Here is a 55,470-nt window from a genome sequence, read left to right on the forward strand (position 1 = left end):
GGTTCACCTACACGACGTCCGAGGGAAAGCACCGTATCGGCAGCCGGCCGGTCGGCGGAGGCCACACCCTGACCGACCGAGGGCCGGCCACCGACACGAACCTGCCGCTCGTCCTGGTCGGGGCCCCGCCGCGCGGCCTGCAGGCAGACATGGTGCACGTCTCCCCGGACGGACGTCGCATGGCCGCCTGGGCCCATGGCGTGGATCAGAACCTCTTCGACGTCCCCGCCACGTCCACCGCGCTGACCGCCGGAACCGCCGAGCACGCGCGGGCCGTCGACCACTGCTCCGAGGCGGTGGGCTGGACCGGACCGCAGACCCTGCTGTGCGCCGACGAGGACGCGCATCAGTTCGTCACCGTCGGCGTCGGCACGGGCGCGGCGCCCGGGGCCGCGCTGCTGCCCGCCAACGACAAGGAGAACGAGGGAGAGGTCGTCTCTCCGGATGGCAGACGCTTCATCTTCGACAGCCACCGGCCGGACGACCCCTACGACGGCTTCATGGGCTTTTACATCGGCGGCACGACACCGGGAACGCCTCCCCAGAAGCTGACCGCCGAGGCGCTCAGCAGCCAGACGCTCTTCCTGGAGTGGCGCTAGGCCGACCGGGACTCATAGACCGAGCCGGTGAACGGCACCGCGCCGCCCACGCCGCGTTCGACCTTGGGCGCCAGCCCGGCCGAAACGGCCCACGCGTCGACCAGGCCCGCAGGCCACGGCGCCTGGCCGCCCGCCAGCAGCACGACCGTGCCGCCCGGGGTGATCGCGCGGCCCAGCTCGCGCACCGTGTGCCGAGGGAACGGGAACGTCTGCGGATCCAGGCGGCACACGAGCACGTCCGTGCCCGAGTCCGGGAACGGCAGGTCGATGCCGATGTCGCCCACGACCGGCACGTACGCGGAGCGCTGGCCCGCACGCCGCAACGCCCGGCGGCTCGCGCGGGCCCACCGGCGGCCGGGCACGGTGGCCTCGACCGTCACGCCGTCGGCGACCAGGCGGGCGGCGAGGTCCTGCAGATGCGCGCCGACGAGCTGGACGGTGCCGTTGCCGTTCGCGGCGGCGCCGGCCAGGAGGCTGCCGAGGGCGACTTCGTCGAGCGGGCTGCGCCCGGTCTCGGCCGCGGCCGGGCCGTTCACCGCGCGGTCACGGGCGCGGCGTAGGGGTGGCGGATGAGCACCGGGCCCCTCCTTCAAGAATTTTTACCTGCAACTTGCATACGTAGCCTAATATGCGCCGATCGCGGCTGCTAGATGGGGTATGTCACCATCGTCGGCGTACATACTGATTCTCCGCCTCCCGGCCGGAGTGGCCTTCCTCCACCGTGCGGTGCCGCGCCTTACCATTCGGGCAAAGGGGAACCGCCCGGGGGAGCCGCATGACCACCACGCCGATCGCCGACTACGCACTCGTGTCCGACCGGCACTCGGCCGCCCTGATCGGCCGCGACGGGTCCGCCGACTGGCTGTGCTTCCCGAGGTTCGACAGCCCGGCGGTCTTCGGGCGGCTGCTCGACGAGGACGCCGGCCACTGGTCGATCCGCCCGTCCGGCCCGTACGAGACCTCCCGGCGCTACGTGCCGCGCACGATGGTGCTGGAGACGACCTTCCGCACCCCTACGGGGGTCCTCGTGCTCACCGACACGCTGCTGACCGGCCCGGACGACCGGGACCATCGGCTCGGCGCGGGCGTTCCGCACCTACTCGCGCGCCGGGTCGCCTGCACCGAGGGGGAGGTGCCGGTCGAGGTCGACTACCGGCCCCGGCCCGAGTACGGGCTGGTGGCGCCGATCCTGTCCCGCGTCGACGGCGGGGTGACCGCGCGGGGCGGCGCCGAGTGGCTCGTGCTGACCAGCCCCGTACCCCTGGAGATCGCCGACTCCGTCGCCCGCGCCGCTTTCCCGGTGCGGGCCGGGCGGGCGCTGCACTTCGGGCTGCACCGCAGCACGCTGGAGGAGACCCCGGCCCACGTGTGGGACCAGGAGACGCTGGCCGCCCGGCTGGACGGCACGGTCGACGCGTGGCGATCATGGTCGGCGCTCCACCAGGCGTACGACGGTCCCTGGCGGGAGCTGGTCCACTGCAGCGGCCGGGTGCTGCAGGCGCTGTCGTTCCAGCCGAGCGGGGCGATCGTGGCCGCCGCGACCACCTCGCTGCCCGAGGGCGCCGGCGGCGAGCGCAACTGGGACTACCGCTACACCTGGGTACGCGACGCGTCGCTGACCATGGGCGCGCTCTGGGTCGCCGCCTGCCCCGACGAGGCGAACGACTTCTTCGCCTTCCTCACCACCGCCGCGCCCTCCCTGAGCCGTGACCGCGCGCTGCAGATCATGTTCGGCGTCGGCGGCGAGCACGACCTCAGCGAGCGCACGCTGCCGCACCTGCGCGGCTGGCGCGACAGCCGGCCCGTACGCGTCGGCAACGGCGCGTGGAACCAGCGGCAGATCGACGTCTACGGCGAGCTCCTGGACGCCGCGCTCCGCCTGGAGGACCAGCTCGGCGACCTCGACGAGGACGTACGCCGCTTTCTCATCGCCTGCGCCGACACCGCCGCCGAGCGCTGGACGGAGAAGGACCAGGGCATCTGGGAGGTACGCAGCGACCCGCAGCACTTCCTGTACTCCAAGGTCATGTGCTGGGTGGCCCTCGACCGCGCGATCGCCCTGGCCGCCCGGCTGGACGCCGCCGACCACGTCGCGGCGTGGCGGAGCGTACGGGAGGAGATCCACGACACCGTCCTGCGGGAGGGCTGGAACGAGCGCGCCCGCGCGTTCACGCAGTACTTCGGCTCCGAGGCGCTGGACGCCTCGAACCTCATGCTGCCGATCGTCGGCTTCCTGCCTCCCGACGACCCGCGCATCCTCGCCACGATCGACGCCGTCGCCGAGCGGCTGACCGACGACGCCGGGCTCGTCTACCGCTACCGGACCGAGGACGGCCTGGCGGGCGAGGAGGGCACGTTCCTGCTGTGCACGTTCTGGCTGGCGCAGGCCCTCGCCCTGTCCGGGCAGGTCGACCGGGCGAGAGCGGCCTTCGAACGCGCGGCGGCCTACGCCAACGACCTCGGCCTGCTCGCCGAGGAGGTCGACCCGGAGACCGGCGAACTCCTCGGCAACTTCCCCCAGGCCTTCAGCCACATCGGCCTGGTCAACGCCGCCTGGGCCATCGACCAGGCCCTAACACGCACCGTCGACCGAGAACTCACCTGAGCGGATCGGCCGGCCGCAGGCCTGGCAGTGGACCTCGGCGACGAACACCTCGCCGCAGACCTCGTGGATGAAGTCGACCCGGGGCACCGTGTCCTCGCGGTAGGTGTCGCCCCAGCGTTTGAGGACCAGGATGACCTGCCCGAGGTCCCGGCCTTTCTGGGTGAGTTCGTACCCGGCCATCCGCCCCTTCTCCGGCGAATGCGGCTGCAGGATGCCGGACTCGGTGAGCTTCTGCAGGCGTGCGGACAGCACGTCTCTGGGGGCTCCGACGTCGCGCAGGATGTCGGTGTAGCGCGAGGCGCCGAACGCGACGGCCCGCACGATGTGCAGGGACCACCGGTCATTGATCGCGTCCAGGGCGACCGCCAGCGAGTCACGTCCTGGTTTGGTTTTCAAACCATCTCGTGTACGCTTCGCTTGGTTTGACATTCAAACCAGCTTAGCCGAGGAAGTCCACATGTCATCATCATCCGCTCCGGGTTCCGCCAGGACGGGCCCCGCGGTCACCCGGCACAGAACCTGGATCCCGCTCGTCGTCACCGGGCTCGTGATCGGCGCCGCGTTCATCGCCGTCTATGTCGGGCTCCAGCGAGCACCCGTGCCCCACGGCCTGCCCGTCGCCACGGTCGGCGACCGGCTGACGGCCGCGGCGCGGACGGGGCTGGGCGACTCGGTGGACCTCACCCGGGTCTCCAGCATCGGCGAGGGCGCGGACCTCGTGCGGAACGGCGACGCGGTCGCCGTGGTCGGCGCGACCTCCCCGACCGCGCTGCGGCTCGAGTACGCCGGCGCGAGCGGGTTCAGCGAGAGCGGCGCGGCCCGGCAGCTCGTCGCCGGTCTCGCCGGCAAGGCCGGGTTCACCGTCGGGGAGAGCGACATCGTTCCGCTGGCCGGCCACGACTCACGCGGGCTGTCCGCCTTCTACGTAGTCTTCGGCGTCACGCTCTCCTCATTCGTCCTGGCCCAGGGCCTCACCGGCGCCACCGCGACGGTCCGCCTGCGCCACCGGCTCTACGCGATGGCCGGGTTCGCCGTCGCGATCGGCGTCGTCGCGGCCACGATCGCCGGTCCCGTCTATGGCTCGCTGACGCCGTCGTTCCCGCTCCTGGCCGTGTCGCTCACCCTCCTGTCGGCCGCGAGCGCGTTCGCGACCAAGGCCCTCGGGGCATGGCTCGGACCGGCCGGGATCGCTCTGGCCGTCCTCACTCTCACGACGATCGGCAACGCGACCAGCGGGGCGACGATCGGGTTCGACCTGCTGCCCGGATGGGCCCAGGCGGTCTCCGCGAAGCTGCCTCCCGGCGCGGCCGTACGAGCCATCAACGACTTCGGCTACTTCGGCGGATCGCACGCGGGGGGCTCACTCGCCGTCCTCGCCGTCTGGTTCGCCGCGGGCCTGGGACTGGTGCTGCTCCGGCAGACGGCGACCGCACGCCGTACGCGGGAGAGCGCCACCGAAGCCGAGCCACAGGTCGTGGCCGGATGACCTCAGAGGGAGATCGGATGAACGACCTTGTTCTCATCGCCGGCGCCGGGAGTGTGGGCCGTGCGGTCCTCGGCCGGCTGCGCGAGCGGGACGTGCCGGTACGCGCGATGGTGCGCCGCGACGACGACCGGGCGGCCGCGCTGCGGGCGCTCGGCGCGGAGGTGGTGCTCGGCGACCTGACCAGGCCCGAGACCGTCGCGGCGGCCCTGGAGGGCGTCGGGCGGATGTATTTCGCGATGCCCGTGTCGCCGGACCACCTGCTCGCGGCGACCGTGGTGGCCACCGTGGCACGGGAGTACGGCCGGCTGGAGGCCCTGGTCGGCATGTCGCAGATGACGGTGTCGCAGATGACGGCCACCAGCACTGAGGAGTCGCACCAGCAGCGGCTGCACTGGCTGGCGGAACAGGTGCTGAACTGGTCGGGCCTGCCGGTCGTGCACATCCGGCCGACCTCGTTCCTGGACAATCCCCTGTTCACCTTCATGGCGGCGATGTCGATACGGGACAACGGCACGATCGCGCTGCCCTTCGGCACCGGGCGTACCTCGCCGGTCGCCCTGGAGGACGTCGCCCGGGTGGTCGCCGCCGTGCTCCGCGATCCCGCGCCGCACGTCGGGCAGGTCTATGAGCTCACCGGGCCGCAGGCGGTCGACATGAACGAGATGGCCGAGGACTTCTCCCGGGCGCTGGGGCGCCCGGTGTCCTATGCCGACGTGCCGCTGGACCGGTGGCGGACCGAGGTGCTCGCCAAGGCCGGCCTCCCGCCGCACGTCGAGGAGCACATCGCCACCATGGCCCGGCTGCACCGGCAGAACCGCTACGACCGTACGTCCGACGCCGTCGAGCGCCTCACGGGCGCGCCCGCCCAGACCATCGAGGCGTTCGTGGCCGCTCGCAAGGACTTCTACTTGGGCTGACCGCGGTTGGCGGGATCCGGCCGGAAGCCGCCAAGATGCATACATGCGACATGTGGACGTGGCGGTGGCGGGGCTCGGGCTGTCCGGGGCGGCGACGGCGTGGGCGGCGGTACGGCGCGGGCACGACGTGGCCGCCTTCGAGACGTACGAGGCCGGTCACCGGCGGGGCAGCTCGCACGGGCACTCGCGGATCTTCCGGCGCGCCTACCTCGACCCGTTCTACGTCGAGCTGACCGGCCGCGCCGGCCACCTCTGGGAACGGCTCGCGGCCGAGACCGGCCAGAACCCGCTCGACCGCGTCGGCGGCATCGACCACGGGCCCGGCCGCGGGCCGGAGGACATGACGGTCCTGCTCCGCGAGCACGGGGTCGCCGCCGAACTGCTCGACCGGGAGGAGGCCGCCCGCCGCTTTCCCGGCATCCGCTTCGCCGGACCGGCGACGTACGACCCGGAGGGCGGCGTGCTCGACCCGGAGGCGGCCGTGGCGTCGATGGTCCGCCTCGCCGTCGCGGGCGGCGCGCAGGTCGCGTACGAGACTCCCGTACGCGACATCGAGGAGGACGGGGACGGCGTACGGTTCCGCGCCGGCGACGAGACCTGGCACGCGCGGACTCTCGTCGTCGCGGCCGGGAGCTGGGTCGGCCCGCTGCTCGGCGGGCTCGTGCCGCTGCCGCGGCTGACCGTGACCGAGCAGCCGATCTTCTACTTCGCCCCGTACGAGCCCGGCCCGTGGCCGACGATCGTGCACGGCGCCACCTCGGAGTCACCGGAGATGTACGCGCTGCCGGAGGGCCCGCTCGTCAAGGTCGGCGACCACGTGCACGGCGGTGTCACCACGGCCGACGGCCGCGACTTCGCCGTGCCGGCCGAGGCGCGGTCGCGCGCCGTCGAGTACGTCCGCGAGTGGCTGCCCGGCCTGGATCCGGACCCGCGCTCGGAGACGACGTGCCTGTACACGCGTGCGCCGGGGGAGGACTTCATCCTCGACCGGCAGGGTCCGATCGTCGTGTGCTCGCCGTGTTCGGGACACGGCGCGAAGTTCGCCCCGCTGATCGGCGAACTCGTCACCGACCTGGTCGAGGGCGCGGAGCCGATCGCCCGGTTCGCCCTGACCCCTCCGGCGTGAGCCACGGCTTCCACCGTACGGCTTTGGAAGATCGATTCGTCGGTCACACTGATCCCATGGACAAGGAACAGGTGGCCACATGGATCGCCGGCTACGAGCGGGCTTGGCGCAGCCCTGGCACCGAGACGCTGGCCGAGGTCTTCACGAAGGACGCCACCTACCTGCAGGGCCCGTTCGACGCGCCGCTGGTCGGCCTGCCGGCGATCGCCGAGATGTGGGACGAGGAGCGTACGGGCCCTGACGAGGCCTTCGAGATGAACAGCGAGATCGTCGCGGTCGACGGCGACACGGCGGTGGCACGGGTGGAGGTCACGTACGGCGAACCGGACCACGAGGAGTTCACCGACCTGTGGATCATCCGCTTCGCCGATGACGGCCGCTGCCGCTCCTTCGAGGAATGGTGGTTCTCCCCCGACGGCCCCGCCTGAGCCGGCCGTGACGGAGACGGCGGCCACGGGCTGGACGGCCTGTCGTCGCCGAACGCTTCGGCTAGAGGGCGCTCAGCAGGCGTCCTTCAGGGAGAGGGCGGATCCGGCCGTCGTCGTCTTCTTCCTGGTCGTGGTCGGGGTGGCGGACGGCTGCGTGCTCTTGGCGATGGCGTTGGCCGCCGTACGGCGCATGAGCTGGATCATGGCCGCGTCCGCGGGGCGGTTGGTGTGGAAGCCGGGGATCTTGTCCGGGTCGTAGGAGAGACTGCTGACGTCGGCGCCATGCTTGACGGTGCCGGAGAGCTTTATCAGCGCGGGCAGGAGCTTGGCCGGGATGTTGGTGGAGATGGTGCTCTTGGCGGCGTTGGCGAGCTTCTCGAAATGGGTGACGACCTTCTGCGGGTCGGCCTGGTCGGCGATGGCCTTCATCAGGCACTTCTGCCGGTCCATGCGGCGGAAGTCGTCGTCGGCGTGGCGGGTGCGGCCATACCAGAGGGCGTGCTCGCCGTCCAGGTGCTGCCGGCCCGGCTTGAGGTAGCCCGACGGCGGGATGCCCCGGTCCGGGTCGCCGCCGATCGGGAGCCACTTGCCGTCGGATGACTTCACGTTCACCTGGACTCCGCCCATGGCGTTCACGATGTCCTTGAAACCGGCGAGGTTGACCAGCACGTAGTAGTCCATCTTCAGCCCGGTCAGGTAGCCGATGACGTCCTCGAGCATGTGCGGGCCGCGCTGGCCCGCCGTGTACCCGGGCTCCAGCTCGGGATGCCGCTTCTCGCCCTGGATGTAGAGCTCGTTCAGCAGGCAGGCACTGATCGGGCAGGTGCCGTTCGGCCCGTAGTCGCCCGTGTAGCCGTTGGGCCAGACCGTCCGCATCTTCGGCGGCATCTGGAACTCCCGCAGCGCGCGAGGGAGGCTGAGCAGCACGGTGTTGCCGGTCTTGGTGTCGATGCTGGCGACGGTCATGCTGTCGGTGCGGATGCCCGTACGGTCCTTGCCGCCGTCGCCGCCCAGCAACAGGATGTTGACCCGCGGCTTGTTCTTCCACGGGTTCGAGGCGTTGACCGATGCGCCGGACTTGTCGTCGCCGGGGAAGATGCTGGACAGGGTGTCGCGCAGGACGTACGTCGCGTTCGCCGCGTACACCAGGGGCGTGCAGATCATCAGCGCGAGGAGCACGACGAGGGCGCCCGAGGTGTAACGCATCCCGGACGGCAGGCCCGGCGGGCACGTCACCTGGAACGAGCGGATCACGACCAGCGCCCACACGGCCGCGAGCACCAGGATGCCCGCGATGATGACGTTCAGCCAGAAGCCCTGGACGACGAGCTGCTTGAGTTTTTCCTGGAAGGCCAGTACGGCCGCGGCACCGCCGAGGACTAACGCCGCGAGCAGCCCCATGAGGCCGAAGCCGGTGGCGCGGCGCCCCACCGAGACGTGCGCGATGCCCCAGACCACGGCCGAGGCCGAGGTCAGCCCGAGCGCGCGCCAGAGTCCGGCGACCGGGATCGGCTCACGTCGCCTCGTGGGCGGCCTCCCGTACTGACCAGATGCCATGAAAGCTCCTCTGCCGGCTGCTGGGGCGACGAGCGGGGTGACCTCGACGGCCGTCGTGCTGACAAAGCACAGAAATCAGTCAATTCGACGCAGGCGGGGCGGCTTTTGTTCACGGCGATCCGCGGCCCGGCGCGTCTCGAACCCCTGAAGCGGGAGGATGTCCGTCGTGGACTCTGAGAAGGGTGCCGCCCGTCCCTTCGACGCCGGGGGTCCACTCGCGCGGTTCGCGGGCCGGGTCCTCGTGGTCTGCCCGCGCCGCGGAGGCCGCGCGCTCGTCGTACCCCGGCCCGGACGCGGTGCGCCGGCGAGGTCCTGTGGGGCTACAACGAGGAGCACGTCGACGAGCTCCCGGCCTACGTCGGCGCGCTGCTGCGCGAGCACGGCCCGATGCGCCCGACCGCGTCGATGTTCGCGCGGCTGCCGGCGCGGATGAAGAGCTCCGGCGACCGCGCCGCGGTCCTGGCCGGGCTGGAGAGGCTGCGAGCGCGGGCCCGGTGACGCACGGTTCAGATCAGAGGCCCGGACCTCCGGGCGGGACGACCGGCAGCCCCGGCGGGGGACCGGACTCGATCAGCCGGGTCAGGGCGGCCGTGTCGAGGTGGTGTTCGACCAGGTCGCCGAGGGCGTCGAGCTGCGCCTCCCGCAGCGCCGCGAAGTCGGTGTCGGGGGCGGGCGTGAACTCGGACCCGGCCGTACGGGCGACGTCGGCGAGGAACGCGCGGCGGAAGCCGTCGTTCTCCAGCGCTCCGTGCCACGTCGTCCCCCACACCGCGCCGGAGCGGCAGCCGTCCAGGAACGGTTCGCCGCCCTCGACCGCCGCCACGCCGTGGTGGATCTCGTACGCGTGCACCGTCTCCCCGTACGCCGAGCCCGACGGGCGGCGCAGGGTCTTCGTCGGCGCGAACTCCACCCGTACGGGCAGCAGGCCGAGCCCGGGCACGGCGCCCGCGAGCGACTCGACGTCGTCCAGGATCTCCCGCGCGAGCATCTGGTAGCCGCCGCAGATCCCGAGCACCGGCCGTCCCGCGCGGGCGCGGCGGACGATCGCTTTGGCCAGGCCGCGCTCGTGCAGCCACCCCAGGTCGGCGACGGTGGCGCGCGAGCCGGGCAGGATGACCAGGTCGGCGTCGGCGAGCCCGCCCGGCGTCGTCGTGTACGACACGCTCACGCCGGGCTCGGCGGCCAGGGCGTCGACGTCGGTGAAGTTGGAGATCCGCGGCAGCCGTACGACCACGACGCGCAGCGCCGCCCCGTCGGCGGGCGCCGGCCGGCGGGAGTCGAGCGCGAGGGAGTCCTCGACGTCCAGGCCGAGCCCCTCCAGCCAGGGCAGGACGCCATACACGGGCCGGCCGGTCAGCGCGGTGATCTGGGCCAGCCCGGGGGCGAGCAGCTCGGGCGCGCCACGGAACTTGTTGATCACGAAACCGGCCAGCAGCCGCTGGTCGGCGGGCTCCAGCAGCCCGACCGTGCCGTACAGGGCGGCGAACACCCCGCCCCGGTCGATGTCGCCGACCACGATCACGGGCAGCTCGGCGGCGCGCGCCAGCCCCATGTTCGCCAGGTCGCCGGCCCGCAGGTTGATCTCGGCCGGGCTACCGGCGCCCTCGCAGATCACCACGTCGTACTCCGCGCGCAGCTTGGCCAGGCTCGTCGCCACCACCTCGCGGAGCCGGGCCTTGTGCGCGCCATACCCCATCGCGTCCACCTCGGCGACCGGATGGCCGAGCACGACCACCTGGCTGCGCCGGTCGCTGCCCGGCTTGAGCAGGACGGGGTTCATGTGGGCGGACGGCTCGACGCGGGCGGCGGCGGCCTGCATGACCTGCGCCCGGCCGACCTCGGCCCCGTCGGCGGTGACCATCGAGTTGAGCGACATGTTCTGCGCCTTGAACGGCGCCACGCGTACGCCCTGACGCGCCAGCCACCGGCACAGCCCGGCGGTCAGCACGCTCTTGCCCGCGTCCGAGGTCGTCCCCGCGACCAGCAGCGCGCCGTTCACCGGCGGACCGCGAGGCGCGCGCCGGCGGCGAGAAGAGCCGAGGCGAGGGTCACCGCGCGGGACAGCCGTACGGCGCGGCGGATGTCGCCGGGCTCCGGCGCGCGGCCGTCGCCGAGTTCGGGCCGGTACTCGGTCCGCGTGCCGTACACGTTGACCCCGCCGAGCCGTACGCCGAGCGCGCCGGCGAACGCGGCCTCGCAGCGCCCGGCGTTCGGGCTGGGGTGCCGGGCGCCGTCACGGCGCAGCACGCGGTACGCCGCGCGCGGTGAACCGCCGGCGAGCGGCGCGCACGCGACGGTCAGCAGACCGGTGACCCGTGCGGGGACCCAGTTGGCCACGTCGTCCGTACGCGCGGCGGCCCAGCCGAAGCGCTCGTAGCGGGAACTGCGATGTCCGACCATGGCGTCGAGGGTATTGATCGCGCGGTACGCGGCCAGCCCGGGCGCCCCGAACGCGGCGCCCCAGAGCAGGGGAGCGACGGCGGCGTCGGAGGTGTTCTCGGCGATCGACTCGACGGTGGCGCGGGCGAGTTCCTTCTCATCCAGCGCGGACGGGTCGCGCCCGCACAGGTGCGGCAGCCGCGCGCGGGCGGCCTCGATGTCGCCGGACTCCAGCGACCGGCCCATCGCCAGGCCCTCGCGCGCGAGCGAGGTGCCGCCGAGGACGGCCCAGGTGACGAGGGCCGTACGGCGGCGGGCGGCGACGCCGACCGCGGCGGCGCCGAGCACGCAGAGGCCCGCGAAGACCGCGCCGCGCGTACGGGAGTCGGCGTACAGACGGCGCTCCAGCGCACCCGCCGCACGCCCGAAGGCGGCCACCGGATGCCCCCGCCGCGGATCACCGGCCAGCGCGTCCAGCGCCACCCCCGCCAGCAGCCCCGTTTCGATCATCGGCGCTCGACACGGACGTTGCCGCAGAGCGCGAGCCCGGTAATGGTGATCTTGGGCCCACCGGGTGTGCCGGGGCCTTCGCCGCCGTGGCCGAAACCGCCGATGACACCGGTGCCGCCGACGTGCACCTCGGCGTCCACGGGCACGACGACGGTGATGGTGCTGATGATCGCGGTGGCGTTGATGGTCGTCTCGCCCTCGGCGAACTCGGCGTCGCGCAGGTCGATCTCGCCGCTACCGATCACCGCCAGCCCGCGGAAGGCACGGCCGACGGTCCAGCGGCCGGTACGCCGGAACCCGGCGATGATCCCGGTGCCCTTCGTCGCGGTCGGCGTCGCGGTGACCTGCAGGTCACGGGTGACCACCGCGAGCTCGGCGCCGGTCCCGGCCGCGTAGGCCGCGGCGAGCCGCTCGTCCAGCTCGTCCTTGCCGATCCGGCCCTGCGCGAATGCCGTCCGCAGCACGCCCGCGACCCGCTCACGATCGGCGTCGGAGGAGCGTACGGCCGGTTTCGCCGCCTCGGGGGTTTCGTCCACGGGCCGAGCCTATGTGCGGTCCGCCGCGCAGTCACGGAATCATGGGTCGCCGGACGAGGGAAGGACAGCAGCATGGAACTCACGGCAGAGCCCTGTTCACCGGTCCGGGTCGAGCACGCCGAGGGCCCGTTCTGGTACGGCGACCGGTTCGGCTGGGTGGACATCATGGCCGCTCACCTGTGGGTGGCGGGTTTCGACGGCGTCTCCCTCACCGAACCGCGCTCCTACGACGTCGGCCGTCCGCTGGGCGCCGCGGTCCCGCGTACGGGAGGGGGCTGGACCCTCGCGGCCGGCACCGGGTTCTTCGGCCTGGACGAGGACGGCACGGTGGAGCGGCTGACCGAGGACCTGGCCGACTCGTCGGCGGTCCGGATGAACGACGGCAAGTGCGACCCGGCGGGCCGCTTCTGGGCCGGCACGATGGACTACGACGAGTCACACCCGCGCGGATCCCTGTACGTCTTCGACGGCACGGCCCGTACGGTGCTGGAGGGCGTGACGATCTCCAACGGCCTGGCATGGAGCCCGGACCGCCGCACCATGTACTACATCGACACCCCGACGGGCCGCGTGGACACGTTCACCTACGACGAGGCCGACGGCACGATCAAGGACCGGCGCCCGTTCGTGGAGGTGGAGGGCGGCCACCCGGACGGCATGACACTGGACGACGAGGGCTTCTTGTGGGTGGCGCTGTGGGGCGGCGGAGCGGTACGCCGTTACGACCCGGCCGGCCGGCCCGCGGGGGTGGTCCACCTGCCGGTGACGAACGTGTCGAGCTGCTGCTTCGCCGGCACGACACTGCTGATCACAACGTCACAGCAGGGCCTGTCCGCCGAACGACGAGCGGCCGAACCGGACGCGGGCCGCATCTTCAAGGCCGAGACCGGCGTCAGCGGCCCGCACACGACCCCGTTCGGCTGATCAGCCGCCGTACGGATTCGGCGATGTCCATCTCCGCGTCGTCCCGACCGAAGTACAGATCCGCGAGGTTCACGGCGTCACCCCAAGTGCGTCGACGGTACTTACTGTTGGACGCCTCGCAGGGCGGTTTCGATGACCTCCAGGCCGGCGATGGCCTCGTCCAGGGTCACCGGGGGCGGGGCCTCGCCGCGGAGGGCGGCGGCGACCGCCGGATAGAAGTCCTGGTATCCGCCCGGTTCGGTGCGGTGTGGCCGGGCCTTTCCCGGGGTGCCCAGCATCCCGTACGCCTCCGGCGGCGTCACTCCATAGCCGTGGTCGCCCGGTGCGATGCCGTCGCGCAGCTGCGACTCCTGCCCGTCCAGCCCGTACGTCGTGTACGCCGCCCGGTCCCCCAGAACGCGAAACCGCGGCCCCAGGTCAGCGCTCACCGCGCTCATCCACAGATGCGACCGCACCCCGCCCCCGTGCGTCAGGGCCACGAAAGCGTCGTCCGCCGCCGACGCGTCATCCCGGCGTACGTCGAGTTCCGCGTACACCGACAGTGGCGGGCCGAACAGCGCGAGCGCCTGGTCGATGAGGTGGGAGCCGAGGTCGTACAGCACTCCGCCGGCGGCGGCGGGGTCCGCCGTCTCCTTCCAGCCCGGCTTGATCTGCGGGCGCCAGCGGGTGAAGCGGGACTCGAAGCGCAGTATCCGGCCCAGGGCGCCCTCCGAGGTCAGGCGGGCGACCGTGCGGAAGTCGCCGTCCCAGCGGCGGTTGTGGAACGGGACCACCAGCGGGCCGCCCAGGAGCGACCGCGCCTCGGAAGCCGTCGGCGCCACCGGTTTGTCGATCACGACCGGCACACCCGCGTCCAGGGCGGCGCGGGCCAGCGGCACGTGCCGGGCGTTCGGGGTCGTGATCACGACGAGGTCGTAGCCGCCCGGCCACACCTGTGCGGGGTCGTCCAGGATCGACGCCTGCGGGTAGCGGCCCCGTACGTCCGTCTGCCGGGTGGGGTTCGCCGTCACCACGGCCGCCAGTTCCATCTCCGGTGTCGCGGAGATGAGGGGAGCGTGGAAGACGGCACCTCCGGTGCCATAGCCGATCAACGCTACCCGAATCGTGTCCACAGATGGCCTCATCGAGATCTATTTGATCACGCTGCGGGTCTGTTCCGGCAACGGCCACCCGTCCTAGGGTCGCGTTTAGGGCCTGTCTCAACGCCCCCGCCGGCGAGCGGGGACCCCGAGACGGGCCCTCGGGGCCAACGATGGGGAGGAGCACACGTGCCCGGACCATCCCCGGATGCGAATCTGGCTGAGGTTCTCAGCCAGTGGACTCGCGCATTCGGCTGGTCGGATCGGGTGGCGTTCCTGTGCGGCGACGACGTCTACACCCACGGCGAGGTCCACCGGGGGGCGGCCCGCATGGCGTCCCTGCTCGTCTCGTACGGCATCGGCCCGGGGGACCGGGTGATCCTCGCGCTGCCGGGCTCGATCGAGTTCGTCTGGGCGTTCCTCGCCACGGTGCGCATCGGCGCCGTCGCGGTCCTGGCGGATCCGGACACCGACCCGGAGACCGAGACCGCGAAGCTCGTGGTGAGCGGACGGCTCCCGCACGCGCTCACCCCGGCCGAGCTGATCGCGGCCATGCCCGCCGCCGGCACCGCCGACCCCTACCCCGTACGCCCCGACACCCCCGCGTACGGCCGGTACGCCACGACGTTCGCCCACGGCGAGCCGGAGGAGGACTACCTCGCGATGGAGCCGTTCGGCCTGCGCGAGAACGACGTGCTCTTCTCGGTGCCGAAGACCGAGGACCCCCTCGGCCTGCGCAACACGATCTTCCTGCCGCTCTTCTCCGGGGCCAGCGCGGTGCTCGACTCCGGGCAGCGGTCGGTCCCGGTCGTGGCCGAGCGTGTGCGCCGGCACCGGGCGAGCGTTCTGCTCTCCTCGTCGGCGTTCTTCTCCCGCGTGGCGATGGAGGGGCCCCAGACCACCTTCGAACCGCTGCGCATCGCGGTGTCCTACGGCGCGACGCCACCGCCGAGCCGCGTCGAGCAGTGGCTCGGCTGCCCGGTGGTGACGCCGTGAACGGTCAGCTCCCCGCGCCCCGATAGGTGCCGAAGCTCCAGAACACCCCTTCGGGGTCGCGGACGGTGAACCCCGAGCCGTACGACTGCGAACGCGGCCCGTCGACGACCGTCGCGCCCGCCGCGCACGCGCGTTCGAACAGGCCGTCGACGTCGTCGGTCACGACGTAGACCGAACCCGTGCCGGGCGGCAGTCCGGCGATCGTGCTGTCCTCGCGGGAGGCGCTGCCGAGCATGACGCCGCCGCCCCCCGGCCAGCGGAGCTCGGCGTGGTCGACCTGGGAACCGGTCTCATGGACCGCGACGCGTTCGAAGCCGAAGGCGTCGACCAGGAACCGGATCGCGGCGTGGGCGTCGGTGTAGCGGACCGAGGGCCAGATGGCGGTTTCACTCATGCCCCGAGGATGCGGCCCGCACCTCCTCCCCGTCTTGGATGAATGGGAGGTCCTGGCCGGTCAGCCAGGCCGACGGCGGGCAGCCGACGAAGTCGTTCCACTCGCGCGCCAGGTGCGCCTGGTCATAGAACCCGCACCGCGCGGCGACGTCGGCGAAGGAGGGCCGGTCGGTGCGCCGCAGCATCCGCGTCGAGCGCTCGAAGCGCATGACGCGCGCGGCCTCCTTCGGTGTCAGGCCGTACTCCGCGGTGAAGCGGCCCCCCAGGTGCCGCCGGCTCCACCCGACCTCGCGGGCCAGCTCGTCGACGCGTACGCCCCCGCCGCGCGCGGTCAGGAGCCGCCAGGCGTGGCGCAGCTCGTCCGGGGGATCCGGGAGACGGTCGGCCTGCCGGGACAGCACCTCATCGAGGATGGCGAACCGCGCCGGCCAGGAAGGAGCCCCGGCCATCCGCTCGATCAGCTCGCCGGCGCGCGCCGTCAGCACCTCGTCGAGCGGGACCACGACGCCGGCCAGCTCCCCGGCCGGCAGGCCGAACAGCGACCGCGCGCCGCCGGGCGTGAGCGCGAGCTGGACGCCGTACTGGTCGCCGTCGTGCTCGATCAGGGCCGCCCGCATGTGCATGCCGCCGGCGAGCGCCGCGAGCGATGACCGCCGCCGGTCGGGCATGACCGTACGGGTCGGCTCGCCCAGGCTGATGACGACCGTGAGGTAGGGAGAGGGCAGGCCGAGGTGCGTGCCCGGCGGCAGGCCCTCGTAGCGGTAGCCGGAGTAGTGGGCGACCAGCGGGCGCAGGCGGGCCGGCGGTGTCACGTCGGCTCGCTCCATGACGAGCGCCGGACTGCTCATGCGCTCCACGGTAACCGTGACCACCGACATTGGGGCAGGTCCGCGCGGACTCGTAGACTGTCCGCGCGACGGCGAGGGAAGGAACCCGGTGAGAGTCCGGGGCTGTCCCGCAACTGTGATCAGGTAGCGGCCCGCGAGCACGGCCACGGCGAGAGCCGGAAGGCCGCGGGTGGCGCCGGTTCCCGACGGACCGGCACCGCGCGACGACCTGAGAGTCAGGAGACTTCCCGCTGTCGGCGATGGCACCCGAGCCGGGGCGAGGACCCCCGAGGGAAGGATTCACACGTGCGCGTGCTGCTGCTCTCCACCGCCGACACCGAGCTTCTGTCGGCCCGATCGGCCGGGTACGCGACCGGCAACCCCGCCCGGCTCGACCTGAGCGACCTCGACGCCCTGTGCGAGGGAGCGGACGCCGTCGTCGTACGCCTCCTCGGCGGCCTCAAGACCTGGCGCGACGGCGTCGAGGACCTGCGGCGGCGCGGGCTCCCGCTCGTCGCGCTCGGCGGAGAGGCCGACCCCGACGCCGAGCTGATGGCGCTGTCCACGGTGCCCGCTGGCGTGGCGGCCGAGGCGCTCGACTACCTGCGCGAGGGCGGCGTCGGCAACCTGCGGGAGCTGGCGCGCTTCCTCGCCGGGATGCTGTCGCCCGGTGACGACGAGCCCTGGGCGCCGCCGCAGCGGATGCCCGCGTACGGCGTGCACGGCGAGCCGGACGTACGCGAGGGCCGCCCGACCGTGGGCGTGGTCTTCTACCGGGCGCACGAGCTGTCGGGCAACACCGCGTTCGTCGACACCCTCTGCGCGCGGATCGAGGCCGCGGGAGGCAACGCGCTGCCGGTCTTCTGCGGCTCGCTGCGCGCCGCCGACGAGGGCCTGATGGAGCTGCTCGGCCGCGCCGACGCGGTGGTCGTGACCGTGCTCGCGGCGGGGGCGTCGGCCGAGGACGGGTGGGACGCGGGCGCGCTGGCGACGCTGGACGTCCCGGTCATCCAGGGCATGTGCCTGACCACCTCGCGCGAGGTGTGGGAGGCCTCCGACGCCGCGCTGTCCCCGATGGACGCGGCGATGCAGGTCGCGATCCCGGAGTTCGACGGGCGGCTGATCTCGGTGCCGTTCTCCTTCAAGGAGGAGGGCCCGGACGGCATTCCGGTCTACTCCGCCGACCCCGAGCGCGCCGCCCGCGTGGCCGGCATCGCCGTACGCCACGCGCGCCTGCGGCACACGCCGCCGGCCGAGCGGAGACTCGCCATCGTCCTGTCGTCCTACCCGACCAAGCACGCCCGCGTCGGCAACGCGGTCGGCCTGGACACCCCGGTCTCGGCCGTACGCCTGCTGACGGCGCTGAAAGAGGCCGGTTACGAGGTCGGTGAGCACCCGGCGGACGGCGACACGCTCATCCACACGCTGATCGCGGCGGGCGGGCACGACGTGGAGTGGCTGACCGAGGACCAGCTCCGCGCGGCCCCGGCGCGGGTGCCGCTCGAAGACTACGAGCGCTGGTTCGCCGCACTGCCCGAGCGCCTGCGCGAGGGCGTACGGCGGCACTGGGGCGAGCCGCCCGGCGAGCTGTACACCGACGGCGGCGACATCGTGCTGGCCTCGCTGAGGTTCGGCAACGTGCTCCTGATGATCCAGCCGCCGCGCGGGTTCGGCGAGAACCCGGTCGCGATCTACCACGACCCCGACCTGCCGCCCTCGCACCACTACCTCGCCGCCTACCGCTGGCTGGACCAGGTCTTCGGCGCCGACGCCGTCGTCCACCTCGGCAAGCACGGCACCCTCGAATGGCTGCCCGGCAAGGGGCTCGGCCTGTCCGCCGAGTGCGCGCCCGACGCGGTCCTCGGCGACCTTCCGCTCGTCTACCCGTTCATCGTCAACGACCCGGGGGAGGGCACCCAGGCCAAGCGCCGCGGGCACGCCGTGATCGTCGACCACCTGGTGCCGCCGATGGCCCGCGCCGACACGTACGGCGACCTGGCCAAGCTCGAACAGCTCCTGGACGAGTACGCCACGGTCCAGGCCCTCGACCCGACCAAACTGCCGGCCGTACGCGCGCAGATCTGGACCCTCGTCCAGGCCGCCCGGCTCCACCAGGACCTCCACGTCGACGACCAGCCCGACGCCACCGCGTTCGACGACTTCGTCCTGCACGTCGACGGCTACCTCTGTGAGATCAAGGACGTGCAGATCCGCGACGGGTTGCACATCCTCGGCGACGCGCCGGACTCCGGCCAGCGGGTCAACCTCGTGCTCGCGGTGCTGCGGGCCGGCCAGGTCTGGGCGGGCCGCGCCGGCGCGCTGCCCGGCCTGCGCGCGGCCATCGCCGCCCGGTACGGCCTGGACGAGAAGGCGCTGCTCGCCGAGCCGGGCGCGCCGGCGGACGCGGGCGGCCTCACCGACCTCGCCGACGGCCCGTCCCGTACCGCCTCGGACGCCATCGACCTGCTGGAGGCGGTCGCCCGGCGGCTCGTCGTCGGCATGGAGACGCTCGGCTGGGAGGCGTCCAAGGCCCCGGCGGTCTGCGCCGAGGTCCTCGGGGCGCCGGCGCCGGAGGTCGTACGCCTGCTGGAGTTCGCGGCGGAGGAGGTGGTGCCGCGCCTGGACGCCACGTCGGGCGAGATCGACGCGGTGCTGCACGCGCTCGACGGCGGGTACGTCCCGGCGGGCCCGTCCGGATCGCCGACGCGCGGCCTGGTCAACGTGCTGCCGACCGGCCGCAACTTCTACTCCGTCGACCCGAAGGCGATCCCGTCCCGCAACTCCTGGGACGTCGGCGTCGCCCTCGCCGACTCCCTCATCCAGCGCCACCTCGCCGACACGGGGGAGTACCCCCGCAGCGTCGGCCTCACGGTCTGGGGCACCTCGGCCATGCGCACCCAGGGCGACGACATCGCCGAGGTGCTGGCCCTGATCGGCGTACGGCCGGTGTGGGACGAGGCGTCGCGCCGGGTCACCGGCTTCGAGGTCGTCTCCCGCGAGGAGCTCGGCCGGCCGCGCATCGACGTGACGCTGCGCATCTCCGGCTTCTTCCGCGACGCGTTCCCGCACGTCATCACGCTCATGGACGACGCCATCGCGGCCGTCGCCGAACTCGACGAACCGGACAACCACCTGCGCGCGCACGCCCTGGAGGACGCCGCGCGGCACGGCGACTGGCGGCGCGCGACGAGCCGCATCTTCGGCTCCAAACCGGGCGCGTACGGCGCGGGCCTGCTGCCCCTGATCGACTCGCGCAACTGGCGCGACGACGGCGACCTCGCCGAGGTGTACGCGGTGTGGGGCGGCTACGCGTACGGCCGCGACCTGGACGGGCGCGAGGCGCGTACGGACATGGAGTCGGCGTTCCGGCGCATCGCGGTCGCGGCCAAGAACCAGGACACCCGCGAGCACGACATCGTCGACTCCGACGACTACTTCCAGTATCACGGCGGCATGGTGGCCATGGTCCGTACGCTGACCGGCCGCAGCCCGGCGGCGTACGTCGGCGACTCCGCGCTGCCGGAGCAGGTGAAGACCAGGACGCTCGGCGAGGAGACCCACCGGGTGTTCCGCGCCCGCGTCGTGAACCCGCGCTGGATCGCGGCCATGCGCCGCCACGGCTACAAGGGCGCGTTCGAGCTGGCCGCGACCGTCGACTACCTGTTCGGCTACGACGCCACGGCCGGGGTGGTCGACGACTGGATGTATGAGAAGCTCGCCGAGGAGTACGTCTTCGACGCCGAGAACCGGGAGTTCATGGAGCGCTCGAACCCCTGGGCGCTGCGCGGCATCACCGAACGCCTCCTGGAGGCGGCCGACCGCGAGCTGTGGGCCGAGCCCGACCCCGACACCCTCGACCGGCTCCGGCAGACGTATCTCCAGCTGGAGGGCGACCTCGAAGGCGAGTGACCCTCACCAGGGGACGACGTCGTCGCGGTGGTCGCGGAACTGCAGGCCCGGCTCCCCGGCGTGCGTCTCGATCGTGTCCACGATCCCGGGCACGCTCTCGTCCATGGTCAGCGGCGCGCCGGGGCCGCCGAGCCCGGTCTGGACCCAGCCCGGGTGGATGAGCAGGAGCGTGTGCTCGTCCGGATGGCGGACGGCGTAGCCGCGCATCAGCTGGTTGAGGGCGGACTTGCTCGCCCGGTAGACCTCGTGCCCGCCCTGGGTGTTGAGGCTGACGCTGCCCTGCCGCGACGACATCACGCCGATGGTCCCGCCGGCCCTCACGAGCGGCCGGAGGGTCTCGACGGTGAGCATCGGGCCGAGCGCGTTCGTGACCATCACCGCACTGAAGACCTCGGTGGCGACCTCGGCCGCGGGTTCGTCCGCACCGGCGATGCCGGCGTTGACGAAGAGCAGGTCGAGCTCGCGGTCGGCGATCCGGTCCCGGAGCCCGGTGAGGGTGGCGGCGACGGTGACGTCGGCCTGCTCGACCGTGACCCGCCCGTCCGAGACGTCGGCGAGGTCGTGGAGGTCCGTACGGCCGGGCCCGCGGACGGTCCCGATGACGTTCCAGCCGCGCCGCGCGTACTCCCGTGCGATGCCGAACCCGAGGTTGCGGGAGGCACCGACGATCAGGGCCGTCTTCATGGGCGTTCTCCGTGGATGTAGTCGCCGGACCGCAGGTCGTCGAGCAGGGGCGCGTGCACCGGCTGCCAGCCGAGCAGCGCCCGTGTGAGGTCGCTGGACACGGGCGCGTCCGCGGCCAGCATCGTGGCGAGGAAGGTGCTCCCGAAGTGCTCGCTCGCGCCCTCGAAGTGCGCGCGCGCCTCCTCGAAGGTCATCGACACCGAGGGGACGCCCAGTTGGTGTCCGATCTGGTCCGCGACGCTCTTCAGGGGCACCCCGGACTCCGAGGCGGCGTGCAGCACGGTGCCGGGCGCGGCGTTCTCCAGCGCCAGCCGGTAGAGGTTCGCCGCGTCGAGCCGGTGGACCGCGGGCCAGCGGTTGGCGCCGTCGCCGATGTAGGCCGCGACGCCGGCCTTCCGCGCTCCTTCGATGAGGGCCGGCACGAACCCGTGGTCCTTCGGCCCGTGCACGGTCGGCGCCAGCCGTACGACGCTCACCCGCACCCCTCTCTCGGCGAGGGCGAGCGCCGCCCGCTCGCCGGGGAGACGGTGCGCGGCGGCCGAGCCCGGGTCCGGGGCGTCCGTCTCGGTGCTGACCCGGCCGCTCGGCATGACCAGGGTTCCGGACGTGACGACCAGAGGACGGCCGCTTCCGCCGAGCGCCTCGATCGCCGCGACGTCGTCACGGGCCCGCGACTCCGGGTCGTCGCGATCGCCGCTGAACGCCATGTGGATCACCCCGTCCGCGTCTTCGGCGCCTTTCCTCAGGCGGTCGAGGTCACGTAGGGAGCCGCTGAGCGCGGAGGCGCCCAGCGCTTCGAGCCGTGCCGCCGCCGCGTCCGAGCGCGCCAGCCCGGTGACGGTGTGGCCGGCCGTGATGAGCTCCGCGACGACGGCGGGGCCGGTCAGACCGGAGCCGCCGGTGATGAATACGTGCATGACACCTCTTTTCGGGATCGTCAGTCACTGACGATACACGCTCTAAAGTCAGTGACTGACGATGTGGTGTAGGCTCTGGGGCGTGGCCGGCAGCAGGAAGGACGTGCGCCTCCGCCTCCAGCGGGCGGCGCTGGAGCTGTTCGCCGAGCGGGGGTTCGAGCGCACCACGGCCGCGGAGATCGCCGCCCGCGCCGACGTGACGGAGCGCACCTACTTCCGGCACTTCCCGGACAAGCGCGAGGTGCTCTTCGACGGCGAGGCCGCCATGCGGAAGTCACTGGTCGACGCCGTGGCGAACGCCCCTGCCGGGCTGACGCCCCTCCCGCTGCTGCTGGAGGCGTTCCTCTCCGTCGTGCCGAGGTTCGAGGCCGATCGGGAGCTCAAGGTGCGCCGGCACCGGGTCATCGAGGCGGCGCCGGAGCTGCGGGAACGGGAGCTCACGAAGTTCGCGCACCTGACCGACGCGATCACCACCGCGCTCGAACACCGGGACGTGGCACCGGGGCTCGCGTCACTGGCCGCGACGTGCGGCATCGCCGTCCTCACCCGGGTACGGCACGAATGGCTCGCGGGCGACACGCGCGATTACCCGACGCTCCTCACCGACGCCTTCGCGGACCTGACCACACTCTTCGATCGCGATGCCCCGAAGATCGGCACCCCGCTGTAGTGGAGGTCGTTCAACTGTGACTTCAAGCAGGCCTAGAACAGAATATTCTTCCGGTACTGCATGAGACCGCTGACGAGCCCCACGACGCCAAGCTCGATGAACAGCCAAGGTACGGCCGAAGCAGCTCCATAGGTCAGCCATCCCCAGACGAGCACGGCGCCATGGGCGCCACTGGCGATCAGCCACATGAGGACGATCAGACCCTCCTCATAGTCTGGATGGACTCGGCCCACCCAGATGATCCACAGCAGGCTGACGAACCCTGTGGCCCACGCGCCGACGGTCATGGCAGTGGTCCAGGTGAACCCGTCGTTGAAATACAGCAGGGCGACCACGCCGCCGATGAGGTAAACGAGGGCCCGGAAGGCCTTCCAAGCCCAGAATCGCAATACGCGTTCGATCTCGGCCTGCCACTCGGCGTCCGCCTGCGCCGCCTGCATCGCCTGCACGCTTTGTTGAATGAGGAGTTCGCTGATTAATCCGTAAGAAGCCGGTAAGCGGTATCTGTCCATATATGGACTATATACATCGCTTGCCGATCTTGATTTTCAACACTTCCCGCTCGGGACCGATTAACCACTCCCCTTAGTCGTGGAGTGCCGCGTCGGCGGGTCCCAGCTCGAAACGGGTGAAGCGTACGGTCAGGCCCTCGCGTTGTGGGGAGCAGCAGAACGGGCCGGCCGCGGCCGTCGCGTCCGGGTCGAGGGGGGCCAGGCGGACCATCCGCCACGGTTCGTCATCGCGCCTGGCCCGTACGGTCACCGCGTCGCCGGCCCGGCTCGCCCGGATCGTGATCCGGCTCCGGCCCCAGTCCGGTACCGGAGCCATCGACCAGTCCGACCGGCCCCGCGTGACCACCGCGCCGAGCTGGGGCAGGCCGTCGCTCAGCTCGACCCCGGCCTTGATCCACGTCTCCGCGTCCACCCGGACCAAGAGCCCCGCCTGGTCGAACGTCTCGGAAAGGTCGGCCGCGAACTCCACCTCGATCGCCGACCCGGGCGGGAAGGCGGTCAGCAGCGCGTGCCCGTCGTCGTGCACGAACCCATAGGCCGTCGTACGCCAGAAGTCGCCGCCCCGGCGCGTGGTGACCACCAGCGCGTCGCCGTCCGGAACGGCGCTCAGCGGCGGGTTGAGCCACGCCGCGTCGGACCACTCGATGGCGGTCGGCTCGTCCATGGGATCTCTTCTCCGTCGATGGTCTAATCTGCGCCCGGTGACCAGGCTGACCGAGAAAATCGTGACCTGCCCGAACTGCGGCGCAGAGGTCGCGATGAACATCGTACGGAGCACCAACACCCTCGGCGGGCGGGCCGCGGACTTCCGTCCCATCGCCGTCGGCGAGCAGCCGCTCGCGCACCTGGTCCATACCTGCCCGTCGTGCGGCCTGACGGGGGAGGAGGACGCGTTCTTCGAGGAGGTCGACGACCGCACCCGTGAGCTGATCGCCGAACGCCTCACCCCCCTCGTACGCGCGGAGGCGCCCCCGCCCCCGTCGCGGCGGCACGAGTTCGCCGCCTGGCTGGCCGAGTGGCGCGGGCTCCCGCCCGGGACGGTCGCGCAGTACTACCTCAGTGCGGCCTGGTGCTGCGTGGACGAGGAGCGCGCCGCCGAGGCGGACCACCGGCGCCGCGCGATCGCCGGTTTCGAGCAGGCCCTCGCCGGCCACGACCTCGGGTCGCGGGACCGCGCCGCGTTCACCTATCTCATCGGCGAACTCCACCGCCGGATCGGGGACGCGGAGCAGGCCGCGGAGTGGCTCGGCCGGGCCGAGGAACTCGCGCGGGCGAGCGAGGAGACCTGGATCGAGGCTCTCGCCCGCCGCCAGGCCACCGACCCGCAGGACATGATCTGAGTACGGCGGGACCCGCCTGGGCGGGTCCCGCGCCGGTGGCTCAGAGTTCGACGATGCCGCCGTCGGCGACGAGGTCGAACCCGGTCGTGTAGCTGCTCTCGTCGGAGGCCAGGTAGTAGATGGCGCTGGCCATCTCCTCGGGTCGTCCCAGCCGGCCGACCGGGATGATCGACTTGAACCCCTCCACTCCCGCGTCGCGCTCGGCCTCGCTGGCGAACTGGCGGTCGATGATCGGGGTCTCGACCACGCCGGGGCTCAGGACGTTGACGCGGATGCCGCGCTCCCTCAGCTCGGCGGCCCACGTACGGCCGAAGGACCGGATGGCGGCCTTGGTGGCGGCGTACGCCCCGTAGGTCGGGAATCCCTTGACGTTCATGCCGGACGAGACCAGGACGACGCTGGCGCCCGAGCCGAGCAGCGGCAGGGCCTTCTGCACGGTGAAGTACGTCCCGCGCGCGTTGATGTTGAAGATCTTGTCGAAGTGCTCGGGCGTGCTCTCGTCGATGCTCCTCATCTCGACGATGCCGGCGTTGGCGACCACGATGTCGAGCCGGCCCTTCCGCTCCTTGATCGTCGCGTAGAGGCGGTCGAGGTCGCCGAGGTCGGAGACGTCGCCCTGGACGGCCTCGATATTGCGTCCGATCTCGGCCGTGGCCTTGTCGAGCTCGGTCCCGCGGCGGCCGGTGATGAAGACGAACGCGCCCTCGTCCACCAGGCGCCGTGCGGCGGCGAGACCGATCCCGGTGCTGCCGCCGGTGACGAGTGCGACCTTTCCGTCGAGCTTGGCGCTCATTTCTTCCCCCCGTGTGGGTTCTGTACTGGAACGTCAAGAACGCTAGCTGTTCTGTACCGGATCGTCAAAAACGGATATGATCAGGACGTGGCCAGACCCCGGAGCTTCGACGAGCAGGCGGTTCTCGACTCGGCCATGCGGCAGTTCCGCGCGGCGGGCTACGCCGGCACGACCCTCGACGACCTCTCGGCCGCGACGGGCCTGGGGCGCGGAAGCCTCTACGCCTCGTTCGGCGGAAAGCACGCCCTGTTCATGAGGGCGCTGGGCGAGTACGCCCGCCAGATCCTGGACGAGGTCCGCGGAATGCTCGACGGCCCGGACGAGACCGCCGTCCGGCGGCTGCGCGACTTCATCGCCGCCGGCGCACGGTTCGTGATCGACGACGCCGACCGGCTCGGCTGCATGGCCGGGAAGTGCGCCTACGAGGTCGGCGACCAGGACGAGGAGGCGCGGGAGATCATCCGGAAGGTCTTCGTCGACCAGCAGCGCCTGATCCGCGACTGCGTGACCGCCGCCCAGCGCTACGGCGACCTCGACCCGGACGCCGACCCCGGGCCCATCGCGTACCTCGTCCTGAGCCTCAGCCGCGGCTTCGACGTCATGGCCAAGGGCGGCATCGGCGCCACCGACCTCGACGCCACCGCCGAACGCGCGTTCCAGGGACTACCGCTGACCTCGCGGTACGAGGCGCGGCGGGCATGACCGAGCACGCGCCCGCCCGGACCGGCGCCACGATCCTCTGAGCGGGCTCCTCGTTTCATGAGGTCTTCAGCGCTCGTTCGATGATGGCCCGCGACTCCGCGATGGAGTACGCGTGGCCTCTGAGCAGGTCGAACCGCATCGAGCATTTCGCCACGGCGGCCGGCCGGTCGATCAGCGCGCCCATCTCCGCCGACTCGATGTAGACCATGTCGGGGTCGCCGTCGAATCCGAGAATGGTGAAGCTCCCGGAGAACGCCCCGCAGTACCGCGTGTCCTGCGGCATTACCTGAAGGCTCACCTCCGGGCGCTCGGTGAACTCCAGCAGATGGGCGAACTGCGCCTGTACGACCTCGGGCGAGCCCACCTCACGCAGAAGCGCGCGCTCGTCGACGACGAGGAAGATGTGCGGCGGATTCCGGCGAGCGAAGATCGCCTTTCGCTCAGTCCCCTTGGCGATCGCCTCGTCGGCGGCCTCGCGGCTCATGGACGAACCCAGAACCGCGCGTGCGTACTCATCGGTCTGGAAGAGAGCGGAGATGAGGTGCGTCTCGTACATGCGAATCGAGTCGGCCGTCCGCTCCAGATCCACGTACTTGGAGAACCCCAGCGGCGCCATCCGCAGGCGATGGGTGCCCTTGATGAGTTTCCAGAGTTCGAGGAAGAGGCCCTCGGTCTTGAAGTAGGTGTCGAGGTCTTGGGCGAACGTCTGGGACGGCATGTTCTTCGCCGTCTCGATCTGCCCCATGAACTGCGGGGTGTACCCGGTGGCCGCCGCGATATCGACCTTGGAGAGCCCGGCCGTCTCCCGCATCTTCTGCAGCGCTATACCGAACGCCCGGACCGCCGGGCCGTCGTGTGGATCGCGTTGTGCCGCCACTGTTTCCCTCCGTGAGTACGTGGTTTCACTGCGTCTATTTCCGCAGTTCAGCCTCGCGAGGTCGGAGCGCTGTGTCAGCATTCCCCTGGAACGTTGGAACCTCGAATCTCACGGAGAGTGAAGCGATGTACATCAACGAGTCACCGAACCCTAGGTCGTCGTTGTGGAACCTCATCGCCTGCATGCTGCGGTTTTACCGCACCCAGCGTGGAGAGTCGGGTGCCGTACTGGCCGAGCTGCTCAACTGCGCCCGCTCGTCAATTTCCAGACTGGAGAACGGCGATGCGAAGCTCACCCCCAAGCAGGCCGCGAAGTTAGACGAGGCATGGAATACCGGCGGACTGTTCGGCGCACTGGTCTACTACGCGCGCGTCGGTCACGACCCGAACTGGTTCCAGTCGTTCATCGAACCGCTGCTGCGGTCCTCGGTCGTCAAGGCTTACAACGGGCAGCTGCTACCAGGCCAATTGCAGACCCCCGAGTACGCGCGGGCGCTTTTCACTACCGGACGAGTGCGGGACATCGATGCCGCGCTGAAAAAAAGAATGTCGCTGCAAGATCCGCTGAGAGGGCCGAATCCTCCGGAGCTGTGGATTCTGCTCGCCGAGACCACCTTGCTCGTCCATATCGGAGGCAAGAAGGTCATGCACGACCAACTCGGTAAGCTGCTGGAAGTGTCGGAGATGCCGAATGTCATTTTGCGTGTGATCGCCAACTCCGCAGGCAGCAATCTCGGCTTGGACGGTCCGTTCAGAGTCGTGACGGTAAAGGAGGGGAAACTGGGTTTCGTGGAGGCCCTGAACGGTGGCAGACTCGTGACGGATATAGCTGAGATAGCTGACCTCGAAGAGCGGTTCGACCGGATCGGGGCGGTCGCTGAGCCAGTGGACTCCTCTCGTTGCCTGATCAAGGAATTGATGGAGACCTACGTATGACCATCACGGTGTGGCGCAGGAGCAGTCGGAGCGACAACGGCACGTCGGCTCAGTGTGTGGAAGTGGCGGAGTTCTCGGAGGGAGATCCGCGGGATTGAGCCCGGTCGTGGTGCGGGAGCGGGCGGGACCGTACGCTGATCGGCCATGGAACCGGATGTTCTGGGCGCGGACTACGAATCCCTCCGTCTGACCTTCGAGGACGACGCCGAAGGCGAGGTCGTCGCCACGCTGGTCCGGCGGCGTGCGCCGGGCCGTAAGGCCGTGCTGTACGTGCACGGCTTCGTCGACTACTTCTTCCAGCAGCACCTCGCCGACTTCTACGTCGAGCACGGCTACAGCTTCTACGCCCTCGACCTGCGCAAGTACGGGCGTTCGCTGCTCCCGCACCAGACGCCGAACTTCGCCCGCGACATGTCCGACTACTTTCCCGAGCTCGACGAGGCCGTCCGCCTCATCCGCGAGGAGAACGACCTCGTGCTGCTCAACGGGCACTCCACGGGCGGGCTGATCCTGGCGCTGTGGGCGGACCGGGTACGCGGCAGGGGACTGGTCGACGGACTGTTCCTCAACAGCCCGTTCCTGCAGCTGAACGTCCCGCCGGCCGTACGCACGACGGTCGGGCCGTTCGTGCGCGGGCTGGCCAAGGTGCGTCCGGCCATGGTGTTCCCGGCCGGGGTGTCCGAGACCTACGTCCGCAGCATCCACAGCGACCACGACGGCGAGTGGGACTTCGACCTCGCCTGGAAGCCCATGCGCGGGTTCCCCGTACGGGTGGGCTGGCTGTCGGCGATCCTGCGGGCGCAGCGCCGGGTGCACCGAGGCCTGAACATCGACGTGCCGGTGCTGGTGATGGCCTCGGTGCGCAGCGCACGCAAGAAGAACGACGACCACACCAGCGCCGACGCCGTCCTGAACGCCGACGACATCGCCCGCTGGTCGACGCGGCTCGGACCCCACGTCACCTGCGTGCGCGTCGACGGCGGCCTGCATGACCTGGCCCTGTCCGCGAAGCCCGTACGGGAGACGTTCTTCACGGAGCTGGAGCGGTGGCTGACGGCCTACATGTGAGTCAGAACTCCTGGTCGGCCCCCGCTTGACTGATCGTGAAGACGTGCCGGCTCGCGGCGCAGACCGACTCCAGCATGTGCACGGGCGTGTCCTCGCTGGAGTAGGCCGCCCGCAGGAGCTGTACGGCCCACTCGCTCGGGTCGAGGTCGAGCGCGTCGACCTCCGAGCGTGTGGCCGGCCGCGCCACCAGCGACTCCTCCGCGTGCCCGAAGGAGTGGCCCAGGGACTCCAGGCACTCCTGGAGCGACGGCTTGACCAGCTCGGGTTCGGCGACACAGGTGCCGGCGAACAGATCGGCGCGGAAGTAGGACGTGACCAGGCGTACGGGCACGTCGTCGGCCAGGACCATGCGCCGGCGGGCGATCACCTCGTCGCCCGCCTGGATGCGCAGGCAGGTGGCGACGTGCTCGCTCGACGGCTCGGTACCGACGAAGAGGATGCGGACACTCGGGCGTAAGCCCTGACACTCGGACGCTGAGACGAACGCGTCGGCCGGGCCGTGGAGACCGGGCACGCTCGGGAGCGCGCGGTTGACGATGACCTGTGGCCGCTCCTCCGGCGGGGCCAATGGGGTACGGGAGGCCGGGCCCTTGCGCATCTGGGAGATGCGGCCGGGCGAGACGCCGAGGACGTTGGCGATCTCCTCCAGCCGGTGTCCGGTCTCACGGGCTTCGGCGATCGCCTGACGGCGCATCCGGGCGGCCTCTTCGACGAGGTTCTGTTGTTCGGTCATGGCCCGGCCCAGCGCGCAGGCGCGCTCGATCGGGTCGGAGATCGTGGCGATTTCGTGGAGGGTATTGAGGTTCACTGCGTCGGCACTCCGGTGTTCGAGACGAACTCGGCCCCCTGTTGCATGGTCACCCATTGTGGTCGTATGCTCACAGCATAGTTCCTTTACTCCCCCTAAACCCGTCGCGGAGAGGGTTTACCGCCATGCGCGAAACAGCGTTCGGTCATCCCGATGATCGTGATATAGGCGACACGGAGCGTGGCGACCGGACTTTGCCCCCCGATATCTCACCGTCGGAGACTCCGAGATCCGAGCGATCCGGTCTGCTCGGCTCGATCACGCTTCCGCGCCGTGCCGCCGAGGTGGCGGCGGCCCGCCGGTTCGTGGCCGCGACGCTGGGCGGCCATCCCACGACGGAGACCGCACAGCTCCTGACCAGCGAGGCGGTCACCAACGCGGTGATCCACACCGGCGGGGCGACCGTCACGGTGACCGTCCTGCGGACCGCGGCCGGTGTACGCCTTGAGGTCACCGACGGCGGCGCCGACACCGTCCCGACCGTTCACGACGCCGGTGACCTGCGCGAAGACGGGCGCGGGGTGTTCCTGCTCCGGCACCTGTCGGCACGCTGCGGCTTCCGCTCCGGCGAGGGCGGCCTGACCTTCTGGTTCGAGTTATGACAGGCCGGTCAGCCGATCGTGGACAGGTCGAAGTTGTCGAAGAGCGCCTGCAGGTCGCCGCCGGTCCCGCCGTTCTCCAGGCGGGCCATCAGGCCGGCGCCGCCGTTCGGCAGCGGGCCGTCGCCGTCGGAGGTCTCGGCGGCGAGCTTGCCGTTGATCCAGAAACGCAGGTGCACCTTCTGCCCGTCCTGCTCGCACGCGGCCTGCAGGCGGTTCTTCTCGCCCTTCTTGAAGCCGGCGGCCGACGGCTTCTGCGTCAGCTCCTTCGCCCCCTTCTTCCCCGCGACCTTCCGGATCAGCACGCCCCGCCCGTCGGCACGCACGAGAAAGGTGTAGAACGAGGCGTCGTCTCCGGTGCCGTTGCCGCGGCAGTACACCGCGAGCTGCCCGTACGGCGGGCCGGCCTTCGCGGTGGCGTCGGCGCTGACCAGCACACTGGTCGGCAGGGAGTCCTTGACCGGGGCGTGTTCCCACCGGCTCACATAGATGCCGCCCGCGTCGATCCGGTAGCCGCTCTCGGTGTAGCCGCTGCCGGAGATCCAGGTCGAGCCGGACCAGCCGGAGCCGTTGTCGGAGAAGTCGTCCGCGAAGACCGTCGTGGTCTTGGACGGCGGCCCGCCGGAGCCGCGCAGCAGGAAGAACAGGCCCGCGACCACGAGCAGCGCGACCACCGCCGCCGCGCCGATCACCACCGGCCGCAGCAACGGCGACGACGGGCCGCCCGGTGCTCGCGGCGGCAGCGCCCGGGTCATCGGGGAGTCCGGCATCGTACGGCGGCCGCTCGGGACGGCCCACGTCCGGCCGACGGTGTCGGCGGCCTCGGCCGTGTCGATGTGCGGGCGTCCGGTCAGGATGTCGAGCACCTGCTGGGCCGACGGGCGCGCCGCCGGGTCCTTCGACAGGGCCTGCGAGACCAGGGCCCGCAGCCCCTCGTCCAGCCCGTCCAGCGTCGGCTCGCCGTGGGAGATCTGGTACAGCACCGAGGGCACGGTCGGCCCGTCGAAGGGCGCGCGGCCCGTACCCGCGAAGGCGACGACGCAGGCCCAGGCGAACACATCGGAGGCCGGCGAGGGCGTGCCGGCCGAGATCAGCTCGGGCGCCATGTACGCCGGGGTGCCGATGAACTGTCCCGTACGCGTCGCGCCGGAGACCGTGTCGAGCGCGCGGGCGATGCCGAAGTCGATCACGCGGGGGCCGACGGAGGACAGCAGGACGTTCGCGGGCTTGAGGTCGCGGTGGATGACCCCGGCGCCGTGGATCGCGGTCAGGGCGGTGGCGACGCCGACCGCCAGGTGCTCCAGGCTGGAGCCGCGCATCGGGCCGCTGCTCGTGACGAACTCATCGAGGTTCGCGCCGTCGACGAACTCGGTGACGATGTACAACTGCTCGCCCTCGAGCTCGGCGTCGAGCACCGGGGCGGTGCAGAAGCGCCGCACCCGGCGGGCCGACTCGACCTCGCGCCGGAACCGGTCGCGGAAGGTCTCGTCGTCGGCCAGTTCGGGATTGATGACCTTGACCGCGGCGCGTTCGCCGCTCTCGGTCTCGGCGAGATAGACCGTGCCCATCCCGCCGCGCCCGAGGCGCCCGACGATGCGATAGTTCCCCAGTCGCTGCGGATCGCTGGGCCGCAGCGGATTGATCACATGATTACCGGTCACAGCGGTCCCGACCCTCCCGTATCCCGAGCGATAAGACTAATGGGAGGACAACTGCGGTTCCGCATTTACGCGTCTACTTCGGATAACAGGCGTACGGAGGGGCGGCCGGGACCGGCCGCCCCTCGGATCCGCGATCAGGCGTAGACGGTCTCGTCGGTGATGTCGGCCTGGGCGCGGTCGGGCAGCAGAACCGTGGCCGTCAGCGTCAGCAGCGAGGCCAGCACCATCGTGGCCGAGATCGCCCACCAGCCGAAGTCGTGCAGCAGCCAGGTCGCCAGCAGCGGCGCCGGGCCACCGGCGAACACCGAGGCGAGCTGGTAGCCGATGCCCGCGCCGCCGTACCTCAGCTTGGTCGGGAAGACCTCGGCGATCAGCGCGGCCTGCGGGCCGTACTGCATCGCATGCGGCACCTCGGCCAGCATGACGGTGAGGAAGATGACGACGCCGATGCCGGTGTTGATCAGCGCGAAGTACGGGAACGCGCAGATGGCGAGCAGGATCGACCCGGCCGCGTACACCCGTTTTCGGCCGATCGAGTCGCTGAGGTGCCCGGCGAGCGGGATGACGACGAGTCCCACCACGGCGGCGCCCGCGACCGCGTTCAGCGCGAAGGTGTTGGACCGGCCGGCGTGCTTCTCCATGTACGTCAGCGCGAACGAGGTGAAGATGTAGAACGGCATCTGCTCGGAGCAGCGGAGCAGCGCGCTGAGGATGATCTCCTTGGGGTGGCGCTTGATGACCTCGGCCACCGGCACCTTGGAGACCTCCTGGCGCTCCACGATCTCGGCGAACATCGGCGTCTCCATGACGCGCAGGCGCACCCACAGCCCGATGCCGACGAGTACGAGGCTGAACAGGAACGGCAGCCGCCAGCCCCAGTCCTTGAACGCGTCGCCGCTCGCGCTCGCGACCGACGACATCGCCACCGTGCCGATGATCAGGCCGATCGGCACGCCGATCTGCGGCCAGCTCGCCATCAGGCCGCGTCTCTTCTTGTTGCCCCACTCCATGGAGAGCAGGACCGAACCACTCCACTCGCCGCCGACCGCGATGCCCTGCAGCACCCGCAGCAGGACCAGCAGGATCGGGGCGGTGACCCCGATCGAGTGGGTGCCGGGGAGCACGCCGATGAGCGCGCTCGACACCCCCATCAGCACCAGCGTGACGATCAGGGTGGCCTTGCGGCCGAGCCGGTCGCCCCAGTGGCCGAAGATCGCCGCGCCGATCGGCCGGGCCGCGAACCCGACGGCGTACGTCGCGAACGAGGACAGCGTCCCGGCGTAGTCGCTCGACGAGGGGAAGAAGACGTCCTTGAAGACGACCGCCGCCGCGGTGTTGTAAAGAAAGAAGTCGTACCACTCGATCGAGGTGCCCACCACGCTCGCGATCGCGGCCATCCGGACCTGCGACGCGCGTTCGGCGTCGTCGACGGACCGCGCTCGCCGTGCCTCGCCCGGCTCCAGGACCATGAAATCCTCCTGTCGCCCCCGATGCGTGAGTAAATCGTCATGTCGTTTACCCGGGTTCCGGGCCACGGAACGTCGGCGACGTGACGAAAAACACGTTGGGTTCGGGCAGCGTTATCCAGACGGCGTGGTGACGGCCATCATGGTCGCCTGCATGAGGGCGACGATCTTTCTCGACCCGTCCGGGGCGATGCCGAAGACCTCGCCCCGGCACGTCGTGAGCGTTCGGCCGTTGCGCAGCACCGAGCCCACGGCGAGGAACCTCTCCTGGCTCGCGGGCGCGACGAGGGAGAGCGAGAAGTCGACGGTCAGCACGTCGCGGTCCGGCGGGAACAGCGTCAGGGCGGCGAACCCGCACGCCGAGTCGACGAGGGTCGTGATGGCGCCCGCGTGGATGAAACCGTGCTGCTGGCAGAGGTCGGCGCGCCGGGCGAGCTCCAGCTCGGCGCGGCCGGGCGCCAGGTCGTAGATCCCGACGCCCAGCGTGGTCAGCATCGACTGGCCGGCGACGGTCGCGCGGACGCGGCGATCGATCAGCGGGTCGAGCTCCGCGTGTTCCTCGTCGACGGTCACGGTGGTGTTCTCCTGCCCGAGTGCCCGGTGCTCAGGCGAGCGTAGCGGCGCCCTCGACCTGGCGACCGGCCCGTACGAGCAGGCTGAGCAGCGCGGCGCCGAACATGATGCCGGCGCTGACCTCGAACGCCAGGTGCATCCCGTCGATGAAGGACAGGTCACCGGCCCGTACGAGTGCTTGGGCGACGCGCGGCGGTGTGTGCGGGGGCACGGGCGCGATGCCCTGGGAGATGGCGCCCTTCATCGCGTCCACCTGGGGCCCGGTCGGCACGGGAAGGCCGCCTGCCTTCATATGGCCGGGGAGTACGCCGGCGACCTTCGCGGTCATCACCGCGCCCAGAACCGAGGTGCCGAGCGCGCCGCCGACCTGCATGGACACCTGTTGCAGCCCGCCCGCGACGCCGGCCAGCGCGACGGGGGCGTTGCCGACGATGATGTCGGTCGCGGCCACGAGGACCGGGCTCAGACCGATGCCGAGCAGCGTGAACCACGGGAACATCGCGGTGAAGCTCGCGTCGATGCCCAGCGTGGACAGGCCGACGAACGCCACCCCGCCGAGCGCCATGCCGGCGAACAGCGGCGGGCGCGGCCCGATCTTGCTGATCAGGGCGCCGGCCACCGGCGAGGCCACCATCATCGCGAGCATCATCGGCAGCAGCCGTACGCCGGTCTGCACGGGCGTCAGGAGGTGGACGCTCTGCAGGTAGAAGGTGAGGAAGAACATCCCGCCGAGCATCCCGAAGGCCATCAGCGTCATCAGCACGACGCCCACGGACAGCGGGACCGACCGGAACAGCCCGAGCGGCAGCAGCGGTTCGCGGGTCCGGCTCTCCCGTAGGAGGAAGACGGCGAGCAACGCGATGGCCGCGCCGAAGAAGGCGAGCGTCCTCCCGTCGCCCCAGCCGTACGCCGGGGCCTTGATGACGGCCCAGACCAGGGAGAACAGCATCCCGGACAGCAGCATGACGCCGAGGAGGTCGAAGGATGCGGGCCGGTCCTCGCCGCGGGTGTCGCCGAGGAACAGGGCGCCGACCACGAGCGCGACAAGGCCGACCGGGACGTTGATGAAGAAGACCGACTCCCAGTTGACGTGCTGGACGAGCAGGCCGCCGACGATCGGGCCGGCCGCGGTCGAGGCCGCGATGCAGGCGCTCCAGATGCCGATCGCCATGTTGAGGCGCCGGGCGGGGAAGGCCGCGCGTAGGAGGGCCAGCGCGGTGGGCTGGAGCATCGCGCCGAACAGGCCCTGCGCCACGCGCAGCGCGATCATCAGCCCGATGTCCCTGGACAGGCCGATGCCCGCCGAGGCGAGCCCGAAACCGACCGCGCCGATGAGGAAGACGGGCTTGTGCCCGATCCGGTCACCGAGCTTGCCCGCGGTGATCAGCGAGACCGCGAGGGCCAGGAGGTATCCGTTCGTCACCCACTGCAGGTCCGACAGCGACGCGCCGAGGTCCTTGGAGATCGCCGGGTTGGCGATCGCGACGACGGTGCCGTCGAGCGTGACCATGATGACGCCGAGCGCGACGGCGATGAGTGTCAGCCACGGGTTGCCGTGTCCCCGCCGGTGCCGTTGGTTCGCGGTCTCGGGTGGCGTTCCCTGGACGACCGGTTGCGACATTCGTCCCCCTCGGGTGCGTTGCGGGCCCTCCTTGGCAAGTTATGGCAGCGGCTGACAAATGACAAACATCGCTAATAGCTGTTTGCTGACATATGGCAGACTCTGCAGCAGAGGTTTTGATTAGGGGTGAGATGACGGGCCTTCTGGAGGCACAAACCGCCGGCCTGCGCGAACGCAAGAAGCAGCGCACGCGCTGGGCCCTGATCGACGCCGCGCTCGACCTGTTCCTCGCCCAGGGGTACGAGACGACGACGATCGACGAGATCGTCGCGGCGGTCGACGTGTCACAGCGCACGTACTTCCGGTACTTCGCCGGCAAGGAGGGCGTCGCGCTGTCGGTCCTGACGGAGTACGACGCGCTGTTCGTCGGGGCGCTGGCCGAGCGCCCGCCCGAGGAGCCCCCGGTCCCGGCGATGCGCGCGGCCCTGGACGTGTCGCTGGAGGCGATCCTGGACGGCGACGTGGCTCACGTGACCCGTTTCCGCAAGCTGCACGGACTGCTGGACCGGACCCCGGCCCTGGCGGCGGGCCAGCTGCGCCGTTTCGCGGAGGTCGAACAGACGGCGGCGGCCCTGATCGCCCGCCGCGTGGGCACGGACCTTCTTTCGGACCCGCGGCCGCATCTGCTGGTCGCGTCCTTCATGGCGGTGGTACGGGTGGCCTACGAGTCGTGCGTCCGGGACGCGGTCGTCGAACCGGCCGCGTTCGTCCCCCGAGTCCGCGGCCTCATCGCCCTGGCCACCGACACCCTCCCGGCCGCCTGGTCCGCGCGCTGATGTCGCCGCAGGCGTATCTGGTCGCCGCGGAGCAGGTGGTGGCGCTGCTGGAGGCTCCGGAAGTCGCCGCCGCGTGGGGACGGCCCAGCGCGCTGGCCGAGATGACGGTCGGCGGCCTTGCCGGCCACCTCGCGTACCAGATCTTCAGCGTCGACCCCGCCCTGCGCGAGCCCGCGTCGTCCTCGGCGCCGATCCCGCTGCTGGAGCACTACGGGCGAGCCGCCTGGATCGACGCCCCGCTGGACGGGGAGGTGAACGCCGGCATCCGCGCGAAGGGCGAGGACATCGCGTCCGGCGGCCCGTCGTCGCTGGTGGAACGGGCCCGTACGACCCTCGCCTCGCAGCGGACCGGGCTCGCGGAGTGCCCGGGTGACAAGGTGGTGTTCCTCCCGCAGACGGGGTGGGCGCTCGGTCTCGACGACTTCCTGGTCACCCGGCTGGTGGAGCTCGTCGTACACCGGGACGACCTCGCCGTCAGTGTGGGACTGGCCATGCCGGAGCTCCCCGAGGCCGCCTTCGACCCGGTGCTCACGCTGCTGGCCCGGCTCGCCGCCCGGCGGCACGGCCAGGCCGCGCTCCTCAGGGCGCTGACCCGGGTGGAACGGGCGCCCGCGGCGATCAACGCGATCTGACCGGGAAGGCCGCCTGTGCTCAGGCGCCCAGGTGGCGGGCGACGAAGTCGCGCCACAGGGCGATGGCGTCGGGCCTGGTCTCGCCGTGCGTGCCCGAGTAGCCGACCACCTGTTTGTCCGGCGATCCCAGCAGGTCGAACAGGGCGAGCTGGCCGTCTCTGGGGAAGATCTCGTCGTCCCACTGGAGATGGAAGAGGACGGGGGCGGTGATCCGCCGGGCGTCGATCGCGGCGCGCTCCGGCGCGGCCAGGCCCTCGTGCAGGGCCGCCTGGACGAGACCGAACTTGCCGAAGACCGCGCACCGCAGCCGATCGCCCAGAGCGGCGGCGAGCGGAAGGCCGAACCGTGTCCCCATGGACATTCCGAGATACCCGACGCCCGTGACGTCCGCGACGCCCATGTCCCCGACGGCGTCCACCGCCGCCAGCCACTCGCCGGTCACCCGGTCGAGCACGACCTCGACGCCCTCGGCCGCGATCCGCCCCTGGTAGTCGGGGAGGCGGCGGTCGCCGTGGTGGGGCCCGTCGATCGCCAGCGACGCGACGTTCGCGTGGGTCGCGAACCAGCGGGCCAGGCCCACGATCCGCTCGTTCCGCTTGTGGCCGCTGCCCCCGTGTCCCAGCAGGACCAGGGGAGGCGCGGGGACCGACGGCGGGAGCCACAGTGCGGCCGGCGCGGCCCCGACCCGGAACGACCGTTCGATGACGTCCACCCGGTCCACTCTAAAACGGTCACACGGCCGGCCGCAGAAGGGCGGGCAGGTCCTCGTCGTGGAGGACGGTCAGGTGGGAGACCGCTCGGGTGAGGACGACGTACAGCCGCCTCAACCCCGGGATGTCATCGGAGGGCGCGGCGGGTTCGGCGGCCACGATCGCGGTGGGTTCGACCACGATGACCTGGTCGAACTCCAGGCCCTTGGCCTGCGTCGCCGGGGTCACGACCAGCCGGGCGCCGGTGAAGCCGTCCGTCAGCACCACGTGGTCGAGGCCCTCCTCCACCAGCAGGGCCAGCAGGGCCGGCACTGAGGCGTCGGCCGTGATCAGGCCGATCGAGCCCTCCCCGGCCAGCGCCTCCCGGCAGGCGGAAAGAGCGGCCGCGTGAACGTCCGCGACGCGACGCACCTCCAGCGCGCCCGGCGCCGAGCGTACCGACGTCGGCGGGGTCAGGTCCGGGGCGATCGCCGGCAGCAGGCGGCTCGCGAAGTCGATGATCTGGCGGGGCACCCGGTAGCCCCGGTCCAGCACCGTGCGTTCCGCCGAGGGCTTGCCGAGGTGGCGTAGGAGCGTGGCCCAGTCGCCGACCGCCCAGGGCGTCGTGCCCTGCGCGATGTCGCCGAGTACCGTCGCCGAGCCCGTCTCACACCGCCGCCCCACCGCGCGGCACTCCATCGCGGACAGGTCCTGGGCCTCGTCCAGCACGACGTGGCCCAGGCTGGGCGTCCGGTTGATCAGGTCGGCGGCCTCGTCGACGAGCACCGCGTCGGCGCGTGACCAGCGGGCCGACTTCGGGCCCTTCGCGGGCTTGGCCCACAGCAGCGCCGCCTGTTCGGCGGGCTCCAGGAGCCCGTCCGCCGCCGACGCGAGGAACTCCGCGTCCGACAGCAGCCGCATCACCACGCGTACGGGGTCGAGGGCCGGCCACGCCTGGTCGACCATCGCCTTCACCGGGCGCGTACGGCGGACGGCCTCGTGCGTACGGTCGTCGCAGGCCTCGCCGGCGGACTCCATGCGGATCAGGATCGCGTGGGCGATGCGATGGGAGAGCAGGTCGCGGCCCGCTCCGTACCGGACTCCGCGGGTGCGCAGCGCGTCGGCGAGTTCGGCGATCTCATAGGCCGGGATGCGCCAGCGTCTCGTGCCGCGCGGGAGTACGAGGGCCTCGGCCGGTTCGCGCAGCCGGCCCCAGATCGCGCGGCGCAGCACCTCGGCCATCCGTGCGTCGCCCTTGAGCCGCGCGGTGGCGGGCTCGTCGGCCGTACGGACCGAGACCGTCTCCAGCAGCCCTTCGAGCGTCTGCTGCTTGACGTTGATCTCGCCGAGCGCGGGCAGCACGCCGCGGATGTAGTCCAGGAACGAGGCGCTCGGCCCGATCACCAGGACGCCGCCCCGGCGCATCCGCTCGCGGTGGGCGTACAGAAGGTAGGCCACCCGGTGCAGGCCGACGGCGGTCTTTCCGGTGCCCGGCGCGCCCTGGACGCACAGGGTGTGGTCGGCGTCGGCCCGGACGATGTCGTCCTGTTCGGGCTGGATCGTGGCGACGATGTCGCGCATCGGGCCGACGCGCGGGCGCTCGATCTCCTCGATCAGGATCCGCGACTCGGCCGGCGCGGTGAAGTCCTCGTCCTCCAGCGCGGTGAGCTCGCCGCCGGAGTAGCCGAACCTCCGCCGCAGCTCCAAGCCCATCGGGTCCGACGTGCTCGCCTTGTAGAACGCCCGCGACATCGGCGCCCGCCAGTCGATGACGAGCGGCTCGCCGCCGTCGTCGTGGACGTGTCGGCGGCCGACGTACAACCGCTCGGTGTCGTGGTCCAGGCGCCCGAAGAACAGCGCCGTCGTCGGGTCGTCGCGCAGCGCCTCGGCGCGCTTGCCGAGCTCGGCGTGCAGCACCTGCGCCGACACCCAGTCACCGGCGGCCGAGGCGTCCAGGGTGAGGACGTTCTGCCGCATCCGCTCCAGTGCCTCCCGCGAACGGCGTAGATAAGCGCGTTCGGCCGCTATCTCCGCCTCGGCGTCCTCCGCTTCCTGAGCAGGCATGACGAAACCCTTCGGTCGGTGGGGGAGCGCGAAGTCGCTAACTTAGTACGGAGCGGCGCCGGGCTCATCCGATTATCGCCGCCGGTGCGCTAACGTTCGATGTTGATCGAACTCCCGCTCACAGGAGGTCACATGCGCGCGATCGTCGTCACCGAGTTCGGCGGACCCGAAGTACTCAAGCCGACCGACTACGAGGACCCGCGTCCGGGCCCGGGCGAGGTCGTGGTCGACCTGCTGGCGGGCGGCGTCAACTTCCGCGACATCTACGAGCGCGTCGGCACGTACGAGAGGCCGCTGCCGTACGTCCCCGGCAGCGAGGGCGCGGGGCGGATCAGCGAGGTCGGCGAGGGCGTGACCGGGCTCGGGATCGGCGACATCGTGGTCTCCTCCGACCTTCAGGGCGCGTATGCCGAGCGCAGTGTCGTCTCCGCCGAGCGTGCCGTCCCGGTCGGCGACGCCGACCCCGAGCAGGCCGCCGCCGCGATGCTCCAGGGCCTGACCGCGCACTACCTGAGCCACTCGACGTACGCCATCAAACCGGGCGACACCGCACTGGTGCACGCCGCGGCGGGCGGCGTCGGCCTGCTGCTCACCCAGATGATCAAGCTGCGCGGCGGAAAGGTGATCGGCACCGTCTCGACGGCCGAGAAGGAGAAGCTCGCCCGCGACGCCGGCGCCGACGAGGTCGTGCGCTACGAGAACTTCGCCGAGAGCGTCCGGCACCTGACCGGCGGCGTGCACGTCGTCTACGACGGCGTCGGTAAGAACACCTTCGACGACAGCATGTCGGTGCTGCGCCCGCGGGGGATGCTGGCGCTCTACGGCGCGGCGAGCGGCCCGGTGCCGCCGGTCGACCCGCAGCGGCTCAACGTGGCCGGCTCGCTGTTCCTCACCCGGCCGACGCTCGGCCACTACGTCGCCACCCGCGAGGAACTGCGGTGGCGCACCGGGGACCTGTTCGGCTGGGTCGCGGCCGGCGACCTGTCGGTGCACGTCGGCGGGCGCTATCCGCTCGACGAGGCCGCGCGTGCGCAGGAGGACCTCGCGGCACGCCGTACGACCGGAAAGCTGCTGCTCATCCCCTGACGCCCGGCAGGACGCGCCAGGCCGTCAGCGCCTCCACCAGCCCGTCGGTCGTCGGGAGCCGGCGCAGCTCCGCCGGGGTCGCCCAGCGCGCCTCGGCGGCGTCGTCTCCCGCGGCCAGCTCACCGCTGATCACCGTCGCGGCGTAGTCGTGGATGTCGTACGTCACCCCGTCCAGGCCGGGGCGCTCGACCGAGCCGATCAGCCGGCCCGGCTCGACGCGCAGGCCGGTCTCCTCCGACAGCTCGCGTACGACGGCCTCCGCGTCGGACTCTCCCGGCTCGACCCGGCCGCCCGGCAGGGACCACAGGCCCTCGCCCGGCGGCCGGCCCCGCCGGATCACGAGCAGCCGGCCCTCGGCGTCATGGACGATCGCTCCCACACATCGCATGCCGCCAGAATGCCCCCCGAGCGCCGCTCGCGCCCACCCCTAGCAGCGAATTCGCCGGTTCAGGCGTTAAAGTATTGTCTATCGCAAAACCGGTTGAGTTAAGCCGGGCAATGGGGGATACATGAAGCGTCCGACGATCGCGGACATCGCTCAGCGGGCCGGGGTCACCAAGAGCACGGTCTCGTTCGCGTTGAACGACCGTCCCGGAGTGTCGGACGCGACCCGCACGCGCATCCTCGACATCGCCCAGGAGATGGGCTGGCAGCCGAGCCGTGCGGCGCGTGCCCTGTCCGGCGGGCGCGCCGGCGTGCTCGGCCTCGTCGTCGACCGCCCGGCGAGGACGCTCGGCATCGAGCCGTACTTCATGCAGCTCATCTCCGGCATCGAGGGCGCGCTGTCCAGCCTCGACATCGCGCTGCTGCTCCAGGTCACCGCGGACGCCGCCGCGCAGCAGGCGACGTACCGCCGCTGGTGGGCCGAGCGGCGCGTCGACGGGGTGTTCGTCGTCGACCTGGGCGTGGACGACGAGCGTACGAAGGTGCTCGCCGAACTCGGCATGCCGGCGATCGTCGTCGGCGGCCCGCAGGGGCTGAACGACCTGCCGGGGCTGTGGAACGACGAGCGCGCGGCCGTACGCGCGGTGGTGGAGTACCTCGTCGCGCTGGGCCACCGCCGCATCGCGCGGGTGGCCGGGCTGCCGGGGCTGTGGCACACGGTGATGCGCGAGGAGGCGTTCGAGGAGGCCGCGCGGGAGCTGGGCGTGACGGCGTCGGGCGGCACCACGGACTACACCGGCGACGCGGGCGCCCGTACGACGCGGCGGCTGCTGTCGTCCCCGGAGCCGCCGACCGCGATCGTGTACGACAACGACGTCATGGCCGTCGCGGGCCTGGCCGTCGCGGCCGAGATGAACATCCGCGTTCCGGACCGCCTGTCCATCGTGGCCTGGGACGACTCGGTGCTGTGCCGCCTGGTCCACCCACCGCTGACGGCGGTGAGCCTGGACATCGCGGCGTACGGGGCCGAGGTCGCGCGGCGGCTGGTGGAGCTGGCGGCGGGCCGCCCGGTCGAGAGCGAGTGCCACGCGACGCCGGTGCTGTCGCCGCGGGGGAGCACCGGGCCGGCTTAGGCGGTCCACTCGTCGGCGAGCAGGGCCCAGACCTCCGTGTCGTGGAGGCCGCCGCGGAGGGGGAACGACGCGCGCAGCACGCCCTCGCGCGTCATCCCGAGGCGGCGGGCCACCGCCTTGCTCGCCTCGTTGGCCGGCAACGTACGCCACTCCACGCGTGTCATGCCGCGCTCGACGACCGCCCAGTCGATCATGTGGCGCGCCGCCGTGGTGATCAGGCCGCGGCCCCGCGCCTCCGGTGAGAGCCAGACGCCGACCTCGCACGTACGGGAGCGCGTGTCGAAGACGCGGAACAGCGTGCCCCCGGACAGCACGCCGCCGACCCAGATCCCGTAGAGCCGCCCCTCGTCGCGGGCCTGCCGGTCGGCGTAGGACTGCAGCCACCGCCGCGCGCTGTCAGCGTCGTTGACGACCTCGACCCAGGGTAGCCAGGGCGCCAGGTGTTCGCGCGAACGGTCGGCGTGGGCGGAGAACTCCTCCGCGTGCCAGGGCTCCAGCGGACGCAGCTCCGCGTCGTCGGCGAGGGGGTGAGCGAACATGTGCGTGATCTCCGATCCGTACCCAACGTTTGTTATGTACCCTAACCCCGGGAGGAGGTGTCCGGATGCCGGCTCGCGGTGACCACGACGCCCGGAGGCGCGACGTCTCGGCGGCGGTCTGGAGCGTGTTGGCCGCGCGCGGCTTCGGCGGCCTGACGCTGCGTGCCGTCGCGGCCGAGATGGGCGCCTCGACCGGGCTGCTCACGCACTACTTCCCGACCAAACGCGCCCTCCTGCGCCACGCACTGGAGATCGCCGAGGAGCGCACGGACGAGCGCGACCGCCGCGTCCCGGCCGAGCGGGGTCTGGAGGCCTTGCGGGCTTCGCTCTTGGACGTGCTGCCGCTGACGCCGGAGTCGACGGCGATGAGCCGGGTGTGGGTGAGCTTCTGGGACGGTGCGCTGGGCGACCCGGTGCTGGCGGCGCGACAGCGGGCACGGTACGAACGCTGGCGCGAGCGGCTGCGGGGCCACGTCGAGGCGGCCCAGGAGGCGGGGCAACTGCCCGCGGGGGCCGCCGCGGGGGAGCTGGCCGTGACCTCCGCCGCCTTCGCCCACGGCCTGGTCGTACAGACGTTGTTCGCCCCGGACGACTTCCCGCCCGACCTGCAGACCCGGGTGCTGGACCGCTTTCTCACCGCGCTCGGCGGCCTGCCCGCGACGGCCTGACTCGGCGGAAGGCGCGTGCTCCCCGGCCCATGAGCGCCACCGCCCGCCCGCTTGTCCCGGGTCCGGCCTGCCGAAATATTCGAATAATTCAATTCGGTGACGGGCTGTTGACGCTAAACCGGTTTAGTGGTCCCATGCTTTCACCGGATCGCGGATGCCCTGTGGGGTTCACGTCGGGGCGGCCTCACGACTGACGGTTGATAGGAGACACAGGTGAAGGCACGCGGAACAGCGGCGCTGGCGGCGAGCGTGGTGCTCGCGGCAGGCCTGGCCGCCTGCGGGAGCGGTGGCGGCGACAAGTCATCGCCCAAGACGCTCACCTACTGGGCGAGCAACCAGGGGCGCAGCATCCAGCAGGACCAGCAGGTGCTCGGGCCCGAGCTGAAGAAGTTCGAGGCCAAGACCGGCATCAAGGTCAAGCTCGAGGTGATCGGCTGGCCGGACCTGCTCAACCGGATCCTCGCCGCCACCTCCAGTGGCAAGGGGCCCGACGTGGTCAACGTCGGGAACACCTGGTCGGCATCGCTGCAGGCCACGGGCGCGTTCCAGGGGTTCGACGACGCGACCTTCGCCAAGGTCGGCGGCAAGACGAAGTTCATCCCCTCGACGCTCACCTCGACCGGCGCGGCCGGCAAGCCCCCGGCGTTCGTGCCCCTCTACGGCCTGGCGTACGGGCTGTTCTACAACAAGAAGCTGTTCGCCGACGCGGACCTCCAGCCGCCGCAGACCTGGCAGGACCTGGTCAGCGACGCGAAGAAGCTGACGGTCCCCGCCAAGAAGCAGTACGGCGTCGTCATGGAAGGCGCGAGTTACACCGAGGGCTCGCACTTCGCGTTCATGTTCGGCGCGCAGAACGGCGCGAAGCTCTTCCAGGGCGGCCAGCCCGGCTTCGACTCCCCGCAGATGGTGGCCGGCGTGAAGCAGTACGTCGACCTGATGGCCGGGCAGAAGGTCGTCAACCCCAGCAACGCCGAATACGTCAACGACTCCGACATGCTCAAGGACTTCGCCGGCGGCAAGGCCGCGATGATGATGATCCAGAGCTACGCCCCCAAGGGCCTGGCGGAGAACGGCATGAAAGAGGGCGAGTTCGGCATCGTGCCGATCCCGGTGATCAGCCCCCTGCCGCCCGGTGGACGCAAGGTCAGCAGTCACGTCGCCGGCATCAACATCGGGGTGTTCAAGAACAGCGCGAACAAGGACGGCGCCCTCAAGCTGGTCGACTTCCTCACCAGCCCCGACGAGCAGAAGATCCTCGACACCCAGCTCGGCCCGCTGCCGGTCGTGCAGGAGGCGTACAACGACCCGAAGTTCCAGACGCCGGAGATCAAGACGTTCAAGGACATCCTCGCGAACTCCTCGGAGACCCTGCCGATGATCCCGCAGGAGGCGCAGTTCGAGACTCTGGTCGGCAACACGGTCAAGCAGCTCATCGCGGACGCGGCCTCGGGCAAGACCGTCGACGACCAGACCATCAAGAACGCGCTGACCGCCGCGAACAAAAAAATGCAGACCGGCGGATGAGCGACACCATCACCGCCCCCGGGGACGCGCCACCGCGCGTCCCCGGGAAACCCCGCCGTCGTCGTCCCAGCGGCCGCAAGGCGCTGCCCTACGTCCTCCTGGTGCCGGCGCTGATCGCCGAGCTGGTCATCCACGTCGTCCCGATGCTCGTCGGCGCGTGGATGAGCCTGCTGCACCTCACCCAGTTCTTCATCCGCAACTGGACCGCGGCCCCGTACGGCGGCCTGACCAACTACCGCGTCGCGATGGACGTGAACGGGCCGGTCGGCAAGGACCTGCTGCACTCGTTCTTCGTCACCGTCGCGGTCACCGTGCTCGTCGTCGCCGGCGCCTGGCTGTTCGGGTTGGCCGGCGCGGTGCTGCTCGACCGGCCCTTCCGCGGGCGCGGGACGCTGCGCACGCTCTTCCTCATCCCGTACGCGCTGCCGGTCTTCACCGCGGTCATCACCTGGCGGTTCATGTTCCAGCGCGACACCGGCATGGTGAACCGCGTGCTCTCCGACGAGCTGCACGTCACCCACGGCCACCCGTTCTGGCTGCTGGGCGGCAACAGCTTCGCCGCGCTGGTGATCATCAACGTCTGGCGGCTGTGGCCGTTCGCCTTCCTCACGCTGACCGCGGGGCTGCAGAGCGTCCCCGTCGACCTGCACGAGGCGGCGGCGATCGACGGGGCGGGGTTCGCGCGCCGGCTGTGGTCGGTGACGCTGCCGCTGCTGCGCCCGGTCAACCGGGTGCTGCTGCTCGTGCTGTTCCTGTGGACGTTCAACGACTTCAACGTCGCGTACATCCTGTTCGACCTGCCGCCGAGAAGCGCGGACGTGATCTCCATCCACATCTACAACGCGTCCTTCATCACCTGGAACTTCGGCCTCGGCTCGGCGATGTCCGTGCTGCTGCTGGCGTTCCTGCTCGTCGTGACGCTCGGGTATCTCGGGACCGGCCGGTTGAGGAGGCGCCATGCATGAGTCGACCGCGCTGCGCTGGACGCGCCGCGTCGTTCTCACCCTGTTGACGATCTTCACGGTGCTGCCGCTGTACGTGATGGTGGTCTCGTCGGTCAAGCCGCTGAAGGACGTCCAGGGCGCCTTCACCTGGCTGCCCTCGCACGTGACGATCCAGCCGTTCATCGACATGTGGCGCACCGTGCCGCTCGGCCGCTACTTCGTCAACAGCCTGGTCGTCTCGCTGTCCGCGACGGTCTGCTCGGTGCTGATCGCGATCATCACCGGGTACGCGGTCAGCCGCTACCGGTTCCCGGGCCGCGGCACGTTCATGACCGTGGTGCTGTCGACGCAGATGTTCCCCGGCATCCTCTTCCTGCTGCCGCTGTTCCTGATCTTCGTCAACATCGACCGCTACACCGGCATCGTCCTGTACGGCAGCCGCCTCGGCCTGACGATCACCTACCTGACGTTCGCGCTGCCCTTCTCCATCTGGCTGATCGCCGGCTACTTCGACACGATCCCGCGCGAGCTGGACGAGGCGGCACGGGTCGACGGCGCCGGCCCGATCCGTACGCTGGTCCGCGTCCTGCTGCCGGTCGCCGCACCGGGCATCGTCGCCGTCGCCATCTACGCCTTCATGACCGCATGGGGCGAGGTGCTGTTCGCCTCCGTGCTCACCGACGAGTCGACCCGTACGCTCGCGGTGGGCCTGCGCGGGTACGCCAACCAGTCGAACGTCTACTGGAACCAGGTGATGGCGGCCTCGCTGGTGATCAGCCTGCCGGTGGTGATCGGCTTCCTCGGCCTGCAGCGCTTCCTCGTCCACGGCCTCACCGCCGGCGCGGTCAAGTCCTGACCTGATCTGAGAGGCACCTCCTTGCACCGTAACTTCGCCAAACTGCCCGGCGCCGCGTGGCTCGGCGTCAACTTCTGGTCCCGTACCGGCGGGCCGCTCATGTGGCGTTCGTACGACCCGCGCGTCGTACGCGAGGAGCTCGACGTGCTTCGCGAGCACGGGCTGAACACCACGCGGTCCTTCTACTACTGGCCCGACTTCATGCCCGAGCCCGACCGGATCGACGAGACGCTCGCCGGGCACTACGCGGACTTCCTGGAGGCGCACGCCGAGCGGGACATGAAGACCATCCCGACCTTCATCGTCGGGCACATGTCGGGGGCGAACTGGGACCCGGCGTGGCGGGAGGGCCGCGACCTGTACGCGGACGTGTGGATGGTGGACCGGCAGGCGTGGTTCGCCGAGGAGATGACCCGGCGCTACACCGGGCACCCGGCGGTCGCCGGGTGGCTGATCACCAACGAGATGCCGATCTACGGGGGAAAGGCGCCGACCGAGCAGGTCACGGCGTGGGCCCGGCTGATGGTCTCGGCCGTACGCGCCGGCGGGGCGAAGGAACCGGTCTCGATCGGCGACGGCGCCTGGGGCGTCGAGGTGACCGGGGAGGACAACGGGTTCTCCGTACGCGACCTGGCCGCGATCACCGACTTCGTCGGCCCGCACGTCTATCGCATGGAGGACGACCTGGTCCGCCAGCACTACAACACGGCGTTCATCTGCGAGCTCGCCGGGACGTACGGCCGCCCGGTGGTGCTGGAGGAGTTCGGCTGCTCCTCTGACTTCGTCTCCGACGCCAACGCGGCCCACTACTACCGGCAGGTGCTCCACAACAGCCTGCTCGGCGGCGCGACCGGCTGGCTCGGCTGGAACAACACCGACTTCGACCTCATCGACCAGCCGCCGTACAGCCACCACCCGTTCGAGCTGCACTTCGGCCTGACCCGCGTCGACGGCACGCCCAAGCCCGCGCTGGAGGAGATGCGCCGCTTCGGGCGCACCCTCGCCGAGATCGACCTGGCCGCCTGCGAGCGCGCCGAGACCGACGTGGCCCTCGTCGTGCCGTCCGTGCTCGACGCCGGGTTCCCGTTCACGGTCGGCGGCGACCGTACGTACGCGTTCGGCACGCTGCGGCAGGCGTACGTCTCCGCGCGGGTGGCGGACCTGGCGGTCGGGCTCACCCGCGAGACCGGCGGCATCGCGCCGGACGCCCGCCTGTACCTCGTCCCGTCGGCCAAGCAGCTCACCGGCCCGGGCTGGCGACGGCTGGAGGAACTGGCCGAGGGCGGCGCCACGGTGTACGTCTCGTACTCCGCGGGCCCGCACGGCTGGCAGCGCGGTCCCTGGTACTCCCACATGAACGCCATGTTCGGCGTCGAGCACCGGCTGACGTACGGGCTGGCGGACCCGATCGAGGACGAGCTGGTCCAGCTCACCTTCACGACGGACTTCGGCTCACTGCGCTCGGGGACCACGCTGACTGTACGCGCCGCCGGCACCGCGCACAGCCGCTCCTACCTGCCCGTCGAGCCCACGACGGCGGAGGTCGTCGCGACCGACGGGCACGGGCGGCCCGCGGTGCTGCGCCGCAGGCACGGCGACGGCTGGATCGTCCTGTGCACCTATCCGCTGGAGCACATGGCCGCGGTCACCCCGCGCGTCAACCCCGAGCCGACCCACCGGCTGTACGACGCGCTCGCCGAGATCGCCGGGGTACGCCGGCCGGTGACCGTCGCGGACCCGCGGGTCTCCGCGGACGTCCTCGTGCGCGCCGACGGCACGAGGTTCGCCGTTCTCGTCAGCCAGGCCGACGTCGAGGTCAAGGTCACCCCTCAGGCAACACCCGCGCAAGAGGAGGTCGCGCTCGAGCCGTATGGTGTGCTCGTGCTGGAGCTTCGACCTTGACAGACCTACGTGAACCGCCCCCCACCGGAGCGGCCCCCGCCGGGGTGAGCGTGCTCGCCGTGGACGTCGGCGGCACCAAGCTGGCGGCCGCGCCGGTCCATCCGGACGGCCGCCTCGGCGAGCTCGTGACGCGGCCGACGCCGGACGGCGACGCCGAGACGGTGTGGTCCGCCCTCGCCGCCGTGGTCACCGAGGCGATCGGCGACGGCGCCGTGTCCGGCGCGGGCATCGGCTCGGCCGGCCCGCTCGACGCGGTCGCCGGCACCGTGAGCCCGGTGAACATCCCCGCCTGGCGCGGCTTCCCGCTGCGCGACCGGCTCGCCGCGCTGCTGGCCGGCCGCCCGGTCGTCCTGGTGAACGACGCGGTGGCCGGCGCGGTCGGGGAGTACCACCACGGCGCGGGCCGCGGCGTCCGCGCCATGCTCGGCATGGTCGTCTCGACCGGCGTCGGCGGCGGCCTGATCCTCGACGGGCGGGTGTACGCCGGGAACACCGGAAACGCCGGGCATATCGGGCACACCATCGTCGACATCGACGGCGACCCCTGCCCGTGCGGCGCGCACGGCTGCGTCGAGACGATCACCTCCGGGCCCGCGATGGTCCGCTGGGCGCTCCGTAACGGCTGGAGCGGCGCTGCGCCCACCGGAGTGGCGCTCGCCGCCTCGGCCCGCGACGGCGACGCGGTCGCCCTGGCCGCCTTCGAGCGGTCCGCGCGGGCCCTGGCCGCCGGCATCGCCTCCGCCGCCGCGCTCTGCGACCTCGACCGCGTGGTGATCGGCGGCGGAGTGGCACGCGCCTGGGACCTGCTCGAACCCCCGCTGACCGCCTCGATGGGCGCGTACGCCGGGCTCGCCTTCGTACGCCGGGTGGAGATCGTCCGGTCCGAGCTCGACGGGCAGGCCGGCCTGCTCGGCGTCGCCGCCCTGGTCCACGACCCCGAAATGGCCTGACATGCAGCTTCTCGACAATCCCATCCAGGAGTACGCCTGGGGTTCGCACACCGTGCTCGCCGGCTTCCTCGGCCGGCCCGTCCCCACCGAGGCGCCACAGGCGGAGCTGTGGATCGGCGCGCATCCCGCCGCGCCGTCGAGGCTGCCGTCCGGGCAGGCCCTGGGCGCGCTCATCGACGCCGACCCGGAGGCGGCTCTCGGGCCCGCGTCGATCGCGGCCTTCGGCCCCCGGCTGCCGTTCCTGCTCAAGGTCCTCGCGGTGGCCGAGCCGCTGTCGCTGCAGGTCCACCCGGACCGCGAGCAGGCCGAACGCGGCTTCGCCGCCGAGCGGAGACCGGCCGGCGACCCCGCCCGCAACTACAAGGACTCCTGGCCCAAGCCCGAGATCCTCTGCGCGCTGACCGACTTCCACGCGCTGTGCGGCCTGCGCGACCCGGCGGAGAGCGCCGAGCTGCTCGGCCGGATCCCGGCACTGGCCCCGGTGACCGCCCTGCTCGCCGCCGGCGACCTGCGCGCCGCGTTCGAGGCCCTGCTGACCTGGCCGAACCCGAAGGACGTCGTGGCCGAGGCCGGCGCCGTCGCGCCCGAGCCGTACGCCTCGCTGGCGGCGCGTTACCCCGGCGACATGGGGGTGATCGTGGCGATGCTGCTGAACGAGGTGCGCCTGCGGCCCGGCCAGGCGCTGTACGTCCCGCCGCGCCGCCCGCACGCCTACCTCAGCGGCACCGGGGTCGAGCTGATGGCCGGCTCGGACAACGTCCTGCGCGCCGGGCTGACGCCCAAGCATGTCGACGTGCCCGAACTCCTGTCCGTCGCGTCGTTCGAGCCCAGCCCGCCCGGTGTGGTCGAGCCGGAGGGGCGTACTGGTCCTGTGCGCGGCGAGGACGTCTACGCCACGCCCGCGCCGGAGTTCCGCCTGTCACGCCTGGACGCCGCCCGGGCGCCCGTCCTGCCCGCGGCCGGTCCGCAGCTGCTGCTGTGCGCCGAGGGGAGCGTACGGCTGCGGCGCGACGGGCGGGAGACCGAGCTGAGCAGGGGAGACGCCGTGTTCGCCGGCCACCGTGGCGGCCCGGTCGAGGTGACCGGGTCCGGCACGGTGTTCCGCGCGAGCCTTCCGGTCAGGGAGTGAGCCGCTTCGCCAGCCAGGCGAGCGCGAGCGGATAGCGGTACTCGATGCCGGCGTGGCCCGCCTCGAACAGCTCGAAGGAGATCACGTCCTCGGCGACCCCCGCGGCCTCGGCCGCGCGCCGGAACGCGACCGCGCCGAAGTCGAGGTACCACTCGTCCTTGGTGCCGGCGTCGATCCAGATCGCCTTCATCGAGCGCAGCGCCTCGCCGTAGGCCGGCTCGGCCGCCATGCGCACGGGGTCGCGGGCGAGCCAGCGCGACCAGATGTCGGGGATGACCTCGCCCGTGTCGTCGAAGGGCAGCCGTACGGTGCCGTCCTCCTCGGCGGAGTAGCACGCGGCGTAGCCGTACAGCTCGATGAGCTTGAGGTCGGTGCTCTTGGTGCCGGGGATCCGGCTGCGGAAGTCGGCGAGGAACCTGTCCACCGACCCGTCGTAGGAGTCGCGCAGCATCCGCGCGGCGTCCGGGAAGTCGCCGCGGTAGCAGACGTCGAAGAGGGCGTCGCCCGCGTGTGTGGCCAGCGCGCCGAACAGGTCCGGCCGGAGCATCGGCGTGACCATCGCGCCGTAGCCGCCGCTGGACTTGCCACTGATCGCCCGGTGGTCGCGGTCGGGCAGCGTACGGTAGTGCGCGTCCACCCACGGCACGACCTCGTCGCACAGGTAGGAGTGGTAGCGCCCGGTGCCCGGCGAGTCGAGGAACTGGCTGCCGCCCACCGAGGTCCAGGCGTCGACGTACACCACGATCACCGGCGGGGCGTCGCCGCGCGCGAAGACCTCGTCGGCCAGCTCGGGGAACGGCCGCCGCCACGGCGTCCGGTTGTGCCACATGCCGAGGTGGCCGGTGAAGCCCTGGATCACATAGACCGTGGGGTAGCGGCGGTCCGGCTCGTCGTCGTAGCCCGGCGGGACGTAGACCTCCAGCGGCCGCTCGTGCGGGTCGCCGAGCGGGTTGCCGCGCAGCAGCTCGCTGGTGAGCACGTGCTCGTCGACGCGTCCGGCGAGGTCGGCGGACCAGGGCAGCATGTGATCTCCTTCGGTCGGGTACGGCCCGACCGTATCCGGAGAGGCGTGAGCGGTCGCGGGAGACCTCTCCCGCGACCGCTCGTCACAGCGTCGTCAATGCTCGTTCTCGGTGCCGAAAACGCGTACTTCGACACAGTCAGCGCCCTGGGAGCTTCGGCTGCTCGTACGCCAGCCGCTGTCCGTGAGTTCGGGTTCGCCACTCATCTCCTGCGCTCCTCTCGTGATGGAAACGGTCATCCCCTGGGATATGGGGACGTTTTCTTGAACTCATCCGCCACGAGGGCGATGAAGTCGGTCGACTCGTCGGGTGGCAGCGCCGCGGCTCGCAGGTGATCGAACCAGGTCGTGTGCCGGCGGACGTCCTTGTCCTTCTCGAGGAAGATGTTCCCCGCGGGCGAGTCGACGTAGACGACGTCGAGATCGGTCGGGTCGGGGAAGCCGATGATGGTGAACGCTCCGCCGAGCCCCGGATGGGCGCCGCGGGTGAAGGGCAGCACCTGGATCGTGACACTCGGCAGCTCGTCCACCTCGAGGAGCCGGGCGAGCTGGGCCCGCATCACCGCGTGCCCGCCGATCGGGCGCCGCAGCACGGCCTCGTCGAGGACGGCCCACATCTCCAGCGTGCCCGCGTCGGCGAGCATGGCCTGGCGCCGCCGCCGCAGGGAGATCATGCGGTCGATGTTGGCCGCGCTCTCCGTCGGCTGGCCGACCTTGATCAGTGCGCGGCTGTACTCCTCGGTCTGCAGCAGGCCGGGGACGAGATGAGTCTGGAACGTACGGATCGAGGCGGCCGACGCCTCGAGGCCGACGTAGGTGTCCAGGCCCGCGGAGAGCACGGATTCGTACTCCGTCCACCAGCCGCGCTGCTGGGCGTCTTTGGCCAGGGTGAGCAGCTGTTCGCGCTGGGTCGCGTCGCCGACCTGGTAGAGGTCGAGCATGTCGCGGACGTCGCGGATGCGGGCGACGGACTTGCCGGTCTCGATGCGGCTGACGCGCGACATCGAGCACTCGAGGTGCTTGGCGACATCCTCGATCATGAGGGACGAGGCCTCACGCAGCCGGCGGAGTTCCATGCCCAGGCGGCGACGGCGGACCGTGGGACTTTGAGAATCGGACATCGTGCACCTCCAGGGCGACCGGCCTGGACGGAGAGAGGGGGACGAAGAGGGAACGGTGGACGGAAGCGGCCGGCGGCAGCGGAGGGCGCCGGATTGCTCGCCCCGAGATGCTGTCCGATGCTAAAGAGTATGCGGGCTTGGGTACAGACGGTCGGAGTTTTTGTCCGATACTACTTGCGTGCCTCATTTGAGCAGGTCATCCTGAAAATTGAGGTCACTCACGGTTGTCGGTTGAGTACCTCTTGCCACGACATGGCACTTTACCTGTTCAATGCTATGCGGCTCACCCTTTTGTGTCGTACTGGCAACCCCGAAAGGGCTGTTTGATGGCGGATGACGCCGATTCGTACGCGGTGTCACGACGACATCACCTAGCGACGCTGTCGTACGAAGCCGGCCTGCGTGGCCTGGAGAGTCGGCTCGTCGGCCCCGCCGGTGACATACTCCGGGTCGCCCGTCCGTCGGGCGGCCGCGACACGATGGTCCTCGCCGTCCCCGCCTCGGACGGGGGTTGGTCGTACCTGTGGGGTGGAGGCGGCAGCGCCGCCACCGCCGATCCGTCACGCGCCGCAGAGCTGATCGCCGCCTTTCTCGGTCACTGACGAATTCGCGGCACTACCCGCTCCCCCCTTCCCAAAACACCGCGTGCGAACGTATGTTCGATGTCGCCCGCCTTCCCCCGGGCCTGTGACCTCGGCGATGGTGTTCGGAAGGCGGGCGGCCCACGTGGGCGAAACGATGGTGTTCGGGTGAGCCGGGCGTACGGCGACCAGGTCCAGGTGTGGCTGGTGGACGGCCGTCCGTCACGGTTCGTGTGGGAGGGCCGGCTCTACACGGTGCTGCGCGTACTCGACCACTGGGTCACCACCCGCGACTGGTGGCGCGACCGCAACCCGGAGGCCGAGGAGGCCACGGCCCGGGAGTTCTGGCAGGTGGAGGCGACCCCCGACAAGGCGATCGGCGTTTACGAACTCCGCTACGACGGGGCGAGCGAGGCCTGGATGCTGTCGCGCGCCTGGAACTGAACCCAACCACCCGACGTACCGGCGTCGTCCACCTGCTGATCTCCGGGGTCGGTCTCGACGAGGCGGAGATCGCGACGACGACCAGGGAGGAGGCCGTCTCCAGGCTGCGGGTGTACTGGATCGACGGTCTCCGAACCCCTCCTCAGGCTCGTACGAAGTCGCGGATCGAGCGGAGGGTCGGTTCGTCCTTCACGCCGGCGATGAGCAGCGTGGTCACCGGGGAGTCGCGCCACAGGGTCAGGCGTTCCCTGATGCGGCCGAGCGGGCCCAGCAGCGAGATCGCGTCCGCCAGGGCGTCCGGGACCGCCTTGATCGCCTCCTCGCGCCGGCCCTCCAGGAACAGGTCCTGGACCCGCTCCGCCTCCTCCGCGTACCCCAGCCGCCCGATCAGATCCAGGTGGAAGTTGCGGTCCCGTGCTCCCATGCCGCCGATGTAGAACGCCAGCGGGATCTTGGCGACCTCCAGCGCGGCGGCGAGGTCGTCGGTGACGATCGTCGTGACCGTCGCCGCGATGTCGAAGCCGGCCGGCCGGCCCGCCAGCGACTCCCCGAAGACCGGCTCGATCAGCGAGGGGTCCACGAACAGCGGCAGCCAGCCCTGGGCGATCTCGGCGGACAGGGCGACGTTCTTCGGGCCCTCGGCGCCGAGGTAGATCGGGATGTCGGGCCGTACGGGATGGGCGATCGACTTGAGCGGCTTGCCGAGCCCGGTGACACCGTCCTCCGGGCCGTACTTCCGCAGCGGCAGCGGATAGTGCGGGCCCTCGCTGGTCACCGGCTCGGCCCGCCGCCAGACGTCGCGCAGGATGCCGACGTACTCCCGGGTGCGCGCCAGCGGCCGGGCGAACGGCACGCCGTACCAGCCCTCCACCACCTGCGGGCCGGACGCGCCGAGCCCGAGGGTGAGGCGCCCGCCGGACAGGGCGTCGAGGGTCAACGCGTGCATCGCGGTGGCGGCCGGGGTGCGCGCCGAGATCTGGGTGACGGCCGTGCCGAGCCCGATCCGCGACGTGCGCGCGCCGTACCAGGTCAGCGTCGTGAAGGCGTCGGAGCCGTACGCCTCGGCGGTGAAGACGTAGTCATAGCCGAGCCGTTCGGCGGCGAGGACCGTCTCGGTGTCGTCCTCGGGATCGCGCTGCCAGTAGCCGAGGTTGATGCCGAGCCTCATGTGCGCCTCCCGTGAATTAGAACGCGTTCTATTCAAGCAGAACCCGACAGACCGCACCTGTCGAGCACGGATCGGCCGTATGTCATGCTGTGCTCTGGCGTAATGCGGAGGAACCCGGTGAGACTCCGGGGCTGTCGCGCAACTGTGACCGGGAAGCCCATCCTCAGTGACGGCCACGGCGTGAGCCGGAAGGCCGAGGACGGGTGTCGATCCGGGAGCCAGGAGACTCCGGCCGCCGATGACAGGCCACCTACGGGCGCGCACACCCGAGGAAAGGACGATCGCCGGGTGAACACCTACCCGTTCTCCGCCGTCGCGGGTCTTGAGGACCTGAAGCTCGCTCTGCTGATCAACGCGGTCTC

Annotated in this window: 57 protein-coding genes and 2 riboswitches (2 of these 59 running past the window's edge); of the genes, 30 read left to right on the top strand and 27 right to left on the bottom strand. The window is 71.2% G+C overall.

Going from position 1 to position 55,470, the window contains the following annotated elements:
- Positions 1–599 carry the 3' portion of a hypothetical protein gene (locus tag QWU11_RS32725; protein ID WP_290118347.1) on the top strand. The gene continues 532 nt to the left of window position 1, outside the view, so only the last 599 of its 1,131 coding nucleotides appear in the window; its start codon lies beyond the left edge, outside the window; it ends in the stop codon at positions 597–599.
- Here the strand turns inward: QWU11_RS32725 and QWU11_RS32730 are convergent.
- On the bottom strand, positions 596–1,135 hold the full coding sequence (locus tag QWU11_RS32730; protein WP_290118348.1) for a methyltransferase domain-containing protein: 540 nt from the start codon (positions 1,133–1,135) through the stop codon (positions 596–598). The two genes, QWU11_RS32725 and QWU11_RS32730, sit on opposite strands and share 4 nt — an antisense overlap.
- A 239-nt stretch (positions 1,136–1,374) precedes the next feature.
- On the opposite strand from QWU11_RS32730, the gene QWU11_RS32735 reads away from it, so the two are divergent.
- On the top strand, positions 1,375–3,204 hold the full coding sequence (locus tag QWU11_RS32735) for a glycoside hydrolase family 15 protein (RefSeq protein ID WP_290118349.1): 1,830 nt from the start codon (positions 1,375–1,377) through the stop codon (positions 3,202–3,204).
- Here the strand turns inward: QWU11_RS32735 and QWU11_RS32740 are convergent.
- Entirely contained in the window at positions 3,172–3,600 is a 429-nt protein-coding gene (locus tag QWU11_RS32740) for a helix-turn-helix domain-containing protein (RefSeq protein ID WP_290118350.1), read from the bottom strand. The genes QWU11_RS32735 and QWU11_RS32740 overlap by 33 nt on opposite strands.
- A 61-nt stretch (positions 3,601–3,661) precedes the next feature.
- Here QWU11_RS32740 and QWU11_RS32745 point away from each other — a divergent pair, with 61 nt between their 5' ends.
- The 4 genes from QWU11_RS32745 to QWU11_RS32760 are packed head-to-tail and all read left to right on the top strand — an operon-like array spanning position 3,662 to position 7,161.
- Positions 3,662–4,690, top strand: coding sequence for a hypothetical protein (locus QWU11_RS32745; protein WP_290118351.1), 1,029 nt, complete (start codon positions 3,662–3,664; stop codon positions 4,688–4,690).
- Positions 4,691–4,707: 17 nt separating this feature from the next.
- On the top strand, positions 4,708–5,607 hold the full coding sequence (locus QWU11_RS32750; RefSeq protein WP_290118352.1) for an NAD(P)H-binding protein: 900 nt from the start codon (positions 4,708–4,710) through the stop codon (positions 5,605–5,607).
- A 43-nt stretch (positions 5,608–5,650) separates the two neighbouring features.
- Positions 5,651–6,733 (top strand): FAD-dependent oxidoreductase, encoded by a 1,083-nt coding sequence (locus QWU11_RS32755; RefSeq protein ID WP_290118353.1) that lies wholly within the window; start codon positions 5,651–5,653, stop codon positions 6,731–6,733.
- Between the two features lie 56 nt (positions 6,734–6,789).
- A complete protein-coding gene (locus QWU11_RS32760) occupies positions 6,790–7,161 on the top strand; it encodes a nuclear transport factor 2 family protein (RefSeq protein ID WP_290118354.1) in 372 nt (123 codons plus the stop codon).
- Between the two features lie 72 nt (positions 7,162–7,233).
- On the opposite strand, the gene QWU11_RS32765 is transcribed toward QWU11_RS32760, so the two are convergent.
- The 4 genes from QWU11_RS32765 to QWU11_RS32780 all read right to left on the bottom strand — a co-directional run bounded on the left by QWU11_RS32765 (position 7,234) and on the right by QWU11_RS32780 (position 12,143).
- A complete protein-coding gene (locus QWU11_RS32765; RefSeq protein WP_290118355.1) occupies positions 7,234–8,718 on the bottom strand; it encodes an LCP family protein in 1,485 nt (494 codons plus the stop codon).
- A 511-nt stretch (positions 8,719–9,229) separates the two neighbouring features.
- Entirely contained in the window at positions 9,230–10,717 is a 1,488-nt protein-coding gene (locus QWU11_RS32770) for a cobyric acid synthase (protein ID WP_290118356.1), read from the bottom strand.
- Positions 10,714–11,607 (bottom strand): cobalamin biosynthesis protein, encoded by an 894-nt coding sequence (locus QWU11_RS32775; RefSeq protein ID WP_290118357.1) that lies wholly within the window; start codon positions 11,605–11,607, stop codon positions 10,714–10,716. The genes QWU11_RS32770 and QWU11_RS32775 overlap by 4 nt, the downstream gene beginning before the upstream one ends.
- On the bottom strand, positions 11,604–12,143 hold the full coding sequence (locus tag QWU11_RS32780) for a DUF1707 domain-containing protein (protein ID WP_290118358.1): 540 nt from the start codon (positions 12,141–12,143) through the stop codon (positions 11,604–11,606). The genes QWU11_RS32775 and QWU11_RS32780 overlap by 4 nt, the downstream gene beginning before the upstream one ends.
- 72 nt (positions 12,144–12,215) lie before the next feature.
- On the opposite strand from QWU11_RS32780, the gene QWU11_RS32785 reads away from it, so the two are divergent.
- Positions 12,216–13,067 (top strand): SMP-30/gluconolactonase/LRE family protein, encoded by an 852-nt coding sequence (locus tag QWU11_RS32785; protein WP_290118359.1) that lies wholly within the window; start codon positions 12,216–12,218, stop codon positions 13,065–13,067.
- 101 nt (positions 13,068–13,168) lie between these two features.
- Here QWU11_RS32785 and QWU11_RS32790 read toward each other — a convergent pair whose 3' ends face one another.
- Positions 13,169–14,158: a Gfo/Idh/MocA family oxidoreductase gene (locus tag QWU11_RS32790; RefSeq protein ID WP_290118360.1), complete on the bottom strand. Its 990-nt coding sequence runs from the start codon at positions 14,156–14,158 to the stop codon at positions 13,169–13,171.
- 177 nt (positions 14,159–14,335) lie between these two features.
- Here QWU11_RS32790 and QWU11_RS32795 point away from each other — a divergent pair, with 177 nt between their 5' ends.
- On the top strand, positions 14,336–15,142 hold the full coding sequence (locus tag QWU11_RS32795) for an AMP-binding protein (protein ID WP_290118361.1): 807 nt from the start codon (positions 14,336–14,338) through the stop codon (positions 15,140–15,142).
- Positions 15,143–15,146: 4 nt separating this feature from the next.
- Here the strand turns inward: QWU11_RS32795 and QWU11_RS32800 are convergent, their stop codons facing one another.
- Together QWU11_RS32800 and QWU11_RS32805 are read right to left on the bottom strand one after the other, a co-directional pair.
- Positions 15,147–15,536, bottom strand: a complete 390-nt coding sequence (locus QWU11_RS32800) for a VOC family protein (RefSeq protein WP_290118362.1) — start codon at positions 15,534–15,536, stop codon at positions 15,147–15,149.
- Positions 15,529–16,383, bottom strand: coding sequence for a helix-turn-helix domain-containing protein (locus tag QWU11_RS32805; protein WP_290118363.1), 855 nt, complete (start codon positions 16,381–16,383; stop codon positions 15,529–15,531). Before QWU11_RS32805 ends, QWU11_RS32800 begins: the two co-directional genes overlap by 8 nt.
- A gap of 78 nt (positions 16,384–16,461) precedes the next feature.
- Positions 16,462–16,609: riboswitch (cobalamin riboswitch) on the top strand.
- A 59-nt stretch (positions 16,610–16,668) separates the two neighbouring features.
- On the opposite strand from QWU11_RS32805, the gene cobN reads away from it, so the two are divergent.
- Positions 16,669–20,271 (top strand): cobaltochelatase subunit CobN, encoded by a 3,603-nt coding sequence (gene cobN, locus QWU11_RS32810; RefSeq protein WP_290118364.1) that lies wholly within the window; start codon positions 16,669–16,671, stop codon positions 20,269–20,271.
- A gap of 3 nt (positions 20,272–20,274) precedes the next feature.
- Here the strand turns inward: cobN and QWU11_RS32815 are convergent, their stop codons facing one another.
- Positions 20,275–20,955: an SDR family oxidoreductase gene (locus tag QWU11_RS32815; RefSeq protein WP_290118365.1), complete on the bottom strand. Its 681-nt coding sequence runs from the start codon at positions 20,953–20,955 to the stop codon at positions 20,275–20,277.
- Positions 20,952–21,872, bottom strand: coding sequence for an SDR family oxidoreductase (locus QWU11_RS32820; RefSeq protein ID WP_290118366.1), 921 nt, complete (start codon positions 21,870–21,872; stop codon positions 20,952–20,954). The genes QWU11_RS32815 and QWU11_RS32820 overlap by 4 nt, the downstream gene beginning before the upstream one ends.
- Positions 21,873–21,954: 82 nt before the next feature.
- On the opposite strand from QWU11_RS32820, the gene QWU11_RS32825 reads away from it, so the two are divergent.
- On the top strand, positions 21,955–22,542 hold the full coding sequence (locus QWU11_RS32825) for a TetR/AcrR family transcriptional regulator (RefSeq protein ID WP_290118367.1): 588 nt from the start codon (positions 21,955–21,957) through the stop codon (positions 22,540–22,542).
- A 32-nt stretch (positions 22,543–22,574) separates the two neighbouring features.
- On the opposite strand, the gene QWU11_RS32830 is transcribed toward QWU11_RS32825, so the two are convergent.
- Both QWU11_RS32830 and QWU11_RS32835 read right to left on the bottom strand, forming a co-directional pair.
- The gene (locus tag QWU11_RS32830) at positions 22,575–23,054 is read right to left on the bottom strand and encodes a hypothetical protein (protein ID WP_290118368.1); all 480 of its coding nucleotides are present in this window, start codon (positions 23,052–23,054) and stop codon (positions 22,575–22,577) included.
- Between the two features lie 73 nt (positions 23,055–23,127).
- A complete protein-coding gene (locus tag QWU11_RS32835) occupies positions 23,128–23,718 on the bottom strand; it encodes a DUF1349 domain-containing protein (RefSeq protein WP_290118369.1) in 591 nt (196 codons plus the stop codon).
- A 37-nt stretch (positions 23,719–23,755) separates the two neighbouring features.
- On the opposite strand from QWU11_RS32835, the gene QWU11_RS32840 reads away from it, so the two are divergent.
- On the top strand, positions 23,756–24,394 hold the full coding sequence (locus tag QWU11_RS32840; RefSeq protein ID WP_290118370.1) for a DUF2225 domain-containing protein: 639 nt from the start codon (positions 23,756–23,758) through the stop codon (positions 24,392–24,394).
- A 40-nt stretch (positions 24,395–24,434) separates the two neighbouring features.
- Here QWU11_RS32840 and QWU11_RS32845 read toward each other — a convergent pair whose 3' ends face one another.
- Positions 24,435–25,187, bottom strand: coding sequence for an SDR family oxidoreductase (locus QWU11_RS32845; protein WP_290118371.1), 753 nt, complete (start codon positions 25,185–25,187; stop codon positions 24,435–24,437).
- An 87-nt stretch (positions 25,188–25,274) separates the two neighbouring features.
- Between QWU11_RS32845 and QWU11_RS32850 the strand changes: the two genes are divergently transcribed.
- Positions 25,275–25,889: a TetR/AcrR family transcriptional regulator gene (locus QWU11_RS32850; protein ID WP_290118372.1), complete on the top strand. Its 615-nt coding sequence runs from the start codon at positions 25,275–25,277 to the stop codon at positions 25,887–25,889.
- 55 nt (positions 25,890–25,944) lie between these two features.
- Here QWU11_RS32850 and QWU11_RS32855 read toward each other — a convergent pair whose 3' ends face one another.
- Positions 25,945–26,847, bottom strand: coding sequence for a helix-turn-helix transcriptional regulator (locus QWU11_RS32855; protein WP_290118373.1), 903 nt, complete (start codon positions 26,845–26,847; stop codon positions 25,945–25,947).
- A gap of 44 nt (positions 26,848–26,891) precedes the next feature.
- Here QWU11_RS32855 and QWU11_RS32860 point away from each other — a divergent pair, with 44 nt between their 5' ends.
- From QWU11_RS32860 to QWU11_RS32865, 3 genes are read left to right on the top strand one after another with little or no spacing between them, the layout of a single operon-like run.
- The gene (locus QWU11_RS32860) at positions 26,892–27,701 is read left to right on the top strand and encodes a helix-turn-helix transcriptional regulator (protein ID WP_290118374.1); all 810 of its coding nucleotides are present in this window, start codon (positions 26,892–26,894) and stop codon (positions 27,699–27,701) included.
- Entirely contained in the window at positions 27,698–27,799 is a 102-nt protein-coding gene (locus tag QWU11_RS47500) for a DUF397 domain-containing protein (protein WP_354670922.1), read from the top strand. The genes QWU11_RS32860 and QWU11_RS47500 overlap by 4 nt, the downstream gene beginning before the upstream one ends.
- Positions 27,800–27,845: 46 nt before the next feature.
- A complete protein-coding gene (locus tag QWU11_RS32865; RefSeq protein WP_290118375.1) occupies positions 27,846–28,769 on the top strand; it encodes an alpha/beta hydrolase in 924 nt (307 codons plus the stop codon).
- Position 28,770: 1 nt separating this feature from the next.
- Here the strand turns inward: QWU11_RS32865 and QWU11_RS32870 are convergent, their stop codons facing one another.
- Positions 28,771–29,577 carry a UTRA domain-containing protein gene (locus QWU11_RS32870; RefSeq protein ID WP_290118376.1) on the bottom strand — a complete coding sequence of 269 codons (807 nt, stop codon included), beginning with the start codon at positions 29,575–29,577 and terminating at the stop codon, positions 28,771–28,773.
- Positions 29,578–29,771: 194 nt separating this feature from the next.
- Here QWU11_RS32870 and QWU11_RS32875 point away from each other — a divergent pair, with 194 nt between their 5' ends.
- Positions 29,772–30,179: an ATP-binding protein gene (locus QWU11_RS32875; protein ID WP_290118377.1), complete on the top strand. Its 408-nt coding sequence runs from the start codon at positions 29,772–29,774 to the stop codon at positions 30,177–30,179.
- Between the two features lie 8 nt (positions 30,180–30,187).
- Here QWU11_RS32875 and QWU11_RS32880 read toward each other — a convergent pair whose 3' ends face one another.
- The 4 genes from QWU11_RS32880 to QWU11_RS32895 all read right to left on the bottom strand — a co-directional run bounded on the left by QWU11_RS32880 (position 30,188) and on the right by QWU11_RS32895 (position 35,497).
- Positions 30,188–31,837 carry a serine/threonine-protein kinase gene (locus QWU11_RS32880; RefSeq protein WP_290118378.1) on the bottom strand — a complete coding sequence of 550 codons (1,650 nt, stop codon included), beginning with the start codon at positions 31,835–31,837 and terminating at the stop codon, positions 30,188–30,190.
- Between the two features lie 134 nt (positions 31,838–31,971).
- Positions 31,972–33,306 (bottom strand): MFS transporter, encoded by a 1,335-nt coding sequence (locus tag QWU11_RS32885; RefSeq protein WP_290118379.1) that lies wholly within the window; start codon positions 33,304–33,306, stop codon positions 31,972–31,974.
- A gap of 111 nt (positions 33,307–33,417) precedes the next feature.
- On the bottom strand, positions 33,418–33,876 hold the full coding sequence (locus QWU11_RS32890) for a PaaI family thioesterase (protein ID WP_290118380.1): 459 nt from the start codon (positions 33,874–33,876) through the stop codon (positions 33,418–33,420).
- Between the two features lie 31 nt (positions 33,877–33,907).
- Positions 33,908–35,497 (bottom strand): MFS transporter, encoded by a 1,590-nt coding sequence (locus QWU11_RS32895; RefSeq protein ID WP_290118381.1) that lies wholly within the window; start codon positions 35,495–35,497, stop codon positions 33,908–33,910.
- 131 nt (positions 35,498–35,628) lie between these two features.
- On the opposite strand from QWU11_RS32895, the gene QWU11_RS32900 reads away from it, so the two are divergent.
- Together QWU11_RS32900 and QWU11_RS32905 are read left to right on the top strand one after the other, a co-directional pair.
- On the top strand, positions 35,629–36,273 hold the full coding sequence (locus tag QWU11_RS32900) for a TetR/AcrR family transcriptional regulator (RefSeq protein ID WP_290118382.1): 645 nt from the start codon (positions 35,629–35,631) through the stop codon (positions 36,271–36,273).
- Positions 36,273–36,905, top strand: a complete 633-nt coding sequence (locus QWU11_RS32905) for a maleylpyruvate isomerase N-terminal domain-containing protein (RefSeq protein WP_290118383.1) — start codon at positions 36,273–36,275, stop codon at positions 36,903–36,905. Before QWU11_RS32900 ends, QWU11_RS32905 begins: the two co-directional genes overlap by 1 nt.
- A 19-nt stretch (positions 36,906–36,924) precedes the next feature.
- Here the strand turns inward: QWU11_RS32905 and QWU11_RS32910 are convergent, their stop codons facing one another.
- Together QWU11_RS32910 and QWU11_RS32915 are read right to left on the bottom strand one after the other, a co-directional pair.
- A complete protein-coding gene (locus tag QWU11_RS32910) occupies positions 36,925–37,617 on the bottom strand; it encodes a dienelactone hydrolase family protein (RefSeq protein ID WP_290118384.1) in 693 nt (230 codons plus the stop codon).
- Positions 37,618–37,636: 19 nt separating this feature from the next.
- On the bottom strand, positions 37,637–39,658 hold the full coding sequence (locus QWU11_RS32915) for an AAA family ATPase (protein WP_290118385.1): 2,022 nt from the start codon (positions 39,656–39,658) through the stop codon (positions 37,637–37,639).
- Between the two features lie 132 nt (positions 39,659–39,790).
- On the opposite strand from QWU11_RS32915, the gene QWU11_RS32920 reads away from it, so the two are divergent.
- Positions 39,791–40,744 (top strand): quinone oxidoreductase, encoded by a 954-nt coding sequence (locus tag QWU11_RS32920; protein WP_290118386.1) that lies wholly within the window; start codon positions 39,791–39,793, stop codon positions 40,742–40,744.
- Here QWU11_RS32920 and QWU11_RS32925 read toward each other — a convergent pair.
- A complete protein-coding gene (locus QWU11_RS32925; RefSeq protein WP_290118387.1) occupies positions 40,734–41,132 on the bottom strand; it encodes an NUDIX domain-containing protein in 399 nt (132 codons plus the stop codon). The genes QWU11_RS32920 and QWU11_RS32925 overlap by 11 nt on opposite strands.
- A 121-nt stretch (positions 41,133–41,253) precedes the next feature.
- On the opposite strand from QWU11_RS32925, the gene QWU11_RS32930 reads away from it, so the two are divergent.
- Positions 41,254–42,261, top strand: coding sequence for a LacI family DNA-binding transcriptional regulator (locus QWU11_RS32930; RefSeq protein ID WP_290118388.1), 1,008 nt, complete (start codon positions 41,254–41,256; stop codon positions 42,259–42,261).
- Here QWU11_RS32930 and QWU11_RS32935 read toward each other — a convergent pair.
- Positions 42,258–42,800, bottom strand: coding sequence for a GNAT family protein (locus QWU11_RS32935; protein ID WP_290118389.1), 543 nt, complete (start codon positions 42,798–42,800; stop codon positions 42,258–42,260). The genes QWU11_RS32930 and QWU11_RS32935 overlap by 4 nt on opposite strands.
- Before the next feature lie 65 nt (positions 42,801–42,865).
- Between QWU11_RS32935 and QWU11_RS32940 the strand changes: the two genes are divergently transcribed.
- The 7 genes from QWU11_RS32940 (at position 42,866) to manA (ending at position 50,773) form a co-directional block, all read left to right on the top strand.
- Positions 42,866–43,468 (top strand): TetR/AcrR family transcriptional regulator, encoded by a 603-nt coding sequence (locus QWU11_RS32940; RefSeq protein ID WP_290118390.1) that lies wholly within the window; start codon positions 42,866–42,868, stop codon positions 43,466–43,468.
- A gap of 213 nt (positions 43,469–43,681) precedes the next feature.
- The gene (locus QWU11_RS32945) at positions 43,682–44,992 is read left to right on the top strand and encodes a sugar ABC transporter substrate-binding protein (protein ID WP_290118391.1); all 1,311 of its coding nucleotides are present in this window, start codon (positions 43,682–43,684) and stop codon (positions 44,990–44,992) included.
- Entirely contained in the window at positions 44,989–45,957 is a 969-nt protein-coding gene (locus tag QWU11_RS32950; protein WP_290118392.1) for a sugar ABC transporter permease, read from the top strand. Before QWU11_RS32945 ends, QWU11_RS32950 begins: the two co-directional genes overlap by 4 nt.
- The gene (locus tag QWU11_RS32955; RefSeq protein WP_290118393.1) at positions 45,950–46,792 is read left to right on the top strand and encodes a carbohydrate ABC transporter permease; all 843 of its coding nucleotides are present in this window, start codon (positions 45,950–45,952) and stop codon (positions 46,790–46,792) included. Before QWU11_RS32950 ends, QWU11_RS32955 begins: the two co-directional genes overlap by 8 nt.
- Before the next feature lie 21 nt (positions 46,793–46,813).
- Positions 46,814–48,694: a cellulase family glycosylhydrolase gene (locus tag QWU11_RS32960; protein ID WP_290118394.1), complete on the top strand. Its 1,881-nt coding sequence runs from the start codon at positions 46,814–46,816 to the stop codon at positions 48,692–48,694.
- Positions 48,691–49,644, top strand: coding sequence for an ROK family protein (locus QWU11_RS32965; RefSeq protein ID WP_290118395.1), 954 nt, complete (start codon positions 48,691–48,693; stop codon positions 49,642–49,644). Before QWU11_RS32960 ends, QWU11_RS32965 begins: the two co-directional genes overlap by 4 nt.
- Before the next feature lies 1 nt (position 49,645).
- Entirely contained in the window at positions 49,646–50,773 is a 1,128-nt protein-coding gene (gene manA / locus QWU11_RS32970) for a mannose-6-phosphate isomerase, class I (RefSeq protein WP_290118396.1), read from the top strand.
- Here manA and QWU11_RS32975 read toward each other — a convergent pair.
- Positions 50,763–51,797: an alpha/beta hydrolase-fold protein gene (locus QWU11_RS32975; RefSeq protein ID WP_290118397.1), complete on the bottom strand. Its 1,035-nt coding sequence runs from the start codon at positions 51,795–51,797 to the stop codon at positions 50,763–50,765. The genes manA and QWU11_RS32975 overlap by 11 nt on opposite strands.
- Before the next feature lie 233 nt (positions 51,798–52,030).
- A complete protein-coding gene (locus tag QWU11_RS32980) occupies positions 52,031–52,915 on the bottom strand; it encodes a helix-turn-helix transcriptional regulator (RefSeq protein ID WP_290118398.1) in 885 nt (294 codons plus the stop codon).
- A 353-nt stretch (positions 52,916–53,268) separates the two neighbouring features.
- Between QWU11_RS32980 and QWU11_RS32985 the strand changes: the two genes are divergently transcribed.
- Together QWU11_RS32985 and QWU11_RS32990 are read left to right on the top strand one after the other, a co-directional pair.
- Positions 53,269–53,517: a hypothetical protein gene (locus QWU11_RS32985; protein WP_290118399.1), complete on the top strand. Its 249-nt coding sequence runs from the start codon at positions 53,269–53,271 to the stop codon at positions 53,515–53,517.
- A 147-nt stretch (positions 53,518–53,664) separates the two neighbouring features.
- Complete coding sequence (locus QWU11_RS32990) at positions 53,665–53,940, top strand: DUF6504 family protein (RefSeq protein ID WP_290118400.1); 276 nt, start codon at positions 53,665–53,667, stop codon at positions 53,938–53,940.
- 142 nt (positions 53,941–54,082) lie between these two features.
- On the opposite strand, the gene QWU11_RS32995 is transcribed toward QWU11_RS32990, so the two are convergent.
- Positions 54,083–55,108, bottom strand: a complete 1,026-nt coding sequence (locus tag QWU11_RS32995) for an LLM class F420-dependent oxidoreductase (protein WP_290118401.1) — start codon at positions 55,106–55,108, stop codon at positions 54,083–54,085.
- A 58-nt stretch (positions 55,109–55,166) separates the two neighbouring features.
- Positions 55,167–55,360: riboswitch (cobalamin riboswitch) on the top strand.
- Between the two features lie 36 nt (positions 55,361–55,396).
- Between QWU11_RS32995 and QWU11_RS33000 the strand changes: the two genes are divergently transcribed.
- On the top strand, positions 55,397–55,470 hold the beginning of the coding sequence (locus QWU11_RS33000) for a magnesium chelatase subunit D family protein (RefSeq protein ID WP_290118402.1). It continues 1,954 nt past the right edge of the window; 74 of the gene's 2,028 nt are visible here — the first part of the coding sequence; it begins with the start codon at positions 55,397–55,399; its stop codon lies beyond the right edge, outside the window.

Origin of the sequence: Actinomadura sp. DC4, assembly GCF_030406325.1 — a bacterium.
GTDB lineage: Bacteria > Actinomycetota > Actinomycetes > Streptosporangiales > Streptosporangiaceae > Actinoallomurus.

Excerpts from the sequence above, each read along its gene's own strand:
- QWU11_RS32745 (WP_290118351.1), top strand. The coding sequence starts at position 3,662 with ATGTCATCATCATCCGCTCCGGGTTCCGCCAGGACGGGCCCCGCGGTC.
- QWU11_RS32815 (WP_290118365.1), bottom strand. The coding sequence starts at position 20,955 with ATGAAGACGGCCCTGATCGTCGGTGCCTCCCGCAACCTCGGGTTCGGC.
- manA (WP_290118396.1), top strand. The coding sequence starts at position 49,646 with ATGCAGCTTCTCGACAATCCCATCCAGGAGTACGCCTGGGGTTCGCAC.
- QWU11_RS32905 (WP_290118383.1), top strand. The coding sequence starts at position 36,273 with ATGTCGCCGCAGGCGTATCTGGTCGCCGCGGAGCAGGTGGTGGCGCTG.
- QWU11_RS32900 (WP_290118382.1), top strand. The coding sequence starts at position 35,629 with ATGACGGGCCTTCTGGAGGCACAAACCGCCGGCCTGCGCGAACGCAAG.
- QWU11_RS47500 (WP_354670922.1), top strand. The coding sequence starts at position 27,698 with ATGACCATCACGGTGTGGCGCAGGAGCAGTCGGAGCGACAACGGCACG.
- QWU11_RS32755 (WP_290118353.1), top strand. The coding sequence starts at position 5,651 with ATGCGACATGTGGACGTGGCGGTGGCGGGGCTCGGGCTGTCCGGGGCG.
- QWU11_RS32930 (WP_290118388.1), top strand. The coding sequence starts at position 41,254 with ATGAAGCGTCCGACGATCGCGGACATCGCTCAGCGGGCCGGGGTCACC.
- QWU11_RS32735 (WP_290118349.1), top strand. The coding sequence starts at position 1,375 with ATGACCACCACGCCGATCGCCGACTACGCACTCGTGTCCGACCGGCAC.
- QWU11_RS32950 (WP_290118392.1), top strand. The coding sequence starts at position 44,989 with ATGAGCGACACCATCACCGCCCCCGGGGACGCGCCACCGCGCGTCCCC.
- QWU11_RS32925 (WP_290118387.1), bottom strand. The coding sequence starts at position 41,132 with ATGCGATGTGTGGGAGCGATCGTCCATGACGCCGAGGGCCGGCTGCTC.
- QWU11_RS32915 (WP_290118385.1), bottom strand. The coding sequence starts at position 39,658 with ATGCCTGCTCAGGAAGCGGAGGACGCCGAGGCGGAGATAGCGGCCGAA.
- QWU11_RS32860 (WP_290118374.1), top strand. The coding sequence starts at position 26,892 with ATGTACATCAACGAGTCACCGAACCCTAGGTCGTCGTTGTGGAACCTC.
- QWU11_RS32920 (WP_290118386.1), top strand. The coding sequence starts at position 39,791 with ATGCGCGCGATCGTCGTCACCGAGTTCGGCGGACCCGAAGTACTCAAG.
- QWU11_RS32750 (WP_290118352.1), top strand. The coding sequence starts at position 4,708 with ATGAACGACCTTGTTCTCATCGCCGGCGCCGGGAGTGTGGGCCGTGCG.
- QWU11_RS32820 (WP_290118366.1), bottom strand. The coding sequence starts at position 21,872 with ATGCACGTATTCATCACCGGCGGCTCCGGTCTGACCGGCCCCGCCGTC.
- QWU11_RS32775 (WP_290118357.1), bottom strand. The coding sequence starts at position 11,607 with ATGATCGAAACGGGGCTGCTGGCGGGGGTGGCGCTGGACGCGCTGGCC.
- QWU11_RS32830 (WP_290118368.1), bottom strand. The coding sequence starts at position 23,054 with ATGGACAGATACCGCTTACCGGCTTCTTACGGATTAATCAGCGAACTC.
- QWU11_RS32855 (WP_290118373.1), bottom strand. The coding sequence starts at position 26,847 with ATGCTGACACAGCGCTCCGACCTCGCGAGGCTGAACTGCGGAAATAGA.
- QWU11_RS32805 (WP_290118363.1), bottom strand. The coding sequence starts at position 16,383 with ATGAGCAGTCCGGCGCTCGTCATGGAGCGAGCCGACGTGACACCGCCG.
- QWU11_RS32765 (WP_290118355.1), bottom strand. The coding sequence starts at position 8,718 with ATGGCATCTGGTCAGTACGGGAGGCCGCCCACGAGGCGACGTGAGCCG.
- QWU11_RS32940 (WP_290118390.1), top strand. The coding sequence starts at position 42,866 with ATGCCGGCTCGCGGTGACCACGACGCCCGGAGGCGCGACGTCTCGGCG.
- QWU11_RS32895 (WP_290118381.1), bottom strand. The coding sequence starts at position 35,497 with ATGTCGCAACCGGTCGTCCAGGGAACGCCACCCGAGACCGCGAACCAA.
- QWU11_RS32800 (WP_290118362.1), bottom strand. The coding sequence starts at position 15,536 with ATGAGTGAAACCGCCATCTGGCCCTCGGTCCGCTACACCGACGCCCAC.
- QWU11_RS32835 (WP_290118369.1), bottom strand. The coding sequence starts at position 23,718 with ATGGACGAGCCGACCGCCATCGAGTGGTCCGACGCGGCGTGGCTCAAC.
- QWU11_RS32865 (WP_290118375.1), top strand. The coding sequence starts at position 27,846 with ATGGAACCGGATGTTCTGGGCGCGGACTACGAATCCCTCCGTCTGACC.
- QWU11_RS32955 (WP_290118393.1), top strand. The coding sequence starts at position 45,950 with ATGCATGAGTCGACCGCGCTGCGCTGGACGCGCCGCGTCGTTCTCACC.
- QWU11_RS32845 (WP_290118371.1), bottom strand. The coding sequence starts at position 25,187 with ATGAGCGCCAAGCTCGACGGAAAGGTCGCACTCGTCACCGGCGGCAGC.
- QWU11_RS32975 (WP_290118397.1), bottom strand. The coding sequence starts at position 51,797 with ATGCTGCCCTGGTCCGCCGACCTCGCCGGACGCGTCGACGAGCACGTG.
- QWU11_RS32995 (WP_290118401.1), bottom strand. The coding sequence starts at position 55,108 with ATGAGGCTCGGCATCAACCTCGGCTACTGGCAGCGCGATCCCGAGGAC.
- QWU11_RS32760 (WP_290118354.1), top strand. The coding sequence starts at position 6,790 with ATGGACAAGGAACAGGTGGCCACATGGATCGCCGGCTACGAGCGGGCT.
- QWU11_RS32935 (WP_290118389.1), bottom strand. The coding sequence starts at position 42,800 with ATGTTCGCTCACCCCCTCGCCGACGACGCGGAGCTGCGTCCGCTGGAG.
- QWU11_RS32980 (WP_290118398.1), bottom strand. The coding sequence starts at position 52,915 with ATGTCCGATTCTCAAAGTCCCACGGTCCGCCGTCGCCGCCTGGGCATG.
- QWU11_RS32785 (WP_290118359.1), top strand. The coding sequence starts at position 12,216 with ATGGAACTCACGGCAGAGCCCTGTTCACCGGTCCGGGTCGAGCACGCC.
- QWU11_RS32885 (WP_290118379.1), bottom strand. The coding sequence starts at position 33,306 with ATGGTCCTGGAGCCGGGCGAGGCACGGCGAGCGCGGTCCGTCGACGAC.